At 65.0% G+C, this 57671-nt stretch carries 43 protein-coding genes and 1 tRNA gene (2 of these 44 only partly in view); 25 read left to right on the forward strand and 19 right to left on the reverse strand.

The window, feature by feature from the left end:
- Positions 1–451 carry the 3' end of a glycoside hydrolase family 3 N-terminal domain-containing protein gene (locus BRAD285_RS15235; RefSeq protein WP_006613566.1) on the forward strand. 902 nt of this gene lie to the left of the window's left edge, so 451 of the gene's 1353 nt are visible here — the last part of the coding sequence; the start codon falls outside the window, past its left edge; it ends in the stop codon at positions 449–451.
- A 31-nt stretch (positions 452–482) separates the two neighbouring features.
- On the opposite strand, the gene BRAD285_RS15240 is transcribed toward BRAD285_RS15235, so the two are convergent.
- From BRAD285_RS15240 to BRAD285_RS15250, 3 genes are all read right to left on the reverse strand, one after another.
- Complete coding sequence (locus BRAD285_RS15240) at positions 483–770, reverse strand: hypothetical protein (protein WP_006613567.1); 288 nt, start codon at positions 768–770, stop codon at positions 483–485.
- Between the two features lie 126 nt (positions 771–896).
- Positions 897–1088, reverse strand: coding sequence for a DUF3072 domain-containing protein (locus BRAD285_RS15245; RefSeq protein WP_006613568.1), 192 nt, complete (start codon positions 1086–1088; stop codon positions 897–899).
- Positions 1089–1199: 111 nt separating this feature from the next.
- Positions 1200–1562, reverse strand: coding sequence for a hypothetical protein (locus BRAD285_RS15250; protein ID WP_006613569.1), 363 nt, complete (start codon positions 1560–1562; stop codon positions 1200–1202).
- Between the two features lie 140 nt (positions 1563–1702).
- Between BRAD285_RS15250 and BRAD285_RS15255 the strand changes: the two genes are divergently transcribed.
- Complete coding sequence (locus BRAD285_RS15255; protein ID WP_006613570.1) at positions 1703–2269, forward strand: type 1 glutamine amidotransferase domain-containing protein; 567 nt, start codon at positions 1703–1705, stop codon at positions 2267–2269.
- A gap of 305 nt (positions 2270–2574) precedes the next feature.
- Entirely contained in the window at positions 2575–4860 is a 2286-nt protein-coding gene (locus BRAD285_RS15260) for an FdhF/YdeP family oxidoreductase (protein WP_006613571.1), read from the forward strand.
- A gap of 8 nt (positions 4861–4868) precedes the next feature.
- Here BRAD285_RS15260 and BRAD285_RS15265 read toward each other — a convergent pair whose 3' ends face one another.
- Positions 4869–6365 carry an HWE histidine kinase domain-containing protein gene (locus tag BRAD285_RS15265; RefSeq protein ID WP_035647649.1) on the reverse strand — a complete coding sequence of 499 codons (1497 nt, stop codon included), beginning with the start codon at positions 6363–6365 and terminating at the stop codon, positions 4869–4871.
- Positions 6366–6378: 13 nt separating this feature from the next.
- On the reverse strand, positions 6379–12600 hold the full coding sequence (locus BRAD285_RS15270; RefSeq protein WP_371507617.1) for a HAMP domain-containing protein: 6222 nt from the start codon (positions 12598–12600) through the stop codon (positions 6379–6381).
- A 382-nt stretch (positions 12601–12982) separates the two neighbouring features.
- Here BRAD285_RS15270 and BRAD285_RS36310 point away from each other — a divergent pair, with 382 nt between their 5' ends.
- On the forward strand, positions 12983–13177 hold the full coding sequence (locus tag BRAD285_RS36310; protein ID WP_006613574.1) for a hypothetical protein: 195 nt from the start codon (positions 12983–12985) through the stop codon (positions 13175–13177).
- Positions 13178–13200: 23 nt separating this feature from the next.
- Positions 13201–13332: a hypothetical protein gene (locus BRAD285_RS36525; protein ID WP_256387685.1), complete on the forward strand. Its 132-nt coding sequence runs from the start codon at positions 13201–13203 to the stop codon at positions 13330–13332.
- A 14-nt stretch (positions 13333–13346) separates the two neighbouring features.
- On the opposite strand, the gene BRAD285_RS15280 is transcribed toward BRAD285_RS36525, so the two are convergent.
- A complete protein-coding gene (locus BRAD285_RS15280) occupies positions 13347–14360 on the reverse strand; it encodes an SDR family oxidoreductase (protein WP_006613576.1) in 1014 nt (337 codons plus the stop codon).
- Positions 14361–14515: 155 nt separating this feature from the next.
- On the opposite strand from BRAD285_RS15280, the gene BRAD285_RS15285 reads away from it, so the two are divergent.
- The 3 genes from BRAD285_RS15285 to BRAD285_RS15290 all read left to right on the forward strand — a co-directional run bounded on the left by BRAD285_RS15285 (position 14516) and on the right by BRAD285_RS15290 (position 15402).
- Positions 14516–14758 carry a hypothetical protein gene (locus BRAD285_RS15285; RefSeq protein WP_244422302.1) on the forward strand — a complete coding sequence of 81 codons (243 nt, stop codon included), beginning with the start codon at positions 14516–14518 and terminating at the stop codon, positions 14756–14758.
- Between the two features lie 23 nt (positions 14759–14781).
- Positions 14782–14949 (forward strand): hypothetical protein, encoded by a 168-nt coding sequence (locus BRAD285_RS35765; RefSeq protein ID WP_006613578.1) that lies wholly within the window; start codon positions 14782–14784, stop codon positions 14947–14949.
- A 78-nt stretch (positions 14950–15027) separates the two neighbouring features.
- Complete coding sequence (locus BRAD285_RS15290; protein ID WP_035647658.1) at positions 15028–15402, forward strand: PRC-barrel domain-containing protein; 375 nt, start codon at positions 15028–15030, stop codon at positions 15400–15402.
- A 12-nt stretch (positions 15403–15414) separates the two neighbouring features.
- Here BRAD285_RS15290 and BRAD285_RS15295 read toward each other — a convergent pair whose 3' ends face one another.
- Together BRAD285_RS15295 and BRAD285_RS35770 are read right to left on the reverse strand one after the other, a co-directional pair.
- Positions 15415–15687 (reverse strand): hypothetical protein, encoded by a 273-nt coding sequence (locus BRAD285_RS15295; protein ID WP_006613580.1) that lies wholly within the window; start codon positions 15685–15687, stop codon positions 15415–15417.
- Positions 15688–15943: 256 nt separating this feature from the next.
- A complete protein-coding gene (locus tag BRAD285_RS35770) occupies positions 15944–16099 on the reverse strand; it encodes a hypothetical protein (protein ID WP_006613581.1) in 156 nt (51 codons plus the stop codon).
- A gap of 1389 nt (positions 16100–17488) precedes the next feature.
- On the opposite strand from BRAD285_RS35770, the gene BRAD285_RS15305 reads away from it, so the two are divergent.
- A complete protein-coding gene (locus BRAD285_RS15305) occupies positions 17489–17959 on the forward strand; it encodes a hypothetical protein (RefSeq protein ID WP_006610466.1) in 471 nt (156 codons plus the stop codon).
- Positions 17960–18011: 52 nt separating this feature from the next.
- The gene (locus BRAD285_RS15310) at positions 18012–18302 is read left to right on the forward strand and encodes a hypothetical protein (RefSeq protein WP_244422106.1); all 291 of its coding nucleotides are present in this window, start codon (positions 18012–18014) and stop codon (positions 18300–18302) included.
- A gap of 76 nt (positions 18303–18378) precedes the next feature.
- On the opposite strand, the gene BRAD285_RS35775 is transcribed toward BRAD285_RS15310, so the two are convergent.
- Entirely contained in the window at positions 18379–18540 is a 162-nt protein-coding gene (locus tag BRAD285_RS35775; protein WP_006610464.1) for a hypothetical protein, read from the reverse strand.
- A gap of 679 nt (positions 18541–19219) precedes the next feature.
- Entirely contained in the window at positions 19220–19957 is a 738-nt protein-coding gene (locus tag BRAD285_RS15315; protein ID WP_006610463.1) for an FkbM family methyltransferase, read from the reverse strand.
- A 714-nt stretch (positions 19958–20671) separates the two neighbouring features.
- Here BRAD285_RS15315 and BRAD285_RS15325 point away from each other — a divergent pair.
- Positions 20672–21049: a hypothetical protein gene (locus BRAD285_RS15325; protein WP_035645203.1), complete on the forward strand. Its 378-nt coding sequence runs from the start codon at positions 20672–20674 to the stop codon at positions 21047–21049.
- A gap of 129 nt (positions 21050–21178) precedes the next feature.
- On the opposite strand, the gene BRAD285_RS15330 is transcribed toward BRAD285_RS15325, so the two are convergent.
- From BRAD285_RS15330 to BRAD285_RS15340, 3 genes are all read right to left on the reverse strand, one after another.
- Positions 21179–22798 carry a PAS domain-containing protein gene (locus tag BRAD285_RS15330; protein WP_371507713.1) on the reverse strand — a complete coding sequence of 540 codons (1620 nt, stop codon included), beginning with the start codon at positions 22796–22798 and terminating at the stop codon, positions 21179–21181.
- A 410-nt stretch (positions 22799–23208) separates the two neighbouring features.
- A complete protein-coding gene (locus BRAD285_RS15335) occupies positions 23209–24225 on the reverse strand; it encodes an outer membrane protein (RefSeq protein ID WP_006610460.1) in 1017 nt (338 codons plus the stop codon).
- A 289-nt stretch (positions 24226–24514) separates the two neighbouring features.
- Positions 24515–24591 (reverse strand) — tRNA-Arg (locus BRAD285_RS15340).
- Positions 24592–25054: 463 nt separating this feature from the next.
- Between BRAD285_RS15340 and BRAD285_RS15345 the strand changes: the two genes are divergently transcribed.
- From BRAD285_RS15345 to BRAD285_RS15370, 6 genes are all read left to right on the forward strand, one after another.
- Positions 25055–30289 carry an alpha-2-macroglobulin gene (locus BRAD285_RS15345; RefSeq protein WP_006610459.1) on the forward strand — a complete coding sequence of 1745 codons (5235 nt, stop codon included), beginning with the start codon at positions 25055–25057 and terminating at the stop codon, positions 30287–30289.
- Between the two features lie 101 nt (positions 30290–30390).
- Positions 30391–32511 carry a penicillin-binding protein 1C gene (gene pbpC / locus BRAD285_RS15350; RefSeq protein WP_035645196.1) on the forward strand — a complete coding sequence of 707 codons (2121 nt, stop codon included), beginning with the start codon at positions 30391–30393 and terminating at the stop codon, positions 32509–32511.
- 51 nt (positions 32512–32562) lie between these two features.
- The gene (locus tag BRAD285_RS15355) at positions 32563–34305 is read left to right on the forward strand and encodes a glycosyltransferase family 39 protein (protein ID WP_006610457.1); all 1743 of its coding nucleotides are present in this window, start codon (positions 32563–32565) and stop codon (positions 34303–34305) included.
- Positions 34306–35097, forward strand: a complete 792-nt coding sequence (locus tag BRAD285_RS15360; RefSeq protein ID WP_006610456.1) for a phosphatase PAP2 family protein — start codon at positions 34306–34308, stop codon at positions 35095–35097.
- Positions 35098–35191: 94 nt separating this feature from the next.
- The gene (locus BRAD285_RS15365; protein WP_006610455.1) at positions 35192–35929 is read left to right on the forward strand and encodes a glycosyltransferase family 2 protein; all 738 of its coding nucleotides are present in this window, start codon (positions 35192–35194) and stop codon (positions 35927–35929) included.
- Complete coding sequence (locus BRAD285_RS15370; protein WP_035645206.1) at positions 35929–36267, forward strand: lipid-A-disaccharide synthase N-terminal domain-containing protein; 339 nt, start codon at positions 35929–35931, stop codon at positions 36265–36267. The genes BRAD285_RS15365 and BRAD285_RS15370 overlap by 1 nt, the downstream gene beginning before the upstream one ends.
- A 221-nt stretch (positions 36268–36488) precedes the next feature.
- On the opposite strand, the gene BRAD285_RS15380 is transcribed toward BRAD285_RS15370, so the two are convergent.
- The gene (locus BRAD285_RS15380; RefSeq protein WP_006610453.1) at positions 36489–38183 is read right to left on the reverse strand and encodes a Na/Pi cotransporter family protein; all 1695 of its coding nucleotides are present in this window, start codon (positions 38181–38183) and stop codon (positions 36489–36491) included.
- A gap of 116 nt (positions 38184–38299) precedes the next feature.
- Complete coding sequence (gene metC, locus BRAD285_RS15385) at positions 38300–39493, reverse strand: cystathionine beta-lyase (protein ID WP_006610452.1); 1194 nt, start codon at positions 39491–39493, stop codon at positions 38300–38302.
- A gap of 316 nt (positions 39494–39809) precedes the next feature.
- Here metC and BRAD285_RS15390 point away from each other — a divergent pair, with 316 nt between their 5' ends.
- The 4 genes from BRAD285_RS15390 to BRAD285_RS15405 are packed head-to-tail and all read left to right on the forward strand — an operon-like array spanning position 39810 to position 44381.
- Complete coding sequence (locus tag BRAD285_RS15390; protein WP_006610450.1) at positions 39810–40826, forward strand: amino acid ABC transporter substrate-binding protein; 1017 nt, start codon at positions 39810–39812, stop codon at positions 40824–40826.
- A 28-nt stretch (positions 40827–40854) separates the two neighbouring features.
- Positions 40855–42060, forward strand: a complete 1206-nt coding sequence (locus BRAD285_RS15395) for an amino acid ABC transporter permease (protein ID WP_006610449.1) — start codon at positions 40855–40857, stop codon at positions 42058–42060.
- A gap of 31 nt (positions 42061–42091) precedes the next feature.
- Entirely contained in the window at positions 42092–43612 is a 1521-nt protein-coding gene (locus BRAD285_RS15400; RefSeq protein WP_006610448.1) for an amino acid ABC transporter permease, read from the forward strand.
- 25 nt (positions 43613–43637) lie between these two features.
- Complete coding sequence (locus tag BRAD285_RS15405) at positions 43638–44381, forward strand: amino acid ABC transporter ATP-binding protein (protein WP_006610447.1); 744 nt, start codon at positions 43638–43640, stop codon at positions 44379–44381.
- 66 nt (positions 44382–44447) lie between these two features.
- On the opposite strand, the gene BRAD285_RS15410 is transcribed toward BRAD285_RS15405, so the two are convergent.
- The 4 genes from BRAD285_RS15410 to BRAD285_RS15425 form a co-directional block, all read right to left on the reverse strand.
- Positions 44448–45482, reverse strand: a complete 1035-nt coding sequence (locus BRAD285_RS15410) for a cysteine synthase A (RefSeq protein WP_006610446.1) — start codon at positions 45480–45482, stop codon at positions 44448–44450.
- A gap of 82 nt (positions 45483–45564) precedes the next feature.
- Positions 45565–46797: a cyclopropane-fatty-acyl-phospholipid synthase family protein gene (locus tag BRAD285_RS15415; protein ID WP_006610445.1), complete on the reverse strand. Its 1233-nt coding sequence runs from the start codon at positions 46795–46797 to the stop codon at positions 45565–45567.
- Between the two features lie 106 nt (positions 46798–46903).
- Positions 46904–47746 (reverse strand): DUF1365 domain-containing protein, encoded by an 843-nt coding sequence (locus BRAD285_RS15420; protein WP_006610444.1) that lies wholly within the window; start codon positions 47744–47746, stop codon positions 46904–46906.
- A gap of 7 nt (positions 47747–47753) precedes the next feature.
- Positions 47754–49067: an NAD(P)/FAD-dependent oxidoreductase gene (locus BRAD285_RS15425; protein ID WP_006610443.1), complete on the reverse strand. Its 1314-nt coding sequence runs from the start codon at positions 49065–49067 to the stop codon at positions 47754–47756.
- Between the two features lie 299 nt (positions 49068–49366).
- Between BRAD285_RS15425 and BRAD285_RS15430 the strand changes: the two genes are divergently transcribed.
- The 4 genes in view from BRAD285_RS15430 to BRAD285_RS15445 are tightly spaced (at most 45 nt apart) and all read left to right on the forward strand, a layout consistent with a single transcriptional unit that may run on beyond the window.
- Positions 49367–50890: an efflux transporter outer membrane subunit gene (locus BRAD285_RS15430; RefSeq protein ID WP_006610442.1), complete on the forward strand. Its 1524-nt coding sequence runs from the start codon at positions 49367–49369 to the stop codon at positions 50888–50890.
- Positions 50880–52295, forward strand: coding sequence for an efflux RND transporter periplasmic adaptor subunit (locus BRAD285_RS15435; protein WP_006610441.1), 1416 nt, complete (start codon positions 50880–50882; stop codon positions 52293–52295). Before BRAD285_RS15430 ends, BRAD285_RS15435 begins: the two co-directional genes overlap by 11 nt.
- A 45-nt stretch (positions 52296–52340) precedes the next feature.
- Entirely contained in the window at positions 52341–55469 is a 3129-nt protein-coding gene (locus tag BRAD285_RS15440; RefSeq protein WP_006610440.1) for an efflux RND transporter permease subunit, read from the forward strand.
- Positions 55469–57671: the 5' portion of an efflux RND transporter permease subunit gene (locus tag BRAD285_RS15445; RefSeq protein WP_006610439.1), read on the forward strand. 902 nt of this gene lie beyond the right edge of the window; only the first 2203 of its 3105 coding nucleotides appear in the window; its start codon is at positions 55469–55471; its stop codon lies off the right edge, out of view. Before BRAD285_RS15440 ends, BRAD285_RS15445 begins: the two co-directional genes overlap by 1 nt.

Consider the following 57671-nt stretch of genomic DNA (forward strand, 5'->3'; position numbering starts at 1 on the left):
GGAGCAGTCCGATTGGCGGCCGTTCCGCCAGGTGCTGGACAATTCACATGCAGCCATGATGGTGGGTCACGTGATGGTCGACGCGATCGATCGGGAGCGGCCGGCCTCGCACTCAAAAGCGGTGCTCGAAGGCCTCATCCGCGGCCGGTGGAACTATCAGGGCGTGATCATCACCGATGATCTCGTGATGGGAGCGATCTACGGACACGATCTCTGCAAGGCCGTCGTCGAAGCCCTCAATGGCGGCGCCGATCTGTTGCTCGTGGCCTATGACGGCACGCAGTTTCATCGCGTGTTCGGCTGCGCCAAACAGGCTCTCGCGGAAGGACGGCTCGATCTGGCTGCGCTGCGCCGGAGCGATGAGCGGCTGACGCACTGGCTGCGGCGGGACGAGGGCCCGCAGGCCGCAAATGTCCTCACGAGTTCCGGGCCCTCGCCGCGCACGCGTTGAAAGGCGGCGGAGTGGGACCGGGAGCGCGCGCTCAGCGCGGGCCGTTCCCGGTCCAATTGCGCCAGGACACGTTGGAGAGGCTGCGCAAGTCGGTCCCCAGAGGACGGCGCGCTTGTTTGTCGTGCTGGCCGACGATCTGTTCCGACTCGCGGACCTTCAGTTGAAGCTCCGCGACCTGCCGCTTCGTCCGTTCGATCGCCTTGGGATCAGAGCTTTCGCCGATCGTGAATCGTGCGGTCTCGATCTGTTTGAGCGCTGCGCGGTTCTTCTTCAGCTGTGCGCGATGCCAGGCAACCTTGCTGTCACTATCCGCAACCATGGTCCACTCCTGAGACGTGGCGCGAAGACTAAACAACCGAGTCTTGATTCGCGACTGTCTCAGGCCGTGGGGTGCATGCATCGGAGTACCGATCTATCAAGATCCCGGCGGCTCACTCCAGGAAGCTTACTCCAGCCCTGCGGCGTGCCGCATCTCGTCGATCAGTTCGGACGCCTCCGCTTTGGTCTGGACATCCGGAGTGGGATCCGGGCGCCCCGCCTGTTCGCTCAGCGTCTTCAAGTAGGAGGCCTGAGCATCCGTCATCGGATCGTCGCCCGAGACCCAGGTCTTCGGATCTTTCTCAATCTTCTCCGTCATCGCTGATCTCCTTGCCATCATCGCCGAATGACGATCCAACACAGCGATCGGCAGAATGTTCCTCTTATGTTCTAGTTGCTGGCGTCGTGTCCTCTCGCGCTTGGCGAGGACTCACGACGGCGCTGCCTTCCGCGACGAAAGCCGCGATTGCGAAGCGGGATTGTGTTCGTCCGTCGCGTCGGCGCCATGTGGTTTGGGAAGCACGATCTCGTCGCGCGGGCTTGTCAGCTCGTCCGGCGTTGCCTCGCACGGCTTGATCTCGAAGTTGTTGTCGAGCACCTTCTCGCCGTGCGGATCCAAGGTCACGAGATCAGCCTGTTCGGCCGCCTCCCAGACCTCGCGCTCGGTCCGAAACGGACGGGTCAATCTTTCGTCATTCTCAAACAGTGCGTAGGGCACGAGGAGCTCCAGATCGCGGTCCGCCGGAGCGTCCAGCTCGTCCGCGGCGTGCGGTCCGTCCAGGGCTGCTCCCACACACAAACCTCCCCGAGGCTTGGCTGTTCCACGGCCTCCAGCCGCATCGATCGACCAGTTGTGACGATCGGTCCTGCATTGCCGCGGAACGATGATACCTGGCGCAAGGTTGCCCGCCATATCGATCTGAACAGGAGAGAATGATGGACAACATCAAAGGCAAGAGGATCGCGATTCTTGCGACCAATGGATTCGAACAATCCGAGCTCGAATTGCCGCGTGATCGCCTGAAGCAGGCCGGAGCGACCGTGGAAATCATTTCGCTCGCGCCGGGCGAGATCAAAGGCTGGGACCAGAAGGATTGGGGGCGGCCCGTCAAGGTCGACAAGACGCTCGACCAGGCATCGGCCTCGGACTACGACGCCATCGTGCTGCCGGGTGGCCAGATCAACCCGGACCTGCTGCGCCTGGAGCCAAAGGCACTGGCCTTCATCAAGGACATCTTCGAGGCCAAGAAGATCGTTGCCGCGGTGTGCCACGCGCCTTGGCTCCTGATCGAGACGGGCATTGCGAAGGGACGCAAGATGACGTCCTACAAGTCGATCAAGACCGATGTCGCGAACGCCGGCGCGCAGTGGCAGGATGCGGAGGTCGTGGTGGACCAGGGCGTCATCACGTCACGCAATCCCGGTGATCTCGAAGCCTTCAGCGCCAAGATCATCGAGGAGGTCCGCGAAGGCCGGCACCTCCAGCGTAGCGCGGCTTGAGTTTGGCCGTGAGGGCCGGGTCGATGAGGCCCGGCCTTCTCCGCACGAACAGGCCCAGCGCCCGAGGGGTCGAACGCTGGGCCGCAGTCCACACGGAGTGTCTCCGACGAGATGGGGGAACGCCGCCGGAGACAAATGGAAGACGCTTGGCGCGGCGCGTCGTTCCTAATTCGTCTTGTCCATCCGTCTTGCCCATCATCGCCTGCTCGGTCGCGATCGGCCCTGGGCCACGCAACCTGCCGTGAGTGCGCGGAACTTACCTCTTGATCACGGGTTGGCCGCTTTTCAGGCCGCGGAGATGTGCCGTGAGTGAGAAGGTGAAGATCCAGGACTATACGGCTCCGGCCGGCGGGTGGGGCTCGGTGCAGGCCGTGGCCAGCATCCTCACCCAGGAGGAGGTCACGCTGCTCGGCAGCGAGATCCTTCTGAAGCAGAACAAGCCTGATGGGTTCATGTGCGTCAGCTGCTCCTGGGCCAAGCCGGCCCATCCGCACCCGTTCGAATTTTGCGAGAACGGCGCCAAGGCGACCGCCTGGGAAATCACCAGCAAGACGGTCGGGCCGGAGTTCTTCGCTCAGCATACCCTATCCGAACTGCGGACGTGGTCGGACCATCAGTTGGAAGAGCAGGGCCGGCTGACGCATCCGATGCGCTATGATGCGGCGAGTGACCGCTACGTTCCCGTGAGTTGGGACGAGGCGTTTCGCGCCGTGGGAGCCGAGCTGAAACGGCTCGATCCGCACGCGGTGGTGATGTACACGTCGGGCCGCGCCTCGCTCGAGACCAGCTACATGTATCAGCTGTTCGGGCGCATGTACGGCACCAACAATTTTCCCGACAGCTCGAACATGTGTCACGAGTCCACCTCGGTTGCGCTGCCCGAGGTGATTGGCGTGCCTGTCGGCACCGTGCTGCTCGACGATTTCGACAAGTCGGACTGCATCCTGTTCTTCGGCCAGAACACCACGACCAACTCGCCACGCATGCTGCATCCCCTGCAGAAGGCGGCGCAGCGTGGTGTCCCGATCATCACCTTCAATCCGCTGCGCGAGCGGGGGCTGGAGCGCTTCACCAATCCGCAGAATCCGATCCAGATGGTGCTTACCGGCGGCACCCGTATCAGCACGCAATATCATCAGCTCAGGGTCGGCGGCGACGGCGCGGCGCTGCTCGGGATGTGCAAGGCCGTGATCGAGGCCGATGACGCAGCACTTGCGATGAAGCGCCCGCGCGTGCTCGATGTGGCCTTCATCGAGCAGCACACCTCGGGCTTCGAGGCATTCGCGGACTACTGCCGTCGGGCGTCGTGGAGCGATATCGAGCGGGCGTCCGGGCTGCGCCGGGCTGATCTCCTGGAGGCAGCGAAGGTCTATGCATCGGCGCACGCCGTGATCGCCAATTACGGCATGGGCATCACGCAGCATCGCCATGGGGTCGAGACCGCCAAGATGATCGTGAACCTGCTGCTGCTGCGCGGAAATATCGGCAAGCCCGGCGCCGGCATCTCTCCCGTCCGCGGTCATTCCAACGTGCAGGGGCAGCGCACCGTGGGCATCTCCGAGAAGACCAAGCTGGTGCCGCTCGACAGACTGGCCGAGCTCTACGCGTTCGAGCCGCCGCGCTGGGACGGGCTCAGCACGGTCGATGCCTGCGAGGCGATCATCAAAGGCGAGGTGAAGGGCTTCGTCAGCCTCGGCGGTAACTTCCTGCGCGCCGTGCCGGAGCGGTCACTGATGGAGCCCGCCTGGGCGAAGCTGCGGCTGTCCGCACAGATCGCGACCAAGCTCAATCGCAGCCATCTGGTGCCCGGCGAGATCACCTACCTTCTGCCGTGCCTCGGACGGATCGAGATCGACCGCCAGGCGACCGGCGAGCAGGCGGTGGCGATGGAGGATTCGACGACCTGTATTCACGGCTCTAAGGGCCAGCGTCACCCGGTTGCCGAAGGCCTGCTGTCGGAGCCCGCGATCGTGGCCGGCCTCGCCAAGGCGACGCTCGCGCCCAATGCGCACGTGGACTGGGATGCGTGGGTCGGCAACTATGCGCTCGTCCGCGAGGCGATCGAGCGCACCTACCCCGATCAGTTCAAGGACTTCAACAAGCGGCTGTTCGAGCCCGGCGGCTTTCCACGGCCGCTCGGAGCCCGCGAGCGCAAATGGAAGACGGCGACGGGCAAGGCCAACTTCACCGTGCCCAAAGCCGCGCTCAATCCGCCGGAAGAGGGCAATGGCATCTTCCAGTTGATGACGTTGCGTGCCGACGGCCAGTTCAACACCACGATCTACAACGAGGACGACCGCTTCCGCGGCGTGTCCGGCGGGCGTCGCGTCGTGTTCATGAATGCAAGCGACATGGCGGAGCTGGGCATCGGGCAGGGCGACATCGTCAAACTGTCGACCGTCGCCGATGACGGCGTCGAACGCTCGCTCGGCGGACTGCAAGCCGTGACATTCGACATTCCCAAGTTCAGCGTCGCCGCCTATTACCCCGAATGCAACGGATTGATCCCGCTGTGGCACTACGCCGAGGGCAGCAAGGTGCCGGCTGCCAAGTCGGTGCCGGTGCGGATCACCAGAGAGGCAGTCGGCTGAGCCGCCCGTCACCCCGCCGCGCGCTGACGCGTTTCTGTTGGTGCGGCGACCGTAAAGGACCTCGTCGTCTCCGGCGGAGTAGCACCCGGCCGAAGCGGCACAAGCAGGCGACAGACGAGGCCTTCGGGACGCCAGTCGAACAACGCGCGGCCGCCGAGCTGGCTCTCCACGCTCGCCATCAGGCTGCGCGTGCCGAAGCCGCGCGAGGTCGGCACATGGACCAGCGGTCCGCCGGTTTCGATCCAGGTAAGATCGAGCCGCTGATCGGGCTCGATCGTCCATTGCACCGACAGATGGCCGGAGCGGACCGAAAGCGCGCCGTATTTGGCGGAGTTGGTCACCAACTCGTGCAGCGCCAGCGCAAGCGTTTGCGCCGTGGCCGGCTCGAGCTGCAGCTCGGGTCCCCCGAAGCCGACCTGACCTCCCGTGGCATAGGGCGCGAGTTCCTCGGCGATGAGGCGGCTGATCTCTGCGCCTTGCCAGCTCGACAGCGAGAGGATGGTGTGAACACGCGCCAGCGCGCTGATGCGGCCTTCGACGGCACTGACATAGGTCCGCACGCTCTCCGCCTTGGTGAGGCGGACGATCGACTGCGCCAACGTCAGCGCATTCTTGGCGCGATGATCGACCTCCCGCGTCAGCAGGTTCTGGCGCTCCTCGGCGCGTTTGCGCTCGGTGATGTCGATCGTGACGCCGCTGACGCGGATCACGCGGCCGGATCTGTCCGTGGTGGCCGCCGCGGTTCCGACGCACCAGCGCTCCTCGCCATCTGGCCGTTGGATCCGAAACTCGGCCTCATAGGACGTGATGCCCCGGCCGAACTCCGCCAGCACGTGCCGCGCACGCTCCGCGTCATCAGGATGCAGCAGGCTCATGATGTTGACGCTATTGAGCTCGAAGCCCTGAGGGGTGACGCCGAAGATGCGGTACTGACCTTCGTCCCACATCCAGTCGCCATTGATGCCGTCCCAATCCCACGAGCCCATCCGGCCGGCTGCAATGGCCATGCTGCGGCGTTCCTCGCTCTCGCGCAGGCGCGCGGTGGATTTCTCCAGCTCGGCGGTGCGGGCGCGAACGCGATTTTCCAGCTCGAGGTTCAAATGCTCGAGCTCGCGCGTCTTGCGATAGAGCTCGGTGAAGACCTTGATCTTCGCACGCAACACCTCCGGGACGACCGGGACCGGCACGTAATCGACGGCGCCCATTTCATAGCCGCGCAGCCGATCGAAATCGCTGACCTGAACGGCGGAGATGAAGATGATCGCGATCTTCTGGAACCGTGGATGCTCGCGGATCATCTGTGCGAGCTCGAAACCGTCGAGCTCGGGCATGCAGACGTCGACCAGGATGACGGCGATCTCGTTCTTCAACAGGATCTCGAGCGCCTCGCGGCCGGAGGTCGCGACCACGAGAGTCTCGTTCAGGTCCTTCAGGATGACTTCATAGGCCAGCAGCTTCGCGGGCTGGTCGTCAACCAGGAGGATGTTGACCTTCTCATGTTCCATGATGTTCAGCCGTTCAGCGGTGCAGCCACATGCGGATGGCAAGGAGCAGCTGCTCGGTGTTGACGGGTTTGGCGAGGTAGTCCGAGGCCCCGGCCTCGAGGCATTTTTCGCGGTCTCCCTTCATGGCTTTCGCGGTCAACGCGATGATGGGGAGGCGGGCGAAGGCGGGGGTCTGTCTGATGACCCCAATCGTCTGGTAGCCATCCATCTGGGGCATCATGATGTCCATCAGCACGATCGCGATCTCCGGGTTGTGCTGAACGAGTTCGATGGCCTCACTGCCGGTGGTCGCGGTCAGCACCTTCATGCCGCGCCGTTCCAGCACGCTCGATAAGGCAAAGATGTTCCGCGCGTCATCGTCCACAAGCAGCACCGTCTTGCCAACCAGATCCTCGTCGGAACTGTTCAGCTTCTCCAGCATGCGCTGCTTCTCGGTCGGCAGATGCGTGATCACGCGATGCAGGAACAGCGAGGTCTCGTCGAGCAGGCGCTCCGGCGATTCAACCCCCTTCACGACGATGCTTCGTGCGATCGTGTGAAGTTCCGCATCTTCCTCCGCCGACAATTCACGGCCGGTGAAGACGACCACGGGGACCCCGGACAGTGTCTCGTCCGAGCGCAGCTGGTCGAGTACGTCGAAGCCGCTCATGTCCGGCAGGCGAAGATCAAGCACGACGCAGTCGCAGGGCGCGCTGCGCATGATGTCGAGCGCGCCGGCGCCGGTTTCCGCTGCAAGGATCTCGATGTCGTCATGGCCGAGCAGCTCACGGATGCTCATCTGCTCGGCGGCGTTGTCCTCCACGATCAGCAGGCGCTTGCGGCGCGGTTTCGCATATTCCTTGATCTGGGACAGCGCCGCGCTGACGCCTTCCGTCGTGGTCGGCTTGCTGACGAAGGAGAAGGCCCCGCGCGCCAGGGCATGCTGCCGGTCTTCGTCGAGCGTGATGATCTGAACAGGAATATGCCGCGTCAGCGGGTTGTGCTTGAGCTGACTCAGGACGGTCCAGCCGAGCATGTCCGGCAGGAACACGTCGAGCGAGATCGCGGCAGGCTGGTACTGCTTGGCGAGATCCAGCGCCTCGGCCCCGCGGCTGGCGACCAGGACCTTGAAGCCCTTGTCGCGCGCGAGGTCGATGAGCACACGCGCGTAGTGAGGATCATCCTCCACCACCAGGAGGATCGTATCTCCTGCTGCCAGATTGAGACGATCGTCCGCCAATTGCTCGACGACGCGCTCCGGCGGTGCCGCTGACTGCAGCGCCGGGGTCTGAATGTAGGGAATAGGCGCTGCCTGGTTGATGCGCGGCGCTGTTGTCGGACCGGAATATTTAAGCGGCAGATAGAGCGTGAACGTGCTGCCCTTGCCGGGCGCGCTCCGGAGATGAATCTCGCCGCCGAGCAGGTTCGCCAACTCGCGGCTGATCGCAAGCCCGAGTCCCGTGCCGCCATATTTGCGGCTGGTGCCGGCGTCGGCCTGCTGGAACGCCTCAAAGATCAGCTTCTGCTTGTCCTGGGGAATGCCGATGCCGGTGTCCGACACTTCGAACGCGATCACCGCGGGCGCATTGCTGAGCACCGGATGCTCGGCGCTCCAGCCGCCGAGGGCGGCGGAGACCTTCAGGCGGACGCCGCCCTCGGCGGTGAACTTGAAGGCGTTCGACAGCAGGTTCTTCAACACCTGCTGTAGGCGCTTGGAGTCGGTGACGATGCTGCGCGCGAGAGTCGGATCGACATCGATATTGAAGGAGAGCAGGCGGTTTTCGGCCTCGTGCCGGAACGGACGGCCGACGGTGTCGAGCAGGTTGGCGGTGAGGATCTCCTCGGCGTCAACCGTCACGGTGCCGGATTCGATCTTGGAGAGATCGAGAATGTCGCTGATCAGGTTGAGCAGGTCGGTACCCGCGCCGTGAATCGTGCGGGCGAATTCGACCTGCTTGAGCGTGAGATTGCCATCGGGGTTTTCGGTGAGCTGCTGGCCGAGGATCAGGATGCTGTTGAGCGGCGTACGCAGCTCGTGCGACATGTTGGCCAGGAACTCGGATTTGTACTTCGAGGTCAGCGCGAGCTCGGTCGCCTTCTCCTCGAGCGCGCGGCGGGCCTGCTCGATCTCCTGGTTCTTGCGTTCGACCTCGACGTTGCGCTCGGCCAGCTGCTGGGCCTTCTGCTCAAGCTGCTCGTTGGTCTGCTGCAACTCGCGCTGTTGCGCCTGCAGCTCGGCAGCGAGCTGCTGCGACTGTTTGAGGAGGCCCTCGGTCTGCATCGTCGCCTCGATCGAATTGAGCACGATGCCGATGGAGTCGGTGAGCTGTTCGAGAAACGTCATCTGCGACGTCGTGAACGGGCTGAGCGACGCCAGCTCGATCACGGCCTTGACCTGGTTCTCGAACAGAACGGGAAGCACCACGAGGTTCTTCGGGACGGCGCGGAGCAGGGCGGATCCCACCGGGATGACATCGGACGGAATTTCGGAGATCAGCCGCTGGCGCTTGTCGATGACGCATTGCCCGATCAGCCCCTCGCCGAACTGGACGAGCTGGCGATGCGGATAGACGCCGTCATTGGCGTAGGAGGCGAGCAGTCGGAGCTGCGGCGTGTATTCGTTCTCGACCTGGTAGATCACTCCGCGATGTGCATTCACGAGCGGCGTCAGTTCGGTCAAGAGCAGGCGCCCGACGGTTGTCAGGTCCCGCTGCCCCTGCAGCATGTTGGTGAACTTCGCCAGGTTCGTCTTCAGCCAGTCCTGTTCGGTGTTGAGATCGGTCGTGAGCCGGAGATTGGTGATCATCGTGTTGATGTTGTCCTTGAGCTCGGACACTTCGCCGCGCGCATCGACCTGAATGGTTCGCGTGAGATCGCCCTTGGTGACGGCGGTCGCAACCTCGGCAATGGCGCGGACCTGGGACGTCAGGTTGGCGGCGAGCAGGTTGACGTTGCCGGTGAGATCCTTCCAGGTGCCGGCGGCGCCGGGCACGTTGGCCTGTCCACCCAGGCGACCCTCGACGCCGACCTCGCGGGCGACACTGGTGACCTGATCGGCGAAGGTCGCGAGGGTCTCCGTCATGTTGTTGATGGTCTCAGCGAGGGCGGCGACCTCGCCCTTCGACTTCACGGTCAGGTTCTGCTTCAGATCGCCGTTGGCCACGGCGGTCACGACCTTGACGATGCCGCGGACCTGCTCGGTCAGATTGGCGGCCATGAAGTTGACCGTGTCGGTCAGGTCCTTCCAGGTGCCGGCAACGCCGGGCACCTGGGCCTGGCCGCCGAGCTTACCCTCTGTGCCGACTTCGCGGGCGACGCGCGTGACCTCGCCGGCGAAGGCGTTGAGCTGATCGACCATCGTGTTGATCGTGTTCTTCAGCTCGAGGATCTCGCCCTTCACGTCGACGGTGATCTTGCGCGAGAGATCGCCGCGCGCCACGGCGGTCGTCACCTCTGCGATGTTGCGGACCTGCGTCGTCAGGTTCGCCGCGAGCAGGTTGACGTTGTCGGTCAGATCCTTCCAGGTACCGCCGACGCCGGGCACCACCGCCTGGCCGCCGAGCCGGCCCTCGGTGCCGACCTCGCGCGCGACGCGCGTGACTTCGGCCGCGAACGAGCGGAGCTGCTCGACCATCGTGTTCAAGGTGTCCTTCAGCAGCAGGATCTCGCCGCGGACGTCGACGGTAATCTTCTTCGACAGATCGCCGCCCGCGATCGCCGTGGCAACTTCCGCGATGTTGCGGACCTGGGCGGTCAGGTTCGAGGCCATGAAGTTGACGCTGTCGGTGAGGTCCTTCCAGGTGCCGGCAACTTCCGGCACCTGAGCCTGGCCGCCGAGCTTGCCCTCGGTGCCGACCTCACGGGCGACGCGCGTCACTTCGGACGCGAACGCATTGAGCTGATCGACCATGGTGTTGATGGTGTTCTTCAGCTCCAGGATCTCGCCCTTCACGTCGACCGTGATCTTGCGCGAGAGATCGCCGCGCGCCACGGCCGTGGTCACCTCGGCGATGTTGCGGACCTGCGCGGTGAGATTGCCGGCCATCGAGTTGACACTGTCAGTCAAGTCTTTCCATGTGCCGGCGACGCCGGGCACGTTGGCCTGGCCGCCCAGCCGTCCCTCGGTGCCGACCTCGCGCGCCACGCGCGTCACCTCGCCCGCGAAGCGGTTGAGCTGATCGACCATCGTGTTCAGCGTTTCCTTCAGGCTCAGGATCTCGCCGCGCACGTCGACTGTGATCTTGCGCGACAGGTCGCCGCCGGCGATGGCGGTCGCCACCTCGGCGATGTTGCGGACCTGCGCCGTCAGGTTGCCGGCCATCGAGTTGACGCTGTCGGTCAGATCCTTCCAGGTACCGGCGACGCCGGGCACCTCGGCCTGGCCGCCGAGCTTGCCGTCGGTGCCGACTTCGCGGGCGACGCGCGTCACCTCACCGGCGAAGGCGTTGAGCTGATCGACCATCGTGTTCAGCGTTTCCTTCAGCTGAAGGATCTCGCCTGACACGTTGACCGTGATCTTCTTCGACAGGTCGCCCTTGGCGACGGCGGTCGCAACCTCCGCGATGTTGCGGACCTGACCGGTCAGGTTCGAGGCCATCGAGTTGACGCTGTCGGTCAAGTCCTTCCACGTCCCGGCGACGCCGCGCACCATGGCCTGGCCGCCGAGCTTGCCTTCGGTGCCGACCTCGCGCGCCACGCGCGTCACTTCGCCGGCGAAGGCATTCAGCTGATCCACCATCGTGTTGATGGTGTCCTTCAGCTCCAGGATCTCGCCGCGCACGTCGACCGTGATCTTCTTCGACAAGTCGCCGTTGGCCACCGCGGTGGTCACCTCGGCGATATTGCGGACCTGCGCCGTCAGGTTCGACGCCATCGAGTTGACGCTCTCGGTCAGGTCCTTCCAGGTGCCGGCGACGCCGAGCACGTTGGCCTGTCCGCCGAGCCGGCCATCGGTTCCGACCTCTCGGGCGACGCGCGTGACCTCGCCGGCGAAGGCGTTGAGCTGGTCGACCATCGTGTTCAGCGTTTCCTTCAGCTGAAGGATTTCGCCTGAGACGTTGACCGTGATCTTCTTCGACAGGTCGCCGCTTGCGATCGCAGTCGCGACGTCGGCGATGTTGCGGACCTGCGCCGTCAGGTTGGAGGCCATGAAGTTGACGTTGTCGGTCAGGTCCTTCCAGGTGCCGGCGACGCCGGGCACCTGCGCCTGGCCGCCGAGCTTGCCCTCGGTGCCGACCTCACGCGCCACGCGCGTTACCTCGGAGGCGAATGCGTTGAGCTGGTCGACCATCGTGTTGATGGTGTCCTTCAGCTCGAGGATCTCGCCGCGGACGTCGACCGTGATCTTGCGCGACAGGTCGCCGCGCGCCACGGCCGTGGTCACGTTGGCGATGTTGCGCACCTGCGCGGTCAGATTTCCGCACATCGCGTTGACGGAGTCGGTCAGATCCTTCCAGGTGCCGGCGACGCCGGGAACGATGGCCTGACCACCGAGCTTGCCGTCGGTGCCGACCTCACGCGCCACGCGCGTCACCTCGGACGCGAAGGAGCGCAACTGATCGACCATCGTATTGATGGCCTCCTTCAGCTGCAGAATCTCGCCGCGGACGTCGACCGTAATCTTCTTGGAGAGGTCACCATTGGCCACCGCGATCGTGACCTCCGCGATGTTGCGGACCTGGCCGGTGAGGTTGTTGGCCATGGAGTTGACGCTCTCCGTGAGGTCCTTCCAGACGCCCGTCACCTCCGGAACCTGCGCTTGGCCGCCGAGCTTGCCTTCCGTGCCGACCTCGCGCGCCACGCGGGTGACCTCGGAGGTGAAGACGCTGAGCTGCTTGATCATCGTATTGACGATGGTCGCCGACTGCAGGAACTCGCCGCCGAGCGGCCGGCCGTCAACGTCGAGCTTCACGGTCTGCAGCAGGTCGCCCTGGGCCACCGCGGCGACCGCACGCGTCACCTCGCGGGTCGGCCAGAGCAGATCGTCGATCAGCGTATTGACGGAGCTCTCCATGTCGGACCAGGAGCCGCTGGCGATGCCGAACCTCACCCGCTGCCGGGTCTTGCCCTCGCGGCCGACCACCTGGCCGACGCGTTCGAGCTGCTGCGCCATTCTCTCGTTCGCGGCAATGATCTCGTTGAACGTGTCGGCGATCTTGCCGTCGATGCCGAGATAGTCGCCGCCCATGCGAACGGAGAAGTCGCCTGACCGCATGGCCTGAAGCGCCCGAAGCAGATCCTGGCTGGCGTTGGGCATATCGGTTCCGTTGCCGTGCCGACCAAATCCTTGTCGCGCGGGCAACGGGCTCTCAGCTGGATCGAGATCGCTCATGTAGTTCCCCCGGGGCAGCACATTGGCCAACTCGATTCCGAGTCTGAAGGTCAGCGGCATACAAGCCCGCGACCACCTCTCAAATCAAGCTGCATGCCGACTTCAAGGGCTAATGGAACCGCTCGAACCCGGCACAAGCGGCTCAACTCATTCCTGCGAAACTCGTTCCTAACGGATCCGGGAAAGTTTTTACCTGGAACCAGGAGGAGGTTCCGGACGAACGTCATCGGATTGGAGGGCGTTCCACGAAGATTAAGATCGTGTAACCCGGGTTGTGGCGGTGCCGGTCGCCTCCCAGCTATTTCGTATGAAGCAATCAGATCTCTTCAGAGAAAACGCCGACAACTGTCTTCATCTCGCGGAGCGAGCCGAAGGTGATCCCGCGTTCCGTCGCTATACGCGGATGGCTGAAAGCTGGCGTGCACTGGCCGTCGAGCAGGACTGGCTCGATGGCGAGACCGCCCCTGTCATCCGGCGAAGGGCGACATCGCCCGGCGAGTAGCGAGGCCAATGGAGGACGCATTCATGACTCCCCGCACCATTCTCATCGCGCTGCTGACCGCGTTCAGCGTGGCGTCAGCGGTCGCAGCCGTGACGACGATCCGCCAGGTTCATACGGAGGCCTATTCGCTTCCGCAGCCCACCACCCGCATTTGAGCGTGAGGGCACCCTCAGGGCTGCCCGGACCCTCCCGACGAGCCGTAGACTTGGCCGTTGGCGTAGCTCGCGTCGGCGGCCGCGAGCTGCACGTAGATCGACCCCAGTTCCGCCGGCTGGCCTGGACGGCCGAGCGGCGTCTGGCCGCCGAACTTCTCCAGCTTCTCCATCGTCGCACCGCCGGACACCTGCAGCGGCGTCCAGATCGGACCGGGAGCCACGGCGTTGACGCGGATGCCCTTCGGACCGAGCTGCTTGGCCAGCGATTTGACGTAGTTCATCGTGGCAGCCTTGGTCTGCGCGTAGTCATACAGATCCGGAGACGGATCGTAGGCCTGCTCCGAGGAGGTGCCGATGATCACCGAACCCGGCTTCAGGTGGGGCAGCGCGGCCTTGATGATCCAGAACGGCGCGTAGATGTTGGTCTTCATGGTCGCGTCGAAATCCTCCGAGGAGACGTCGAGGATGGACTGACGCGCCTGCTGGCGTGCGGCGTTGTTGACGACGATGTCCAGACCGCCGAGTGCCTCGACGGCCTGCTGCACCAATTGCTGACAGAACCGCTCGTCGCGCAGGTCGCCGGGAATCGCCACCGCCTTGCGTCCTTCCGCCTGGATCAGGGCGACGACCTCCTGGGCGTCCGGCTCCTCGGTCGGGTAATAGTTGATGGCGACGTCGGCGCCCTCGCGGGCATAGGCGATCGCCGCCGCGCGTCCCATGCCGGAGTCGCCGCCGGTGATCAGCGCCTTGCGCCCCGCGAGCCGTCCGGATCCCTTGTAGCTGGTCTCGCCGTGATCAGGCCGCGGAGACATTTTGCTCGCCAGGCCGGGCCATGGCTGTGATTGACGCTCGAACGGCGGCTTCGGGTATTTGTCGGTCGGGTCGACCGATCGTTCGGCGGTCCTGGAGTCCTCGGCCATCGTTTCACGTCCTTTCGCTGCGGCTGTCGTCAATGAGGCGGCCGCGAGGGTCGCAGTGCCGCCGACCATCTGGCGGCGGGATAACGAAGATCTGCGATCGTCTGCCATGCGCTTGCTCCGCTTGAGGGTGGTCGACAACGAGCGTGGGCGGCGAACGTTCGTCCCGGTTTTGCAAAACAGCGGCGGTCGGCCGGGGCCTTGTGACCGATTGGCTCAGGCGCTGCGGTCAGGGAACGAAAGCCGTCTGCCGGCGTCGTTTGGGCATGCGCAACATCAGCGGTTGGACGATGCCCTTCTATCACTTTGATTTGACGAACAGCGAGCCGATCGCAAACGAGCGCTACGTCGAGCTCCCGGGCGACGTCGAGGCGATGGACTCGGCCGACGTGATCGCGCGGCAGCTGGCGGCGGATCATCCGGAGCTGCGTAATCAGAACTATGCGGTGCTGGTGACCAATGAAGAGGGGGACGAGATCTGCCGCGTTCCGCTCGACGTCCTCCACTAGCTGAAATCGAACAGGAGACTCCGATGGCACAGCACGACCAGGGGATCGTCAGGACCGGACGCGGCGAGGAGCAGCCGGCCGACAAGGAGCGGGCTCAGCGCGCCCACCAGACGACGTCGCCCCAATCTCCGACGCATGAGGCGACGCGCGATCCGGAGGGGCAGGGCAGCCCGTCATCGGACGCGGAGTGATGCGACAACAAGAGCGCGGAACGCAGCTTGGTGGCCGCACGTTTCCTGTCTCAATCAACGGAGGCTGACATGACGTCCATGCTCGACACATCAATGCTCGACCGTAGCGAATATGGTAATCTGATCGGCAGCGACAAGGTCGAAGGGACGGCCGTCTTTGGCGCTGACGACAACAAGATCGGCACGATCGAGCGGGTGATGATCGACAAGCTCAGCGGCCGGGTGTCCTACGCGGTGCTCGCCTTCGGCGGCTTTCTCGGGCTCGGCAACGAGCACTATCCGCTGCCGTGGCAGTCGTTGAAATACGATACGCGGCTCGGCGGCTATGTCACCGGGGTGACCGAGGACCAGCTTCGCGGCGCGCCGAAATATTCCGACGAGCGCGAGTGGGACTGGGGCGACCTCGCGACCGGCCGCAAGGTCGACGACTATTACGGCGTGAAGCTGGCCTAGCGTCGGCGCGGCTCAGGCGGCCGGCGTCTGCACGGCGTTGTCGGACGTCGACGCCATCATGCTGCGCCGGCTCGACAGCCAGATCGGAATCTCGCGATAGCAGGTGCCCTTTTCGGTCATCTCGGCAATCGTCCAGCGGCTGGGATGCCGCTCCTTGCCGACGAAGATCCAGTCATCGGCCGCCGGCGGCGGCTCGTTGGGCCGCGTGCGCAGCCATGCCGAACGGGCGCCCTTCGGCAAGCGATCCTGCTTCATCTGGTAGAGATCATAGACTGGCGAACGCATGACGCTACTCGTCCTCAACCAAGCGAACTCTTTACACTCTGGAGCGTCTCGCGTGGTCGCGGCGAAATTGTGGGAGCAGCGCGGCCAGGCTGTGCAAAAGCGCGATCAGCCTGTGGCGGCGGCACTCGCCGTGATGTTCGCGTGACACTCGGGAAAGGCGACGCGCGGGGCGATCCATGACCCCGCGAGCCTGAGAGGACGACGATCGCGTCCGGCAATGAAGAGTCCGGCCGGTGATGCCGGCGGACTGATCAAATCAGAAGAAGGCGTAGCTGAGATCGAGACCGTAGGTCGAATGAAGGAAGAAGCCGAACGCCGTGGCGGCGCACAGCATCAGGATCGTCCGCAGCTTCTCGGAGTCGATGCGGGTCTCTTCGATGTGGGTCGGGAGAGCCTTTGTCAGGGTTGTCATTGTTGGACCTCTGTACGCGAAACGAAGACGGAGAGTGAGTGATGAAAGTATATCCGAGGCTATTAGAACCCTTTCTGGGTCGGCCTTTTTGTAGGGCCTGAGAAGAGTTCTAATTATGAAAGTGGAACCCAGCATCGTGCAAAATTTGGGGCGAAGTTGAGGAAAGTAAAAGATCAGTTAAATAAATCTGAGGTTGATGAAAGTTGCGCTCAGTATTGTTGCACGTCACGGCTGCTGAATGAAACGAGCAGGTTGTTGCGACGGCGCATCGCACGTTCTTAAGCTTAATTGCTGCGTGGACGCGCATTTGCGATGTCGCGCGCTCCGCGCCGAGCATGTCGCGCGGGCGCCAAGGGCCGGGTTGCAAAAGCAACTCGAAGTATCCGGGCTGCTCATCTCGCCGCCGACCGATATGTGGCGAAAGCTTAACGCCTGTGGCGGAGCGGCCTCGGATTCGAGGGGCATCGATGGCATGACCGGTATCATGTGGTCGACAGCCCCAAAAGATCGCCGGCGCCATCTCGCTGTGGATGCACCCGTCAAACAACGGCCGCACAATCCTCGCCGCCCAAGCGCGGTGCCGCCGCGACAACAGCCGATGTCGGGCATCGGATATGACGAATATGTCACAAGCAAGCATCAACGGTCCCGCGGCCCCGCAGGCCCAGGTCTTCTTGAAGAAACCCCCATCGAAAGAAGAGGGCGCAGGGAATGCCGGGCGCTGGCCGCAACCCATGGCCCGCCTGCAGAAAATAAAGCAGGCGGCAGTCACCACAGGTCGAGCCGGGCAACCCGGCATTCCCTGCGCGGTGGTTTTAACGCTTATCTCGCGCTCTCCTCGGTGTCCGGCTGTTTAGCCACCGTCGCCCCCGGGGATCATCATCACCCAAGGGCTTAGCGCCAGCGTCGGGGCGCCAGGACCACGCGTCTTCACGTCCGCCACCTGTCGTTCGTCCGCGCGCATCGAAGCACGCTGCGACCGATGGCGGCCACCGCATCCCGCCCTCCACGTTCGTGACGATCGCGAAGCGTCCCTCTCACGAGGACGGGACAGCCGCATCATTTCCGAAATTCGGAAAAATAGCAAGCGAAATTTTTGATGGAGTCAACCTGATCGCGCCGAGGCGGCTGATGTCCCTGGGAAAACGGGATCGACTGCGCATGAGTCACCTGGGGCGCTGGAGGTCATCCCGGCCTCCGAAAGCGTGTTGGACGCCTGCGGCATTGCAGGGTGAGTCGGCTGCCGGCATGTGCGCGACGAGGGCGCCGCCGATCATGAACCTCGCGGCGGTGCTGCGCGTTCTCCACGGCGGGGGCGGAGACCTGCCTTCGCGGGGCCGCGAAGACGGGCTAACCTCGGATCTCTCCATGCCGTTCGGGACGATGAACATGACTTCGATGATCAGGGCTCTGGCGCTTCTGACCCTTGCCGCCAGCTCGAGCGCCGCCGCGCAGGCCGAGCCGGTGCGCTGGACCACCTACCGGATTCCGGAGACCGGCACCTCGGTCGACATTCCCGCCTCGATCTTCAGCGACACCGCCGGCCGGCCCGACGGCTACGGTCAGCGCTTCCAGACCTCAGACGGCCGCGCCAATCTCACGGTGCAGTCGGCGCCCAGCGACGGCGAATCGCCGGCCCGGTTCCTCGCCAGGAAGAATCCGCCGCCGAACATCCAGTACAAGCGCGTGACCTCGCGCTTCTTCGCGGTGTCGAGCTACAAGGGCGACTATGTCTGGTACAATCGCTGCAACTTCGCCGGCGGCTACGTGCACTGCGTGCTGATCAACTATCCCCGCGCCTGGGAGCGCGACTGGGACGGCATCGTCACCCGCATCAGCCTGTCGCTGAACCGGGGCTGAGCCTGGGGCTGCGGCACCATGGGATGTCCGGCCGGCGGGGCGCGCTGGCCGTTTGATCCAGCTCAATGAGACCGTCAGGCCGCACTGCATAAGCTTCGGCTTCATCCTGCCGCTAGCTGCTCACGGGCTCTTCATGGCTGCCGCGTCGTTCACCGTCCGTGCCGAGAATATCAACGCGATCGCCACCATCCGGTGCCGTAGCGCGCAGGACGCGCTGCTCACGGCCAACACCTATCTGCGGCTGGGCGCCGCCTGCGTGAGCATCCAGACGCCGGGCGGCCAGAACATCAGCCCCGACCGGCTCGACGCGCTGATCAGTGACGGGCATGGCCGCAGCCTTTGACCGCTGACGCGCGACGACGCGTCGTCGGCGAGAAACTCACCGGAGTGCGGGCGCTTCGCGGATGTGCGCCTTGGGATCAGGACGAGGAGGCTTCGATCCCTTCGTCGCGGAGCGCCGGGCCGCTGGCGACGTCCTCGATATAGGGGCCGTACAGGACGTCCTGGCGCCGCTGATAAAAGGTCACGACGGCAACGGCGGCAATGCAACAGATCGCGGTCAAAACAACCAATTCAAACATGTCAAAGCTCCATCGCCACGACGTGGCGGATGAAGGCGCGGGCGTCAAATGGAAGCCGGCGTTAAGCTGAAGCGGAAAGCTTAACGGGGGGCGCGGACCTTGCCGTTGGCCGCGGGCGGCCGAACCCTGGTGATCATTCCGCCGGGGGCGTACGGCCGGCGTCGAGCTCCGGATACATCGCCCGGCAGCTCAGGCAGTAGGACTCGAAAATGAAGCTCAGCAACGCGGTCATCGGCAATCCCCCGGGGGTCAGTGGAATGAAGCAAGGATGCCGGCGCCGTGTTTCAGGACGTTTTCGTCACGAGGAGGAAATGGTTTCAACCGACTGTTCCGGGCGTTTCGTGATGCCGATGGCTCGGTGATCCCTAGGGGGCCTCATGGTTCGAGACGCGCCGAAGCCGGCGCTCCTCACCATGAGGGTCTGACGCCGAGGGCGACGCTGCACATCGGCCATGAGCATGTTGTTATTGGAGACCGGGACGAAGGTCGGCGCGGCGATGTCGGTGCGCTCCCTCTCCCCGTTCTTCACGGGGAGAGGGCTGGGGTGAGGGGCAGCCACGGGCACCAGACCCGGTGAGAGCCACCTCACGCGGACTGGCAGTGAGCGTTCGGGTTGGACTATTCGGACAATTGGCCATGACGGCGGCCGCGAGCTTTACTCACAGGCAACAGCCGTCGCTCACGAGGCGTGCGCGTCCACGCTCCGGAACACGAAGTTGTTGCAATAGTCCTTGCGCTTCCAGAACCATTCGCCGTCGGCGCGCTGGTGAACCTCGGGATCGAACGCCGACAGCGGCAGCAGCCGGCCGCGGTCCAGGAATTCGCCGCGATAGCCGAGGCCGAGCAGCAGTGCGAAGGTCTGCCTCACCCGGTCGATCGTGGCGAGGCGGCGGTCGCATTCGACCACGAGCAGGGGCCGGCAGCGGCGCAACGTGCGCTCGGCGCCGCGCAGCACGTCGAGCTCGGCGCCTTCGACATCGATCTTGATCGCGGAGACATGCCCGGTCGCGGGCAGGTAATCGTCGAGCGCGACGGTCTGCACCGCGATCGGCTTCGACCTCTCGGCGGGTTGCAGCAGCGATGCCCCGGGCTGATGTCCCTCGGGCACGAACAGCGTCTTGCGGCTGGTGCAGGAATAGGCGGCGCGCGGCTCGATCACCACGTTGTCGAGCGCGAACTGGCTGCACAGCCGGGTCAGGCCGTGGGCGAGGTCCGGCTGCGGCTCGAAGGCGATCACCCGCCCGGGCGCGGACCACCGCGCCAGCCAATACAGGAAGCTGCCCTTGTTGGCGCCGACGTCGCAGACGATGTCGCCCGGCCGGATGTGGCGACGCAGCTCGGATAGCTCGGTCCGATGGTCGCGCAAGCGCGAGCGCAGGAGCCGGACCAGAAACCGAGATGCTTCGTGCTTCGCCAAGACTGTCCCCCCAAGACTGGCTCTCAAGCCCACGTTGGTCCAGGACGGCGATGCGTGTTTGCACGTCCAGCCTGCCGCACGTGGACGCGGTCAGACATGAATGCCGCGCGCGGCGGCACCGTGGCGTCACGATGGCAAGGCGTGGCGGGGACGAGGCGACTGCGAGGGCGAGCGGCAACCACCGCGTTCGCGGGGACAGCTCGTAGTGAGAGTGCCCGCTCAACGATCCTGCCCGTTAGTGACTCCGTCCTGCCCTGGCTTGTCCCGGGCATCCACGTCGTTCTCAGCATGCCGGACGACGTGGATGGCCGGGACGAGCCCGGCCATGACGATGAAAGAGACGAGCACAAGGCAGCGAACGTCACATGCGATCGCCTTGCGGCCGGTGCCATGGGGGCATGCAGCACCAACACGTGATTGCGAGCAGCGAGCGACTTCGGACCCCCAGGCCCGAATGAACGGACCAGGACGCTTCTGAAATCGCGAACTCGCCCTTGCGCCGTCGGGCAAATCAGGTGTCTTATGGCACCCTGCCTTTGATCGTCGCCCGTCCGCGACGGCGCGCGTCAGGCTCCTCCCTCACATCCATCATCCGGTTTCGACAACGCTGGTGTCCGCGGTTGCGGCTCGGCGTCGTCGGCGTTGCCGCGTCGGCCGGGAGCCGCGCCGTGGCCACGCGTCCGTGCAGGCTCCCAACTCGACTTGAGGATTTTCATGGAAAAGATCGTCTCCAACAACAACGTCTCGACCTTTGCGGATGACACCCAGATCGTCGTCGTCAACGCCGCCGGCACGTCGGCCGCGACCGCGGCCGGCGTCAACGTGCCGAACAATTTCAGGCGCGTGATCATCGTGGTGAACCGGGTGGACGACAGCAACTACGCGGTTGCGCTGGGGAGCGTCGCCGTTCCCGGGCAGGAGGTCGAGATTCATCCGGTGGGCGGCGACATCGAGGTGTTCCCGGCGAGCATCCCGACCTTCAACCAGCACTTCCTCGACGGCTCGTCGTCCTTCGTGACAGCCCGCGGCGCCGCCCTTCGCGGCATCTCCAGTCCGGCAGTCTGGCTGAATGCGTGGTCGCGAATGGGATGATGACGTGGGAGCCTAGAGCGGCCCGGTCAATCTGAAGCACTGGCCCGGCCTGCGGAGAAGTCCGCGGGCCGGGTCTATATGGTTCATCTTCCAACGAGCCTCACTCAGCAGGCTCCGGAGAGAACATCGTCACGCTGCGCGCGAAGAAAGAGCCTGAGCTTCAGACGCAGCGCGCGCCATGCTCGATGACATTTCGCTGGTCACGGTGCTCTGTTCTTCCACGGCTGCTGCGGTCGATGTGACGTATTCGCTCACGTTCTGGATGGCCTGCTTGATCGATCCGAGGGACGTGACCACCCCTCCCGAGATGTTATTGAGGCTCTCGATCTCGTGCGAGATCTTGTCGGTGGCGTTCTTGGCTTGGGTCGCCAGGTTCTTCACCTCTGAGGCGACGACCGCAAAACCTTTTCCTGCTTCGCCGGCTCTGGCCGATTCGATCGTCGCGTTCAGAGCCAACAGATTGATCTGGCCGGTGATGCTGTGAATGAGCTCGACGATCCCGCTCATGGCCTGGGAGGCGTCAGACAATCGGTGAGCCTGGGCATCGGCGGCTGCCACGCGATCGACCGCGCCCATGGCGGTCTCTCGCGACTTCGTCATGGCTTCAGCGATCTCTCGCACGGAGGCATTGAGCTCTTCGGCGCCGGCTGCGACCGATTCCATCATCGCGCGGACGCGCTCGTTGCCCATGCGGACGAACACCTGCCGGGTGACGTCGGTCGCATACTTCACGACCTTGAAGGGGCGTCCGTTGAGATCGAGGATCGGGTTATAGGACGCCTGGATGTAGATTTCCTTGCCGCCTTTGCCGACGCGCTTGTATTCGGCCGCTTGATACTGGCCGTGATTCAGGTTCGTCCAGAACTCGCGGTAGGCCGGACTGTCCCGCTCGGAGGCTTCAACGAACATGCTGTGATGCTTGCCCTGGATCTCCGGCAGGGTGTAGCCGACCGCGTGCAGAAAATTGCTGTTGGCCGTGATGATCGTGCCGTCCATGTTGAACTCGATGACGGCCTGCGACTTGCCGATCGCCTCGATCTGGCCGGCGAGATCGGCGTTCTTGAGTTTCTGCGCGGTGACGTCGGTCGCGAACTTGACCACCCCGACCGGCCGGCCGGATGCGTCGAGCACCGGGTTGTAGCTGGCCAGGATCCAGACCTCGCGGCCACCCTTGCCAAGCCGCTTGTATTCGCCTGATTGATACTCGCCGCGATTGAGTGCGGTCCAGAACTCGCGATAGGCCGGGCTGTCACGAAGCTCCGGTTCGACGAACATGCTATGATGCTTGCCCCGGATCTCGTCGAGCCGGTAGCTGAGCGCAGCAAGGAAGTTGTCGTTCGCACCGACGATGGTGCCATCCAGCTTGAACTCGATCACCGCCTGGGCGCGATCGATGGCCGCCAGCTTCGAGTTGGCGGCCATGCTCGTCATCTGCTTCTCGGTGATATCGGTCGCAAACTTGACCACCTTCACCGGCTTGCCCGAGCTGTCGAGCACCGGATTGTAGGACGCTTCGATCCAGATCTCGCGACCGCCCTTGGCGATGCGCTTGAACTCGGCAGCCTTGAACTCACCGCGATTCAGCGCGGCCCAGAACTCGCGGTAAGCGGCGCTGTCACGCTCGGAGGGCTCCACGAACATGCCGTGGTGCTTGCCCCTGATGTCGTCGAGCCCGTAACCCAATGCATCCAGGAAGTTCTGGTTGGCGGTGATGATGGTCCCGTCCATCCGAAATTCGATGACGGCCATGGCGCGGTGGAGAGCCGCGAGCTGCGCTTCGGCATCCGAGCGCGCATTCGAACGAAACAGCACTTCAAACTCCCAACGGTACTTGTTCCCAAGGTCCAGCGCTCCTGATGAGCTTGTCCAGACCGAGAAGCTGGCGGGAGAATTGATGCAATTTGTTCGACGACCGTTAATCGGGCTGCATAAATCAGACTATTCCGTAATTCTACGACTTCCGTGGCGCAGGCCTTTGAGCGTGCACGTCTGAGCGCTGCCATGCTCTAGCATATTTCGTTGGTCACTCTGTTGTTTCACCGCTGCTGCTATCGAAGTGACGTATTCGCTCACGTTCTGGATTGCCTGCTCAATCAGAGTGAAGTGACGCCGGTTGAAGTGCCGGCTTCCCAACTGAGGCCGGCTCCGGGCCGCACCGCTTATTGAAGTGGATTGAGCGCATACGCGAAGCCGATGCGGCCAGATTGCATCGAGTGGTCAAACTGGGTCGACCGAGAATAGGTTTGCGACGACGGGCTAGATATGAATGCAAACTGATCCTCGGTCCGCGCCTTCTCGAATTTTGTGTAACGATATTCGGCCCGGACTCGCCAGTTTGAACCTATGCTCCGTTCAATTCCGATTCCGCCTGTCGGTCCGTTCACCCAAAACGTCTCTTTCGGCTGGAGTAAGGGATTGTCCGTGATATTTCGCGCCTCGAATTGTGCGAAGGTCCATCCACCGAGTCCGTAGACGAGGGTGCTCTCATCCAGGAGGACGCCGGCTCGCACCAATGCAGAGCTCATCCACCGCGATGATACCTGGGGCCGGTAGTTTGCGCTCGCCGTGATTCCTGTCGGCCCGTTTTGATCGAAATAGGTTAAGGAGCGGGTGCCCGAGGAGCTGAAGTTCAGGTCGGACATGCTGGCTTCGAGTTGGCCTCCGATGACAAAGCGCGACCACTGCACATCCGCGCCAGCAAACACGTCGATAAAGCCTCCGGCGCCGCTTGTTGGACTTGTGACACCAGACGTGTCGTAGCCGTTCAGGAAGCCCGGACTCGATAACGCGTTTCGCTCACTTAAGGAGGTCGACGATCGGGTCGCTGCGCCGCCTGCAGAGACTCCCCAGAAGACGCCAGTCCAATCCGACGAAGGTGCGCGGAAATGTTCCGGTGCCGCAACTTTGAGCGGTCGATCCGGCGTCGTCATTCGCTCGGACCCGGCAGGGGTAAGCCCCTCGGAGTGACGCTGAACGCCCGCCAGTCTGCGTCTGTAATTGCGGTTCTCGATTTCTAGACTGGCGACCCGCGCCTCCAACGCAGCAAGTTTTTCCAGAACCCGGCTTGTATCCGCCTCACCCGCGAAGGTGGGGGCACTGCCGCTAATTAGACCCAGGGAACACAACGTTGCCACCACACCAAATCGCCGCCCCATAGCAAGCCCCTTGAGCATCATGAAAGGTGAGATCTAAGCGGTAGAAAGCGCCGATAGCAATCTCGACGAGCAAAGAAGTCCACACGAGCCGTGTGCCTTGAGAAGCCGGTCTTGAGCGCGTCATCTGCCCGCGGTCGCGCAACGCCTTCGCTTCACCCCAAGGAGCGCGGGGGCAAACATCGTACTCCTCCACGATGGTGAGGATCACCGGCATTGTTTGAAACGGATCGATTTGACGATCGCATTCGGATCGATAGTCAGGATGCCGTAGACGAACGCCGGCAGCGGGCGATCGTCGCACAAGCCGACGTGGCGATCCCAGCAGGACTCGAACCTGCAACCCGCGGAGTAGAAATCCGCTACTCTATCCAGTTGAGCTATGGGACCGTCGTCTCGACGTGACCGGCCGTATGTGAACGGACCTGCCGGCCGATTTACGGAATCGGCGCCGGCGGGCGAGCCAGCCCGGCGCCGAAGTCCATAGCACGGGTCATATGAAAAATCTTTGGTTTCGCCAAGAGTGAGCGAACCGGGAACGGGGCGGCGGCGACCAAGCGGAGGCGGAGGAGGGTCATCTGGCCCCGTTCGCCCGCCGGAGGCGCCCTGACCGGGGCGTCGCGGCCTTTGCCGGTATGCCATGCGCTGTGAATTGCCGTTGATGAACAGAAGTTTTGAGACCGCGCGCCGGGCGGATGACCGCGGCGGCGTCCCGCGGCCGTGGCGGCTGCAACCGCTGCCATCAGTCCGTCACCATTTCGCGTCCATTCTCGCCACGAATCGGCCAAACACGGGCACCCTCTCGGGGGTGCCGAAGAGCCGCCCCCATCGCCTTGCCCCAAGGAGCTGTCCCATGATCGGTCTGGTTCGCGCCGCCGTCGTCTGCGCCGTCATGGCGCTTGGCCTGGTCTCCGCAGGCTCCGCCGCGCTGGCCGCCGACAAGGCGTTCAAGCGCGACGATCTCGCGGATGCCGCGATCAAGCTGGAGGCCCAGATCAAGAGCGAGGCGGGGGCGGTGAATAAGCCGCTGGCGACCTTGCGCACCGACGCCGACGCGGCGCTGCGGCGCAACGATCTGCGCACCGGATTGCAGATCCTCGGCCAGATCGCGACCGCGGCGCCCGAGGATTCCGTCAACTGGCTGCGGCTGGCGCGCACCGTGCTGAACCAGATCAAGCCGATCAACACCTCCGAGCAGACCTTCCTGCTGGAGCGCGCCTCGACCGCGGCCTATCTCGCCTATCAGCGCGCCGGCAATGCCGGCGAGGAGGCGGATGCGCTCGCGGTGCTCGGCAAGACCATGGCGGAGCGCAAGTTGTGGCGGCCGGCGCTGGATACGCTGCGGATGTCGCTGGAGCTGCGCGAGGTCGCCGATATCAGGGGACAATATGAGCGGATGCGCGACGAGCACGGCTTCAAGCTGCTCGACTACACGGTGGATTCGGACTCGGCGAGCCCGCGCGCCTGCTTCCAGTTCTCCGAGGATCTCGCCAAGCGCACCGACTTCTCGCCCTTCGTGGCGCAGGCCGGCAATGACAAGCCGGCGCTGACCTCGGAGGACAAGCAGCTCTGCGTCGAGGGGCTCAAGCATGGCGAGCGCTACAACATCAATCTGCGCGCCGGCCTGCCGTCAGGTGTCAAGGAGAGCCTGCCGAAATCGGCCGAGTTCAACATCTATGTCCGCGACCGCAAGCCGTTCGTGCGCTTCACCGGCAAGGCCTACGTGCTGCCGCGCACCGGGCAGAAGGGCATTCCGCTGGTCAGCGTCAACACGCCCGCCGTCAACATCCAGGTGTTCCGGATCGGCGATCGCAATCTGATCAACACCGTCATCGACAGCGACTTCCAGCGGCCGCTGTCGAGCTACCAGCTCACCGATCTCGGCAACGAACGCGGCATGAGGGTGTGGAGCGGCGAGCTTTCGACCGCGATGACCCTGAACCAGGACGTCACGACGGCCTTCCCGGTCGACCAGGCGCTCAGCGACATGCAGCCGGGCGTCTATGTGATGACGGCGGCGCCGAAGGGCGGAGCCAGCGGCAACAGCGACGAGGACGGCGGTGGCCAACTCGCGACGCAATGGTTCATCGTCTCCGATCTCGGCCTCGCGGCCTTCTCCGGCAATGACGGCATCCACGTGTTCGTCAACTCGCTCGCGTCGACCGATCCGGTGGCGCGCGCCGAGGTGCGGCTGGTGGCGCGCAACAACGAGATCCTGGCGACGCGCAAGACCGACGAGGCCGGCCACGTGCTATTCGAGTCGGGGCTCGCGAAGGGCGAGGGCGGGCTGTCGCCGGCGATGCTGACGGTGTCGGGCGATAAGGCCGACTACGCCTTCCTGAGCTTGAAGACCTCGGCGTTCGATCTGTCGGACCGCGGCGTTGCCGGCCGCGAGGCGCCGGCCGGGCCGGATGCGTTCGTTTATTCGGAGCGCGGCGTCTATCGCTCCAGCGAGACGGTCTATCTCACCGCGCTGCTGCGCGACGGCAAGGGCAATGCCATGACCGGCGTGCCGCTGACGCTCGTCGTCGAGCGCCCCGACGGCGTCGAATTCCGCCGCGCCGTGCTGCCCGACCAGGGCGCCGGCGGCCGCTCGCTCAGCGTGGCGCTGAACTCGGCGGTGCCGACCGGGACCTACCGCGTGCGCGCCTTCACCGATCCGAAGGGGGCGGCGGTCGGCGAGACCACCTTCATGGTCGAGGACTACGTCCCCGAGCGGCTGGAATTCGATCTGTCGTCCAAGGACAAGCAGATCAAGGCTGATGCTCCGGTGGAGGTGAAGGTCGACGGCCATTTCCTCTATGGCGCGCCCGCCTCCGGCCTGCAGCTCGAGGGCGACCTGCTGGTGACGACCGCGTCCGAGCGCCCTGGTTTTCCGGGTTATCAGTTCGGCGTCGCCGACGAGCAGAGCGCCTCCAACGAGCGCACGCCGATCGAGGGGCTGCCCGAGACCGACGACAAGGGCGCGGCGACGTTCCCCGTGAGCCTGCCGAAGCCGCCGTCGTCGAGCCGGCCGCAGGAGGCGCAGATCTTCGTGCGGATGGCGGAGACCGGCGGCCGCGCCGTCGAGCGCAAGCTGACCGTGCCGGTGGCGCCGAATGCGGCCCAGATCGGCATCAAGCCGTCGTTTACGGACAAGAGCGTCGCCGAGGGCGACAAGGCCGAGTTCGACATCGTGTTCGTCTCGCCGGAGGGCAAGACGCTGGCGCGCAGCGGGCTGCGCTACGAGCTCCTGAAGATCGAGTCGCGTTATCAGTGGTACCGGCAGAACTCGTACTGGGAATACGAGCCGGTCAAATCAACCAAGCGCGTCGGCGATGGCGACGTCACGATCGCGGCGAACAAGCCGGCGCGGCTGAGCTTTCAGCCGGAGCCCGGGCGCTATCGGCTCGACGTCAAGTCGGCCGACGCCGATGGGCCGGTGACGTCGCTGCAGTTCGATGTCGGCTGGTACACCGAGGGCAGCGCCGATACGCCGGATCTGCTGGAGACCTCGCTCGACAAGCCGCAATATCAGTCGGGCGACACCATGGTCGTCACGGTGAATGCGCGCACCGCGGGCAAGCTGACGGTCAACGTGCTCGGTGACCGCCTGCTGACGACGCAGACCACCGAGGTCAAGGAAGGCACCAACCAGGTCAAGCTTGCCGTCGGCAAGGACTGGGGCACGGGCGCCTATGTCGTGACCACGCTCCGCCGTCCGCTTGATGCGGCCGCGCAGCGCATGCCGGGCCGGGCACTCGGCGTCGCCTGGTTCGGCATCGACAAATCGGCGCGCACGTTGAATGTCGCGCTGACGCCGCCGGCGCTGGTCCGGCCGGGCTCGGCGTTGAAGATCCCGGTCAAGGTCGGCGGGCTCAATCCCGGCGAGGACGCCAAGATCGTGATCGCCGCCGTCGATGTCGGCATTCTCAATCTCACCAACTACAAGCCGCCGGCGCCGGACGATTATTATCTCGGCCAGCGCCAGCTCTCGGCGGAGATCCGCGATCTCTATGGTCAGCTGATCGACGGCATGCAGGGCTCGCGCGGCCAGATCCGCTCCGGCGGTGACTCCGGAGGAGCCGAGCTGCAGGGCTCGCCGCCGACACAGAAGCCGCTGGCGCTGTATTCGGGCATCGTCACCGTCGGTCCCGATGGCAATGCGGAAGTGAGCTTCGACATTCCCGAGTTCGCCGGCACGGCGCGCGTGATGGCGGTGGCGTGGAGCGCGACCAAGGTCGGCCGCGCCAACATCGACGTCACCGTGCGCGATCCCGTGGTGCTGACCGCGACCTTGCCGCGCTTCCTGCTGTCGGGCGACCGCGGCACGCTGTCGTTCGACGTCGACAATGTCGAGGGCGCGCCCGGTGACTATGTCGTGGCCGTCAAGGCGAGCGGGCCGGTGAAAGTGTCCGGCAATGCCAATGTGACGCTGAAGCTCGCCGCCAAGCAGCGGGGGTCATCGACCTTGCCGCTGGATGCCTCGGGCACCGGCACGGCGCAGCTCGATGTCGACATCAAGGGGCCGAATGGGCTTGCGCTGGCGCGGCATTATCAGCTCGACGTCAAGCCGGCGACGCAGGTGCTGGCACGGCGTTCGATCCGCACCTTGGCCAAGGGCGAGAGCCTGACGCTGACGTCGGACATGTTCAGCGATCTCGTGGCGGGCACCGGCACGGTGTCGCTGTCGGCGGGGCTCTCGACCGCGCTCGACGCGGCGACGATCCTCAAGGCGCTCGACCGCTATCCGCATGGCTGCTCGGAGCAGATCACCAGCCGCGCGATGCCGCTGCTCTATGTCAACGAGCTCGCCGCCGGCGCTCATCTGGCCATGGACACCGAGGTCGACCAGCGCATCCGCGACTCCATCGATCGCCTGCTGGCGCGGCAGGGCTCGAACGGCTCGTTCGGGCTGTGGTCGGCCGGCGGCGACGATCCCTGGCTCGATGCCTATGTGACGGACTTCCTGACCCGGGCCCGCGAAAAGGGTTTTGCGGTGCCGGACGTGCTGTTCAAGAGCGCGCTCGACCGTGTCAGGAACTCGGTGGTCAATGCCGAGGAGCCGGAGAAGACCGGCGGCCGCGATCTCGCTTACGGCCTCTACGTGCTGGCGCGCAACGGCGCGGCGCCGATCGGTGACCTGCGCTATCTCGCCGACACCAAGCTCGGCAATCTCGCAACGCCGATCGCCAAGGCGCAGCTCGCGGCGGCCCTGGCGCTGGTCGGCGACCGCGCCCGCGCCGAGCGGGTCTATGGCGCCGCCGCCGACAGCCTCGCGCCGAAGCCGGTGCTGGTGTTCGGCCGCACCGACTACGGCTCCGACCTGCGCGATGCCGCCGCGCTGGTGTCGCTAGCCGGCGAGGGCAACGCGCCGCGCGCGACGTTGACGCAGGCGGTGGCCCGTGTCGAAGCGGCGCGCGGGCTGACGCCGTACACCTCGACGCAGGAGAATGCGTGGATGGTGCTGGCGGCGCGCGCGCTCGCCAAGGAGACGCTGGTGCTCGACGTCAACGGCCAGGCGGTGAAGCAGGCGCTGTACCGCAGCTACAAGGCGGCGGAGCTGTCGGGCCAGCCGCTGAAAATTACCAACACCGGCGAGGCGCCGGTGCAGGCGGTGGTCTCGGTGTCCGGCTCGCCGCTGACGCCGGAGCCGGCGGCCTCCAACGGCTTCAAGATCGAGCGCAGCTACTACACGCTCGACGGCAAGCCGGCGGACATCAAGATCGCGAAGCAGAACGACCGCTTCGCCGTGGTGCTGAAGGTCACCGAGGCCAAGCCGGAATATGGGCACATCATGGTGTCGGACTATCTGCCGGCCGGGCTCGAGATCGACAATCCGCGCCTGGTGTCGTCGGGTGACAGCGGCACGCTCGACTGGATCGAGGACGGCCAGGAACCCGTCAATACCGAGTTCCGCGACGACCGCTTCACGGCCGCGCTCGACCGCGCCGCCGACTCCAAGGCGGTGTTCACGGTGGCCTATGTCGTGCGCGCGGTGTCGCCCGGCAAATACGTGCTGCCGCAGGCCTATGTCGAGGACATGTACAATCCCTCGCGCTATGGTCGCACCGGGACGGGCTCCGTGGAGGTCCGCGCGGCGAAATGAGCGAGGGTGGGACCAGCGATGATGGACGCACGACGGAACTCCATTCTCCGTCGTCATGGCCGGGCTTGACCCGGCCATCCACGACCGCACGCGAGGACGGCATGGATGCCCGGGTCAAGCCCGGGCATGACGAAAGGAGAGGGCGCGTCGCAAAACGTCTCGCGGCGATTGCCCTTGCGGTTGTTGCGGCTGTGGTCGTTTTCGTCACCGTCTACACCATCTCCCTCGGCCCGCTGCCGCTGCAGGAAGCCAAAGCCATCTCCACCACCGTCGTCGATCGCAACGGCAAGCTGTTGCGCGCCTATGCGATGGCGGATGGACGGTGGCGGCTGCCGGTGGGTGCGAGGAAGGACGTCGATCCGACCTATCTGAAGCTGCTGTTCGCCTATGAAGACCAGCGCTTCTACGAGCATCACGGCGTCGATCCGCGCGCGCTGGCGCGCGCGGCGATCCAGCTCGGCTCGCACGGCCATATCGTGTCCGGCGGCTCGACCATCACGATGCAATTGGCGCGGCTGCTGGAGCCGCGGCGGCAACGCTCGCTGCATGCCAAGCTCCGGCAGATCGTGCGCGCGCTCGAGCTCGAGCGTACACTCAGCAAGAACGAGATCCTCGATCTCTATCTGACGCTCGCGCCTTATGGCGGCAATCTCGAAGGCATCCGCTCGGCCTCGATCGCCTATTTCGGCAAGGAGCCGAAGCGGCTGTCCCTGGCGGAGGCCGCGCTGCTGGTGGCGCTGCCGCAGTCGCCGGAGACGCGCAGGCTCGACCGCCATCCCGAAGCCGCGCGCCGCGGCCGCGACCGCGTGCTCGACCGCATGGTGTCCGAGAACGTGATCTCGGCGGAGGAGGCCGCGCAGGCCAAGGCGCAGCCCGTGCCCGTGTTCCGCAAGCCGATGCCGATCCTGGCGCCGCATGCCGCCGACCAGGCCACCGCTGTCGTCAAGGACCAGCCGATCATCCGTCTCACGCTGGATGCCTCCTTGCAGAAGGTGCTGGAGCCCCTGGCGCGCGACCGCGCGACGGCGTTGGGACCAAACATCTCGGTCGGCATCATCGTCATCGACAATGACAGCGGCGACGTGCTCGCCCATGTCGGCTCGGCCGATTATTTCGACGAGAAGCGGGCAGGGCAGGTCGACATGACCCGTGCCGTGCGCTCGCCGGGATCGACACTGAAGCCGTTCATCTATGGCCTCGCCTTCGAGGACGGTTTTGTGCATCCGGAGAGCCTGATCGAGGACCGGCCGGTGCGCTTCGGCTCCTATGCGCCGGAGAATTTCGACATGACGTTCCAGGGCACCGTGCCAGTGCGCAAGGCGCTGCAACTGTCCCTGAACGTGCCGGCGATCGTGCTGCTCGACCGCGTCGGCGCCAGCCGGCTGTCGTCACGGCTGAAGCAGGCCGGCGGCAATCTCGTGCTGCCGAAGGACGAAGCCCCGGGGCTCGCCATGGGCCTCGGCGGCGTCGGCGTAACCTTGCAGGACCTCGCGCAGCTCTACGCGGGCTTTCCGCGCCTCGGCACCACCCGGCCGTTGCGCGAGATCATGTCCGCCGACGGCAAGGACGATTCGCGCGAGCCGATGCGGCTGATGGATCCCGCTGCCGCTTGGCAGGTCGGCAACGTGCTTATCGGCACGCCGCCTCCGGAGAATGCCGCGCGCAACCGCATCGCCTTCAAGACCGGCACCAGCTACGGCTATCGCGACGCCTGGTCGGTCGGCTTCGACGGTCGCATCACGATCGGCGTCTGGGTCGGCCGTCCCGACGGCGCGCCGGTGCCCGGCCTGATCGGCCGTGTCTCAGCGGCGCCGATCCTGTTCGATGCCTTCGCCCGCTCGGGCAAGCTGCCGGCGGCGCTGCCGAAGCCGCCCAAGGGGGCGCTTGTCGCCAACAATTCAAAGTTGCCGCTACCGCTGCGCCGGTTCCGTCCGATCGGCGAACTCGTGCGCACCGGCGCGGAGCAGGCGCCGCACATCCAGTTCCCGCTGAACGGCTCGCGGATCGATGTCGACCGCTCGGCCGGGCCCGAGGCCTCGGTGATGCCGGTGAAGGTCTCCGGCGGCGTGCTGCCGCTGACGATGATGGTGAATGGCCTGCCGGTCGGCGAGATCGACAGCCGCCGCCAGCGCCTGATCGATCCGCCCGGGCCGGGCTTTGCCCGCCTCACCGTGATCGACGCCACGGGCGCTGCGGACACAGTTGTGGTCAGAATCCAGTGACCGTTCGCTAAGCGGTTGTCGGCATGGCGGTTTCAGCGTATTCGGAACCCCATGGTCGAGACCTATGCCCGCCCCCGTTTTGGAGAGCCGCGCGAGCCGAAGAACCTGGTGAATCCGGGCAATCGGCTGGTGCGGATGATCGATGCCGTCACCGTGAGTCATGCCAGGGCGGTCGCGTTCCTGGCCGTCTGCGGCCTGCTGCTGTTCCTGCCCGGCTTCTTCACCATTCCGGCCATCGATCGCGACGAGGCGCGCTTCGCGCAGGCGACTAAGCAGATGGTGGAGAGCGGTGATTACGTCGACATCCGCTTCCAGGACGACGTGCGCTACAAGAAGCCGGTCGGCATCTACTGGTTGCAATCGGCCGCCGTTGAGACCGCCTCGGCCATCGGACTGCCGCGTGCGCAGCTGCGCATCTGGGTCTATCGAATCCCCTCACTGATCGGCGCCATCGGCGCGGTGCTGCTGACCTATTGGACCGCGCTCGCCTTCGTCACGCGGCGCGGTGCGGTGTTCGCCGCACTCCTGATGTGCTGCTCGGTGCTGCTCGGCGTCGAGGCGCGGCTTGCCAAGACGGATGCGATGCTGCTGTTCACCGTGGTCGCCGCGATGGGCGCGCTGGCGCGCGTCTATCTGTCCTGGCAGCGCGGCGAGGATCCGGAGCATCCGCCGTGGGGACCGCCGGCGATCTTCTGGACAGCGCTCGCGGTCGGCATCCTGATCAAGGGCCCGCTGATCCTGATGTTCGCAGGCCTCACCATCATCGCGCTTGCGATCATGGACCGCGGTGCAGGGTGGCTGTGGCGTCTGCGCCCCGTCTGGGGCCTGATGTGGATGCTGGTGCTGGTGCTGCCCTGGTTCGTGCTGATCTTCCTGCGCGCCGGTGACACCTTCTTCGCGGACTCCGTCGGCGGCGACATGCTGAGCAAGATCGGCGCTCAGGAGTCGCATGGCGCGCCTCCCGGACTGTATCTGCTGCTGCTGTTCATCACCTTCTGGCCAGGCGCGCCGCTGGCCGCGATGGCCGCACCCGCGGTGTGGCGGGCGCGGCGGGAGCCCGGCGCGCAGTTCCTGCTGGCGTGGCTTCTGCCGTCCTGGATCGTGTTCGAGGCGGTGCTGACCAAGCTGCCGCATTACGTGCTGCCGCTGTATCCGGCGATCGCGATTCTCACCGTCGGCGCGCTGGAACGGCGCGTGCTGTCGCGGTCCTGGCTGCGCCGTGGTGCGGCCTGGTGGTTCGCGATTCCTGCCGTCACCTCGGTCGTCGCGGTGATCGGCGCAATCGTCGTGACGCACCAGCCGGTGTTCCTGGCCTGGCCGTTCGTGGCGGCGTCACTGATCTTCGGTCTGTTCGCCTGGTGGCTCTATGACGACGGCCGCGCCGAGCGCTCGCTGCTGAATGCTGCCGTGGCGGCGATGTTCCTCGCGTTCGTGGTCTATGGCGCCGTGCTGCCGGCGCTGACGCCGCTGTTCCCGAGCGCGGAGATCGCACGCGCCTTGCGCAACGTCGTCTGTGTCGGACCGAAGGCGGCCGCGGCCGGCTTCCACGAGCCGAGCCTCGTCTTCATGACCGGAACCTCGACGCAGCTGACCGACGGCTCCGGTGCCGCCGACTTCCTCAGCCAGGGCACCTGCCGCTTCGCCCTGGTCGAGCAGCGCACCGAGCGTGCGTTCGTGCAGCGCGCCGAAGCGATCGGACTCCGCTACAACGTCGCCAAGCGGATCGACGGCTACAACATCTCGCAGGGCCGCCCGGTCTCGATCGCGATCTATCGCTCGGAGGGCACCGAGTAGATGTCGGCGCCCGAAACGTCCTCGCCCTCGTCAGCCTATTTCTCTCAGCTCGCGCTGGTCGGGAAGTTCTCGCTCGGCCGGCTGGTGCGCCGGCCGCAGACGGCGCCTGATGCCGCGAGCCGGCAGCGTCTTTGGCGCGGGCTTCTCCTGGTCTGCGGCATCGGTCTCGGCACGATCCTGGTGCTGATGGTCGGCTTTGACGCCTACGAGATCGGCTTGATGCCCGCGCGTGGCACGCCGAGCCTGTGGCCGGTGCGGATCATCACCGAGTTCGGCCAGGATGAATATGTCCTCGGTCTTCTTGCGGTCGGGGTGGTCGTGACGATCCTGATCGCGCCGCTGTGGCCCGAGGCCACGCGCAGCCGCCTGCTGAACTTCGCGACGCACGTCCAGTATCTCTTCTTCGCGGTGCTGACCTCGGTGCTCGCGGCCCAGGTGCTGAAATACATCATCGGCCGCGGCCGGCCATTTGTCGGCGGCAAGGCGAACGCCTTCAACTTCGACCCGTTCAACGGCACGCCGGCCTATTTCAGCATGCCCTCGGCCCATGCTGTGACCGCCTTAGCGCTGGCTTTCGCCGTCGCCGCGGTCTGGCCGCGGCTGCGCATTCCGATGTTCATCTATGCCGTCATCATTGCGCTGAGCCGGCTGGTGCTCCTCGCCCATCATCCGAGCGACGTCGTCGGCGGCGCCGTCGTGGGCCTCGCCTGCGCCATGCTGGTCCGCTACTGGTTCGCAGCGCGTCGGCTCGGTTTCCGCCTGTCGAAGGACGGTCGGATCGTACCGCGCTAGGGGGTTGCGAGCGGGGCCCAAGCCCCATAATAAGCCCCCGCCGCCGCAGTGCCGGGCAGGAACCGGTCCAGTCACGCCATCACGAGTCCCGATCTTGTCGACCGAAACCCCCGTTGCCGTCTCCATCGTCGTTCCCGTGCGCAACGAGGCCGGCAACATCACGCCGCTGATCACCGAAATCGCGGCCGCGCTCGACGGCCTGTGGCCGTATGAGATCATCTACGTCAATGACGGCTCCACCGACGACACCGCGCAGCGGCTCGCCGACGAGATGGCACGGCGGCCGAACCTGCGTGTCCTGCGTCATGAGACGTCGTCAGGGCAATCCGCGGCCGTCCGCAGCGGCATCCGCGCAGCCCATGGCGGCATGGTCGCCACACTCGACGGCGACGGCCAGAACAATCCCGCGTTCCTGCCCGACCTGATCGCCGCGCTCGAGAAGGGCGGTGCCGGCGTCGGCCTCGTGGCGGGCCAGCGCGTCGGCCGCAAGGACACCGGCTTCAAGAAGCTGCAGTCGCGGATTGCCAACAAGATCCGAAATGCGGTGCTGAAAGATGGCACGCGCGATACCGGCTGCGGCCTCAAGGCGGTGCGCCGCGACGTGTTCCTGATGATGCCTTATTTCGATGGTCTGCACCGCTTCCTGCCGGCGCTGGTGCGTCGTGAGGGCTACGACATCGCCTATATCGACGTGATCGACCGTCCGCGGCATTCGGGCGTGTCGAACTACGGTTTCTTCGACCGGCTGTGGATCGGGATCATGGATCTCGCCGGCGTGTGGTGGTTGATCCGCCGCAAGAAGCCGACGCCGGTCGCGATCGAGGTGACATGATGCTGATTCAATTCGGACAGGCGTTCAGCAACTATCTCTACGACATCTTCATCGCCAAGTTCGATTTCTGGCTCGTGTTCGGCCTCGCCGCGCAGCTCGCTTTCGCCGCGCGATTCCTGGTGCAGTGGATCGCCAGCGAGCGCGCGGGCAAGAGCGTCGTGCCGCTCGCCTTCTGGTTCTTCTCGATCGGCGGCGGGCTGATGACGCTGATCTATGGCCTCGTCAAGCGAGAGCCGGTGATCATCTTCGGCCAGCTGCTGTCGAACGTCATCTACGTCCGCAACGTCATGCTGATCTTCAAGAACCGCCAGAAGGAATCGCAGACGCTCAGCAATTGAGCGGGGCGGCCGTGACCGGCCGCTGTGCCCCTGGGCGCAGGCACGGCGATCGCATATGGAAGTCCGGAGCTATTCCGGCGAACGATCCTGCCGACCAGTTACTCCGTCATGCCCGGGCCTGTCCCGGGCATTCACGTCGTGCTCAGGACGCTGGACGACGTGGATGGCCGGGACAAGCCCGGCCATGACGGAACGAAATCATTCGCCGTCTGCCAAAGCGCTCAGCGCGGCAGCGGCTGGGCTGATGCCGATGGCAGAGCGACGGTCGTTGTGCTGTCCACCACTTCACTCCGGCGGGTCGACACCTGTCCCGCCGCATCCAGCACCGGATAGGCCACCGAGCAGATGTGCGAGTGGATTCGCCGGAGGTCGCGCAATACATCGAGATGCAGCGAGGTCGTTTCCAGCGTCTCGGAACGCCCTTCGCGCAGCCGCTCCAGGTGCCGCTCCGTCGCAGCGAGTTCGGCGTTGCGCAGTTCGGCCTTCTGGTCGAGCAGCCGATGCGCCTGCTGGGCGTCGCCCGACATGAAGATGCCGAAGGCGATGCGCAGCGATTCCATGATCTGGCGATGAAAGGCCTGCAGCTCATCGGCGCCTTCAATCGAGAACTGGAAGCGGCGCTTGATCTTCTTGGTCGCGAGTTCGCTAAGGTTCTTGTCGATGATATCGCCGATATGCTCGAGGTTGATCGCAAGCGAGATGATTTCCATCGCACGCTTGCCCTCGCGATCGTCGAGACTGCCGCGCGTGAGCTTGGTGATGTAGAGTTTGATCGCCTCATCCAGCCGGTCGACGATGTTGTCCGTGCGCGAGACCTGATCGACGAGGCCGCGATCGTTCGTCATCATCGCGGTCATGACGTTACGCAGCATGGTCTCCACCAGATCGCCCATGCGCAGCGCTTCGCGCGCGGCGTCGGCAAGTGCCAGTGACGGCGTTTCCAGCGCGGTCTCGTCGAGATAGCGCGGCTTCGCCGGATCGACCTCGGCCTGACGGTCCGGGAACAGCCGGACCAGCAATTTCTCCATGCCGCCGAGCAAGCCGATGAAGACCACGGCCGTGCCGAGATTGAAGGCCATGTGGAACTGGGCTGTGAGCTTCGACAGGTCCGGCTGCCAAAGCTGCAGTTGCGCGGCGAGCGGATGCAGGAACGGCGCGATCAATGCAACGCCGATGATGCGGTTGAGGAGATTTCCGACGGGCAGGCGATAGCTCGCCGGATTGTCGCGACGCGCACCCTCAAACACCGGATTGACGGCGCTGCCGAGATTGGCCCCGAGCACCAGCGCCAGCGCCGCATCGGGCGTGACGAAATGCGAATAGGCGAGCGACATCACGAGGAGAACGCTGGCGACGCTGGAGTGCACGATCCAGGTGACGATCGCACCGAAGATGATGCACAGCGTGACGTCGGCCGTGATCGCTTGCATGAACACCCGCATCGCAGGCGCCTGTTCGGCAGGCGCGAGGGTGTCGATCAGGATGTGCAATGACAGCAGCATCAGGCCGAGGCCGATGGAGACCCGGCCGAGATCCTTGATGCGCGATCGCGGTCCGCTGCGGAACGCCACCAGCCCGAGCACGAACAGCACCGGCGCGACGGCCGCGACATTGAACGACAGCACCTGGACGATCAGCGTGGTGCCGATATTGGCGCCGAGCATGATCGCGAGCGCCGGGATCAGACCGACGAGGCCTTCCGCCGCAAACGACGTGGTGATCAGCGCCGTCGCCGTGCTGCTCTGGAGCAGGGCGGTCAGGCCGAGACCGGCCGCGAGCGCGCTGAAGCGGTTGCGTAGCGCGTGCGACAGCAACAGCCGGAGATCCGGTCCGAACGCGCGCAGGATGCCGCTGTGGACCATGTGAAGGCCCCACAGCAGCAACGCGACGCCGCCCATCAGATCGAGCAGAACCATGATTTGCGTTTGTTCCCACGTGTGTTCGGGCGAAAGCTACGCCCAATCGGCGCGGGATCAACGTCAATTTGTCGCCTCGGGTTGCTCGAATGGGCAGCGCTCTGCCCATGCGAGGGCTAGGCTGCATTGAACGCGGCAAATCCGCGGTCGAGGTCGGCCTTGAGATCCTCGGTGTTCTCCAGGCCGATGTGCAGCCGCAGCGTCGATCCGCCGGGCGTCCATGACGTGGCGGTCCGGTAGCTCGTGCAGTCGAACGGGATCGCGAGACTCTCGAAGCCGCCCCAGGAGTAGCCCATGCCAAACAAGGTCAGCGTGTCGAGCATGGCGTCAACGGCCGCCTGCGGCTTTGGTTGCAGCACGATGCTGAACAGGCCCGAGGCGCCGGTGAAGTCGCGCTTCCAGATCGCGTGGCCGGGATGGCTCTCGAGCGCCGGATGCAGCACCTCGATCACCTCGGGGCGCGCGGCGAGCCAGCGCGCCATCTCCAGGCCGGACTTATGATGCTGCGCCAATCGCACGCCGAGCGTGCGCACGCCGCGCAGGGCCAGGAACACGTCGTCAGGGCCGGCGCAGACGCCGAGCAGGCGGATGCCCTCGGAAATCAGCGGCCAAGCCTTCTCATTCGCCGAAATCGTGCCGAACATGATGTCGGAATGGCCGCCGATATATTTGGTCGCCGCCTGCATGCTGATGTCGACGCCCTGGTCGAGCGAGCGATGGTAGAGCGGCGTCGCCCAGGTGTTGTCGTCGATGACCAGCGCGCCGTGGGCATGCGCGACCGCTGCGATCGCCGGAATGTCCGGCATTTCGAACGACTGCGAGCCCGGTGCTTCGACAACCACGGCGCGTGTATTCGGTTTGAGCAGTTGCTCAATTCCTGTGCCGATCAAAGGGTCAAAATACGTCGTCTCGACGCCATAACGCGCCAGCATGCCGTTGCAGAAATTCCGCGTCGGCCGGTAGATGCTGTCGCACACCAGCACATGATCGCCGGCCTTGAGCACCGACAGCAGCGTGGTCGAGATGGCCCCGAGGCCGGATGGTGCGATGCCGACGCCGGCGCATTGCGGCCCTTCGAGCGCCATGAGCACTTGCTGCAGCGCCTTCGTGGTCGGGGTGCCGTGACGGCCATATTGGTATTCGCCGCGGTGCGCGTGCAGGTCCTCAGCCGTGGGATACAGCACGGTCGAGCCATGAACGACCGGGGGATTCACGAATCCGTGCTGCGCCTTGGTGTCCCGCCCCGCCGTCACCAGCCGCGTCTCGACGTTTTGTCGCACCGCCGCAGCGGGATCGTTCGATGATGCCATCAGTGTGTCTTTTCTCTTGAAACCGTGCTGGGATAGCTCAAATCAGGCGGGACTTAGGTCGTTAATAACAGAATGCAGAACAGGGCCGTCAACCCCTTGACCCGGACCGCCAGTCGTTCTGTGATGCCGTCGCAATTCGATCGCTGCACGTTGAGGGGCTTGCCGCGATTTCCGCTCGATCATGCATGCACGGCTCCGTTGTGCATGGTGCACGCCATATTCTTGGTATGGCGTTTGCAAAGGCGGATTCAGGTCGGCCCCATCCACGCGCTGAGATTTCATCGCTCCCCAAGGACGACCGCGAAAGGCTGTATTTATGAAACGCGTCACTCTTGCTCTGACTCTTGCTCTCGCCCCGGTGCTGGCGAGCGTCGGCGCCCAAGCCGAAACGCTCAAGACCGTCAAGGATCGCGGCATGCTTGCCTGCGGCGTCAGCCAGGGTCTGCCCGGTTTCTCGAACCCGGACGACAAGGGCAACTGGACCGGGCTCGACGTCGACGTCTGCCGCGCCATTGCCGCCGCGATCTTCAACGATCCGACCAAGGTCAAGTTTGTTCCGCTGTCCGCCAAGGATCGCTTTACTGCACTGCAGTCGGGCGAAGTTGACGTGCTGTCCCGCAATACGACCTGGACGCTGTCACGTGACACCTCGCTGGGCGCGAACTTCGCCGGCATCACCTACTATGACGGCCAGGGCTTCATGGTGAAGAAGGCCCTCAAGGTCAATTCGGCGCTGGAGCTCAACAGCGCCTCGGTCTGCGTGCAGACCGGCACCACCACTGAGCAGAACCTTGCCGACTACTTCAAGGCCAACAAGATGAAGTACGAGGTGATCGCGTTCGCCGGCGCCGACGAGACCGTGAAGGCCTATGAGTCCGGACGCTGTGACGTGTTCACCACCGACGTCTCTGGCCTCTACGCCGAGCGCCTGAAGCTCTCCAATCCGGCCGACCACGTCGTGCTGCCCGAGGTGATCTCGAAGGAGCCGCTCGGTCCGATGGTGCGTCACGGTGACGACCAGTGGTTCGACATCGTAAAGTGGACGCTGTTCGGGCTGATCACGGCCGAGGAAATGGGCGTCACCCAGGCGAACGTCGACGAGATGGCGAAGTCCGACAAGCCCGACTTCAAGCGCGCTTTCGGTACCGACGGCAATCTCGGCGAGCAGCTCGGCCTGACCAAGGACTGGTTCTCGCGGATCGTGAAGGCCGTCGGAAACTACGGCGAGATGTATGACCGCAACGTCGGCGCCAACTCCAAGCTGCAGATCGCGCGTGGTCTGAACCAGCTCTGGAACAAGGGCGGCCTGCAATACGCGCCGCCGATCCGCTAATAGCTGCACGAGATCGGGGCTGCGGCGAATGAGCATCGAAGCGAGGCTACCGCCTCCGCAATATGGGCTTCGTCTGAAGCGCATGCTCGGAGGCAAGGCAGGATGGAACGGCATCATCCTGCAGATCCTGTTCGTCGCAGTCCTGGTGTGGGTTGGCTATGAGATCATAGCCAACGCCCGCAGCAACCTGGCGGCCCAGCGCATCACGTCGGGCTTCGGGTTTCTCAACAATACGGCCGGGTTCGATGTGAACCAGGCCCTGATCAGCTACTCCGGCTCGGACAGCTATAGCCGCGTGCTGATCGTCGGCGTTCTCAATACGCTGCTGGTGTCGGTCATCGGCATCGTGCTGGCAACGATCCTCGGCTTCCTCGTCGCGCTCGGCCGGCTGTCTCCCAATGCTCTGCTGTCGCGGGTGTCGGGCGCCTATGTCGAGCTGATCCGCAACCTGCCTTTGCTGTTCCAGATCCTGTTCTGGTATCTCGCGGTGCTCGCGGCGTTGCCGGGACCGCGCCAGAGCATTTCGCTGTTTTCGACCTTCTTCCTCAACAACCGCGGCTTCATCGTTCCACGTGCGGTCGAGGAGCCGGGCCTGATGCCGTTCCTGATCGCGCTCGGTGTCGCGATCGCAGGCTCGATCGGCCTGCGCTTCTATGCGCGGCGCGAGTTGTTCGTGCGCGGCCATGCGATGCGAATCTGGCCCTACGTGTTGGGAATGCTGATGGGCCTGCCGCTCATTGCGATGCTCGTGTTCGGCGCGCCCATCGCATGGGAGGTGCCGGTGCTGAAGGGCTTCAACTTCGCCGGCGGCTCGCGCATCATTCCCGAGCTCGTCGCGCTGACGCTGGCGCTGACGATGTATACGGCGTCGTTCATCGCCGAGGTCGTCCGCGCCGGTATCCTCTCCGTGCACAAGGGGCAGATGGAAGCGGGGCTGTCGCTCGGCCTCAGCCGCGGCACCGTGCTGCGTCTGATCGTGGTGCCGCAGGCGCTGCGGGTGATCCTGCCGCCGCTGACCAATCAGTATCTGAACCTGACCAAGAACTCATCGCTCGCGGTGGCCATCGGCTATCCCGACCTGGTGTCGGTGTTCGCCGGCACCACCATGAGCCAGACCGGGCAGGCCATCGAGATCATCGGCATCACCATGGGCGTCTATCTGGCGCTGTCGCTGATCACGAGCGCGCTGATGAGCTTCTACAGCTGGCGGCTCGGCAAGAGACTCGGTGCATGAGGATGATTGAGCGCATGACGAGATTTGGCGCATGACCGATATCACCGCTTCGACCTTCATTCGTCAGGACATGGCCGGGGAACGCCCGGCGCCGGTGAAGACGACGGGCTTCGTCGGATTCGTCCGCACCCGGCTCCTGAACTCGCCGACCAACATCCTGCTCACGCTGGTCAGCGCGCTGTTGATCTGGTTCACCGTGATCCCGGCGTTGAAGTTCATGCTGGTGGATGCGGTCTGGGTCGGCAAGGATCGTGATGCCTGTCTGGCGGAGAACGCAGGGCGTGCGGTCGGCGCCTGCTGGCCATACGTTTCGGCGAAGTTCGGCCAGTTCATGTACGGCTTCTATCCGGACGCCGAGCGCTGGCGGGTCAATCTGACCTATCTGCTCGCGGTGGTGCTGCTGGTGCCGCTGCTGATCCCGCGCCTGCCGGCGAAGGGGCTGAACGCGGGGCTGTTCTTCTTCGCGCTGCCGGTGGTCGCGTTCTTCCTGCTGTATGGCGGTGGCCTTTCCGGCTTCGGCGTGAGCTGGACGACCAGCACGCTGCAGCTGTTCGTCGAGAGCATCGATACGGCGGGCAACGCGCTGGTTCGTGCCGGCGACAGCGTGCCTGTGGTGGGCATGCTGTTGTGGCTGCTCGGCAAGCTCGTCGTGCTGATCGGAACGCTGTTCTCGCTGGTGATCTGGCCATTGGTCTGGATCCGCCATGAGCTGCAGCAATCGCATCAGCCGGTGTGGAATGATCTCGTGCTCACGGGCATCGTGGTCACCGCGCTCGTGTTCGTGATCGGCGGCGGGAGCAGGGCGCTGCGCTCGGTCATCGCGACGGCCGCGACCTTCGTCGGCATCGCCATCGTCATCGCTGTGATGGGCCTCGACCATGGCGGTCTGCAGATCATCGACACCCGGCTGTGGGGCGGCATGCTGGTGACGCTGGTCGTCTCGGTCATCGGCATCGTCGCCTCGATGCCGATCGGCATTGCGCTGGCGCTCGGGCGGCGCTCGACGATTCCGCTGATCCGCATCTTCTCGATTGCCTTCATCGAGCTGGTGCGCGGCGTGCCGCTGATCACCGTGCTGTTCTTCGCGACCTACATGCTGCCGTTGTTCCTGCCCGGCAATGTCAGGGTCGACGGCCTGGTGCGTGCGCTGATCGGCGTCGCGCTGTTCTCCGGCGCCTACATGGCCGAGGTGATCCGTGGCGGCCTGCAGGCCATTCCGCGCGGGCAGGCGGAAGCGGCGAGCGCGCTCGGCCTGTCCTGGTGGAAGACGACGAGCTTCATCGTCCTGCCGCAGGCGCTGCGCCATGTCATTCCGGGCATCGTCAACAGCTTCATCTCGCTGTTCAAGGACACCTCGCTGGTGTCGATCGTGGCGCTGTTCGACCTGCTCGGCAGCCTCAAGGCCTCGTTCGCCGATCCGGTCTGGGCGACGCCGACCACGGCGTTCACCGGCTTTGCCTTCACCGGACTGATCTACTTCGCCTTCTGCTTCGGCATGTCACGCTACTCCCTGCTGGTCGAGCGCCGTCTCAACGCGCACCGGCGCAATTGAACAAGACATCACGAGTCACCGAACCATGTCTGCAAACTCCATCGTCAGCATCTCCGCGCTCAACAAATGGTACGGCGAGTTTCACGTGCTGCGTGACATCAACATGTCCGTCGCCAAAGGCGAGCGCATCGTGATCTGCGGTCCCTCCGGCTCGGGCAAGTCGACCCTGATCCGCTGCATCAATGCGCTGGAGGAATTCCAGGAGGGCGAGATCAATGTCGACGGCATCGATCTCGGCCCGAACCTCAAGCGCGTCGACGAGGTGCGCCGCGAGGTCGGCATGGTGTTCCAGAGCTTCAACCTGTTCCCGCATCTGACCGTGCTGGAGAACTGCACCCTGGCGCCGATCTGGGTGCGCAACATTCCGCAGAAGGAAGCCGAAGCGACCGCGATGAAGTTCCTGGAGCGGGTCAAGATCCCGCATCAGGCGCAGAAATATCCGGGCCAGATGTCCGGCGGTCAGCAGCAGCGCGTGGCGATCGCTCGCGCGCTGACGATGAATCCGAAGGTCATGCTGTTCGACGAGCCGACCTCGGCGCTCGACCCGGAGATGGTCAAGGAGGTGCTCGACACCATGGTCGACCTCGCCAAGGAGGGCATGACCATGCTGGTCGTCACCCACGAAATGGGCTTCGCCCGCGAGGTCGCCAACCGCGTCGTTTTCATGGACGCCGGCCAGATCATCGAGTCGAACACGCCGCAGGAATTCTTCGCCAACCCGCAGCATGCGCGCAGCAAGCTGTTCCTGAGCCAGATCCTGCGGCATTGATGAGCAGCCAGTAGAAACTTGCGAATGCGAGTGAACGAGTTTTCGTTCGCTACTCGCTACTCGCGCTCACACGAACGGCGGCGTGATGCCGCTGCGGCGCTCCAGCCATTCCGGCACCGGCAGGTTCTTCGAGCGCATGAACTCCGGGTTGTACAGCTTCGACTGATAGCGCGTGCCGGAGTCGCACAGGATGGTCACGATGGTGTGGCCGGGGCCGAGCTTCCGGGCGAGCTGCACCGCGCCGGCGACGTTGACGCCGGTCGAGCCGCCCAGGCACAGGCCTTCATGCTGCACGAGATCGTAGATCGTGTTGACCGCCTCTTCGTCCGAGACCAGGAACGCGTCATCGACCTTCGCGGTCTCGATCACCGGTGTCACGCGGCCGATGCCGATGCCCTCGGTAATGGAATCGCCGGGCGTCGATTTGACCTCGCCATTCTTGAACCAATTGTACATCGCAAAGCCGTGCGGATCGGCGCAGGCGGTGACGATGTCCTTGCTCCTGTCCTTCAGATAGCGGCTGGTGCCTGCGATGGTGCCGCCGGTGCCGACGGCGCAGATGAACGCATCGACCTTGCCGTCGGTCTGCTCCCAGATCTCCGGGCCCGTCGACTCGTAATGCGCCTTGGCATTGTCGAGATTGTTCCACTGGTCGGCGAACAGCACGCCGTTGGGCTCGGTCTTGCGCAGCTCGTCGGCAAGCCGGCGGCCGACATGCTGATAGTTGTTGGGATTGTTGAACGGCAGGGCGGGGACCTCGACCAGATCGGCGCCGCACAGCCGCAGCATGTCCTTCTTTTCCTGGCTCTGCGTCTCCGGGATCACGATCAAGGTGCGATAGCCGCGTGCGGCTGCGACCACCGCGAGCCCGATGCCGGTGTTGCCGGCGGTGGCTTCAACGACGAGCCCGCCGGGCTTCAGATCGCCGCGCTTCTCAGCCTCGAGGATCATCCACTTGCCGGCGCGGTCCTTGACCGACTGGCCCGGATTCATGAACTCGGCCTTGCCGAGAATAGTGCAGCCCGTCGCCTCCGAGGCGCGCTGGAGCTTGATCAGGGGCGTGTTGCCGATCGCCTGGACGACGTCGTTTCTTATGGCCATTTTCAAATACCTTGGGCAGCTTCCTCAACCAGATCTAGGAAGACCCTAGCCCAGTCTCCAGTGCGGCGTAAGCCGCCGGCCGTCAGGCCCCGGATTTGGCGAACACGACCTGCCTGACGTCGATGTTCCCCGACAGGAAACCTGCTTCGCAGTAGGAGAGATAATACTCCCACAGCCGGCGGAAGCGTTCGTCGAATCCGGCGGGCGTCAAGCCCGGCCAAGCCGCGCGAAAATTGTTGCGCCAGATCGCCAGCGTCTTGGCATAATCTTCCCCGAAGATCCGCTCGCGGATAACGGGTATGCCAAACCGTTCGCCAAGCGACTTCAGGATCTGCGGCGTCGGCAACATGCCGCCGGGGAAGACGTAGCGCTGGATGAAATCGACCTCGCGCCGATAGTGGTGAAACAGGCTGTCCTGGATGGTAATCGCCTGGACACCGGCGAGCCCGCCGGGCAGCAAGCGGTCTCGCAGCTGCGAGAAATATTTCGGCCAGAACTCTTCACCGACGGCCTCGATCATCTCGATCGAGGCGATGCGGTCGTAACGGTCGCGCTCGTCGCGATAGTCCTGCAGGCGGATCTCCACCTTCTCGGAAAGGCCGGCCTCATGGATGCGGCGCTGCGCGAAATCGCGCTGCTGTTCGCTGATGGTCAGCCCCACCACCTTGGTGCCGAACGTCTTGGCCGCGTATTCGGCGAAGCCGCCCCAGCCGCAGCCGATCTCCAGCAGCGTCTGCCCGGGCTTCAGATCGATCGCCTCGGCCAGCCGCTTGTATTTGTTGGTCTGCGCGGCCGTGAGGTCGGTGGTGTGCTCCTCGAACAGCGCCGAGGAATAGGTCATGCTCGGATCGAGCCAGGACGAGTAGAACGCATTGCCGATATCGTAATGGGCGTAGATGTTGCGCTTCGCCTGGCGCTTAGTGTTGCGGTTGAACCAGTGCCGCACCAGCTGGGCGAACCGGATCAGCGGCTTGTCTTCCAGCATGGCCTGCAGCAGATGCTGGTTGACGCAGAACAGATAAAGAAATTGCGTCAGGTCCGGCGTGTCCCAGTCGCCATTGAGATAGGCCTCCGCAATGCCGATGTCGCCGCCATTGATGATGCCCGCGGCGAAGCCGTAATTGGCCAGGATCATCGCCGCCGCCGGACCCGGCTCGGCGCCGCCGAGCCGGACGATACGGCCGTCGGGCAGGGTCACGTCGAGCGTTCCCTTCCTCAGCCGCGAGCCGAAGCCCAGCGCGAGCCGCGGCAGGCGGGGCAGATCGGCGAGCACTTTGTCGATGTTGGCGGGGGTAACTGGGATGACGTCCGGCATGGCAGGTCCATTCACGCAAACGGCTCGGCGTCCGCGCCTCCCATGCGGCTGCCGGTGAGGCGCCATCGGGTGATTGGCTGGAGCAGAGCGCGCTGCCCGTTTCCGGTCAGCGCTGAGATATATAAGCGTGGCTGTCGTTTCTCGCCAAGCCGGTATCGGTTCCCGATCCCGTCGTGCCGCCGCGCGGAACGAGCCGGACGCCCTTGATCCAGAGCCGCAGCGCCTCCCAATGGATGGCGCCGAAGATCTTCAAGGTGACCAGGGGCAGGGAGCCGAACGCGGCGAGCAGCGAGTGCGACGTCAGGCCGCGGCGGCGGCCTGAGAAGGTGGCGGCGAGCAGCGGGCCATCGGCTCCGGTCTCCAGGATCCGCAACTTGACGTTGGCGCCCGGCGGCGTGACCCGGAAGTGGTAGCGCATCGCCATGTCGATGAAGGGCGAGACGTAGAAGGTCTTGTCCTGCTCCTGGCGCAGCCCCGCATCGGTGAGCTCGCCCGGCGCGACCGGCAGCACATAGGGCTTGATCTCGCCGAAGGTGTTGCGGACCTCGTAGATCATCAGCGCCAGCGTGCCATCGCTGCGATAGCAGAAATACACCGAGAGCGGATTGAAGACGTAGCCGAGCAGACGTGGATAGCACAGCAATAGAACCCGTCCGCCGCTGAGATCGACGCCGTGCTCCGACGCGCAGCTCTGCGCATAGGCGAGCAGCGACGAGCCGTCACGAGGGCCATGGTCTCGCTCGTGAAAGCTGTAGAGCGCGCGGCGATTGACGCCGAACAGCGCGGACTGCCGGTCAGCCTCACCGAGGCGGCCGACATCGATCAGCAGGCTCATCACGCGATACTGGAAGCGATGCGTGGTCGGTCGCATGCGGGCATGCATGACCTCGCCGACATAAAGCGCGGCTGCCGGCGCCTGCTCGTGCTGTGCTCGTTGGTCCGGGGTCATATCCTGTCTATTCCGCAGCTTCGGCGAGCTCGGCGGGAAGCCCACGCCACGGCACGGGCGCGCCGAGTGCCTCCGCCACAGCGAGGCCCGAGCGCAGCCCGTCCTCGTGGAAACCATAGCCGGTCCAGGCGCCGCAGAACCAGGTGTGGCGCTGCCCCTGAATCGCTGCCAGACGCTTCTGCGCCGCAAAGGCGGCAGCCGTGTATTGCGGATGCTCACAGACATAATTGCCGAAAGTCAGCTCCGGAGCCGGAGCGAAGGGGGGATTGAGGCTGACGAACAGCGGCTTGTCATGGTCGATGCCCTGGAGATTGTTCATCCAATAGGTCACCGCCACGTCGTTCATCGGAACGCCCTCGCGCTGCCAGCGCAGGAAATTCCACGACGCCCAGGCGCGCCGCCGCTTCGGCATCAACCTGCTGTCGCGGTGCAGATAGATCGTGTTGGGCGAATATTTGATCGCGCCGAGCACGCTGCGCTCCTGCTCATCGGCGTCGGAAAGCATCGCGAGCGCCTGGTCGCTATGTGCAGCGATGACGACGTGATCGTAGGTCTCGCGATGGCCGCTGCTGTCCTGAACGACGACACCATGGGGCCTGCGCTCGATTGATGTCACGGCGCTGCCAAGCCTGACATGATTGCGGAAGCTCGCGGTCAGCTTCTCGACATAACGACGGCTGCCCCCCTTCACCGTGCGCCAGACCGGGCGATCATACTGCAGCAACCGATGGTTGCTGAAGAAGGCCACGAAGTTCTCGGCCGGAAAGTCCAGCATTTCGGACGCCGGTGCCGACCAGATCGCGGCGCCCATCGGCGCCAGGTAATCCGTGAGCAGGCGCGGGGCGAAATGATTTTGGCGGAAGTAGTCGCCGAGTGTCAGTCCCTCCAGGCGGCCAGCCTTGAAATCGGCCGTGCTCTGCTCGTTGAAGGTGAGGATGTCCCTGAGCATCCACAGATAGGATGTCGACAGCAGGTTGCTCGGCTGGGCGAACAGGCCCTTGGCGGTGTCGAACCAGGTGTTGCCGCCGCCTTTCCATTCGAACCGGCCGGCATCCGCCGTGACGGCGAAGCTCATGCTGCTGTCGACCGTCTCGACCCCGAGATGGTCGAACAGCGCCGTCAATTCCGGATAATTCAGCTCATTGTAGACGATGAAGCCGATGTCGACCGACACCGGCGTTCCGGCATAATCGATCGTCACGGTGTGGCTGTGGCCGCCGGGACGGAGATCTCGCTCGTAGACGGTGATCGGATAACGCTTCGCCAAGGACCAGGCTGCGGCATTGCCCGCAATACCCGTTCCAACCACCGCAACTCGCATCGACGTCCCCCCTCAAGTTCACGTGCAAGTTACGGGGCCGCCGCCAAAGGGTTTCAGAGCGCGTTCCGAACGTCACACCACACCCCTAAATCGCACGCGACAGATGAAATCTTGGTAAGGCTGTCCGCGCAGACGGAGGGGCGCATTTGCACGAAAACCCGCTGAATTACGGGAGAATCGGCGATTCCTGTGCCATTGTCGGCGGGCCGACGGCCAGGGGACGGGGCAGCTGCAGGGCTGTCCGGCGCTATGGGCTGCGGCTAGAATGATTCCCAAGACTACAGGGAAGCATCACGCCAGTGTCCATCGTGCCGATTGCCGTCGACGAGCCTTGCCGCGCGTCCGTTCACACGCGGACCGTCGCCGGAAAGCCGGACAACCGCGCGCCGGTTGGCCTGCGGCATTTCGTCCGCTTGATCGCCGCGCTCGGATTGGCGGCGAGCTCCGCCGGTTGTCTGCTGACGCAGGATATCCCTGATCCCGCCCTCGATCTGCCCAAGCGCTACAAGTCCGCGTCCGGCGCGGACATCGCTGCGCCGCCGGCGCTGGATTGGTGGCGCGGCTTCGGCTCCCGCGAGCTGACCCAGCTGATGGAGGAGGCGCAGAGCGTCAACCTCGACATCGCCGCCGCCGTGGCGCGGTTCAGGCAGGCCGACGCGCTGGCGCGGCAGGCCGGCGCGGCGCTGCTGCCGAGCCTGTCGGCCAACGGGCAGGAGACCTATTCGCGCACGTCAGGCTCGAGCTCGAGCGGGCTCACCAACGGCGGCCGCGAGGTCGTCAACTATCAGGCCTCGCTGTCGGCGAGCTATCAGCTCGACTTCTTCGGCCAGAACCGCGACGCCTTGCAGGCGGCCGAGGAGACGGCGGTCGCCAATCGCTTCGATCGCGATGTCACCCAGCTGACCACGCTGGCCACCGTCGCCAACGCCTATTTCCAGGTGCTCGCGGCACAGGACCGCATCCGCACCGCCGAGCGCAATATCACCAGCGCCACGCGGGTGCTCGATGCGATTCGCGAGCGGCAGAAGGCGGGCACCGGCAACGACCTCGATGTCGCCCAGCAGGAGAGCGTGCTCGCCAACCAGAAGGCCGCGGTGCCGCCGTTGCGCCAGACTCTCGACCAGAACGTCAATGCACTCGCCGTGCTGGTGTCGCGCTCGCCTGAGGGCATCCACATCTCCGGCGGGTCGCTGGACCAGATCAGGACGCCGCGGGTCACGCCGGGGCTGCCGTCGGAGCTGCTGACGCAGCGGCCTGACATCCGCAGGCAGGAAGCCCAGCTCGCCTCGGCCACGGCGAATGTCGGCAGTGCGCGGGCGCAGTTCTTCCCGAGCATCCAGCTGACCGGCAATGGCGGCTACCAGAGTGCGGCGCTGGTTTCGCTGTTTCAGCCGCATGCGGCGTTCTTCAGCCTGGCCGGCAGCCTGACCCAGCCGATCTTCGACGGCGGCCGGATCCTCGGCAATTTCGAGAATGCCAAAGCGCGCCAGGACGAGCTGCTGCAGACCTATCGCAAGACGGTCATCCAGTCGTTCACAGACGTCAACAATGCGCTGTTCGCGATCAAGCAGACGACGCTGCGGCTGCAACTGCAGCGGCAGGTCGTCGCGTCCTCCCGCCGGGCCTTCGAGCTGTCGGAGCAGCAGCTCCGCGCAGGAACCGCCGACATCGTCACTGTCTTGAACACCCAATTGACGCTGTTTCAGGCCGAAGACGTACTGTGGCAGGCACAGCTCGCGCGCCTGCAGGCGTATGTGAGCCTGTATCAGGCGCTCGGCGGAGGCTGGGAGCCGCGCATGGAGAAGTCGGCCGATGCTCTTTAAACCGGACGAGAAAGGAGCAGGGGCCGTGAAGCGCGCGCGATCGAGCGTGGCCCGGCGGCTGGTGTCGATCACGATCACGCTGCTGATCCTGGGCGGCCTCGGCTATATCGGCTGGATGGCGATGCAGCAGAAGCAGCAGGCCAACAACCGCTTCGCGCGACCCGACCTGCCGGTGCCGGTGCTGGCGGCATCGCCCGTCATCAAGGACGTACCGGTCTATCTCGACGGCGTCGGCGCGGTGCGTGCGTTGAACACGGTCACGGTGCGCTCGCAGGTCGACGGCAAGCTGATCGCGGTCAATTTCGTCGAGGGGCAGGACGTCAAGAAGGGCGACGTGCTCGCCGAGATCGACCCGGCGATCTATCAGGCGCAATACGACCAGGCCGTCGCGAAGAAGGCCCAGGACGAGGCGCAACTCGCCAATCAGAGGCTCGATCTTGCCCGTTACGAGCAGCTGGCGGCCAGTAATGCCGGCTCGAAGCAGCAGGCCGATACGCAGCGCGCGGTCGTCGCGCAGCAGCAGGCGCTGATCAAGGCCGACCAGGCGGCGATCGACAACACGGCGACGACCTTGAGCTACACCAAGATCGTCGCGCCGATCTCGGGACGGGCCGGCCTGCGTCAGGTCGATCAGGGTAATATCATTCACGCGTCGGACACGACGGGCCTCGTCGTGATCACCCAGTTGCAGCCGATCGCCGTGCAGTTCAGCCTGCCGCAGCAGCAGATCATGCGCGTCAATGCCGCCGCCGCCAAGGGTGCGCTTGCCGTCGACGTGTTCGGCAATGATGGTGTGACAGTCATCGACACCGGCACGTTGCGCGGCATCGACAACCAGGTCGATCAGACGACCGGCACGCTGAAGCTGAAGGCGGAGTTTCCCAACGCCAAATTCCAGCTCTGGCCCGGCCAGTTCGTCAACGTCCGCCTCAAGGTCGAGACCTTGTCCCAGGCGATCACGGTGCCGACCTCGGCCGTCCAGCGCGGGCCTGCCGGCACCTTCAGCTACGTGATCGGCGAGGGCGACATCGCCTCGGCCCATCCGGTGACGGTGGTGCAGCAGAACGAGAGCGAGGCGGTGATCGCGAGCGGCTTGAGCCCGTCCGATCGCGTGATCACGACCGGATTCGCCAATCTCGCCGACGGGGCCAAGGTCGTGGTCGGTCGTGCCGACCAGGCGCCGCAGGTCGATCTCGCGCCGCGCAAGCGCGGCCGCAATCCGCAAGGAAAGGATCAGGCCAAGGATCCTGCAAAGGACGGGGCGAAGGAGGGCGGTGCGCCTGCTGAAGGCGCGCCGAAAGACGGCGAGCGCCGTCGTAGACCCCCCGCGGATGGCCAGGGCGATGCCGGCGGCCCGCCTCAGGGACGTGGCGAGCAGGGGCGTGGCGCGAGGCCACAGCCATGATGCGATCGACAGTGACGCGATCGACAAAGTGAGGGGCCAGTCGCGATGAGCGTCTCCGAACCCTTCATCCGCCGGCCTATCGCGACGTCGCTGCTCGGCGTCGCGCTGCTGATCGGCGGCCTGCTCGGCTATCTCGCACTGCCGGTGTCGGCGCTGCCGCAGGTCGATTTCCCGACGGTCCAGGTGACGACCCAGCTCCCGGGGGCCAGCCCCGACGTGATCGCCTCGCTGATCACCGCGCCCCTCGAGCGCCAGCTCGGGCAAATCCCGTCGCTGTCGCTGATGAACTCGACGAGCTCGTTTGGCGTCAGCCAGATCTCGCTGCAGTTCGATCTCGGGCGCGACATCGACGGCGCCACGCAGGACGTGCAGGCCGCGATCAATGCAGCCGCAGGCGTGCTGCCGAAGTCGCTGCCCTATCCGCCGACCTATGCCAAGGTCAATCCGGCCGACGCGCCGGTGATGACGCTCGCATTGACCTCCGACACGATCTCCCTGCGCGCCATGAGCGACATGGCCGACACCATTCTGGCGCAGCGGCTGAGCCAGGTCTCCGGCGTCGGCCGTGTGTCCGTGCTTGGCGGATTGAAGCCCGCGGTGCGGGTGCAGGCTGATCTCGCGCGGCTCGCGGCCTACGGCATCTCGATGGAGGACCTCCGCGCGGCGATCGCCGGCGCCAATGTCTCCGGTCCCAAGGGCTCGCTCGACGGCGCGCAGCAGGCCTATCTGATCACGGCGAACGACCAGATCGCCGCCGCCGACGCCTACAAGCCGATCATCATCGCCTATCGCAACGGCTCTCCGGTGACGATCGGCGACGTCGCCACCATCGTCGACGGGCTGGAGAACGACCGCACTGGCGGCTGGTACCAGGGCGTCCCGGCCGTCATCCTCGACATCCAGCGCCAGCCCGGCGCCAATGTCATCGAGGTCGTCAGGCAGATCCGGGAGGAGATCCCCAAGCTGCAGCGGACGATCCCGGCCGGCGTGAAGCTCGCCATCGTCAGCGACCGCACCGTGACGATCCGCGCCTCGGTGCATGACGTGCAGTTCACGTTGGTGCTGAGCGTGGTGCTGGTGACGCTGGTCGTGCTGCTGTTCCTGCGCTCGATGCGCGCCACGATCATCGCCGGCGTGGCGCTGCCGCTGTCGCTGATCACGAGCTTCGGCGTGATGTATTTCGCCGGCTTCAGCCTCGACAATCTCTCGCTGATGGCACTGACGATCGGCACCGGCTTCGTGGTCGACGACGCCATCGTGATGATCGAGAACATCGTGCGCCACATGGAGAATGGCGAGAGCGCGATGAACGCGTCTCTGCGCGGCGCACGCGAAATCGGTTTCACCGTGATCTCGCTGACGGTGTCGCTGATCGCGGTGTTCATCCCGCTTTTGTTCATGTCCGGCCTGGTCGGCCGCATGTTCCGCGAATTCGCGCTGACGCTGACGATTGCCGTGGTGACATCGGCGGTGGTTTCGCTGACCCTGACGCCGATGATGTGCTCGCGGCTGCTCAAGCATGCCAGCGAGGAATGGGTGCTGCCGGGACTGAACGCCATCAGCCGCTTCATCGACCGCACCGTCGCCGTCTACCACCGCAGCCTGCTCTGGGTGCTGGACCGCCAGACCGAAACGCTGGTCGTGACCTTCGCGACGCTTGCGGCGACCCTGGCGCTCTATATCGTCGCGCCCAAGGGCTTCCTGCCGATGCAGGACACCGGCTCGATCACCGCCGTGACCGAGGCGGGGCCGGACGTGTCGTTCGCGGAGATGAGCCGGCGCCAGTCCGAGATCTCCGCCGCGATCCAGGCCGATCCCGACGTCGTCGGTGTCGTCTCGGTGATCGGCGCCGGCTCGGTCAACCCGACCACCAATGTCGGCCGCCTCGTCCTGACCTTGAAGCCGCTCGGCGAGCGCAAGGAGGGCGTGGCCGACGTGATCGAGCGGCTGAAGCAGAAGATCTCCGGCGTCCCCGGCATGACCGTGTACTTCCAGCCGGTGCAGGACGTGCAGATCTCGACGCAGGCGAGCCGCTCGCAATATCAGTACACGCTGACCGGCGCGGACGCCGCCGAAGTGTCGAAATGGGCCGGGCAGCTCGTGGCCGAGATGCGCCGTGACCCGCTGTTCCGGGACGTCTCCTCGGAAGCTCAGGAAGGTGGTCTGCGGGCCGATCTGACGATCGATCGCCAGCGCGCCGGCCAGCTGGGCATCAGCCTGCAGGCCGTGACCGACACGCTCAACGACGCCTTCGCCCAGCGCCAGATCTCCACCATCTACGGCCAGGCCAACCAGTACCGCGTGGTGCTCGAGGCGCTGCCGATGTATCAGCGCGATCCCTCGATCCTGTCCAAGCTCTATCTGCCGGGAGCAGGGGGGCAGGTGCCGCTGTCGGCGGTGGCGACCCTCAAGCGCACCACGACGCCGCTCGCGATCTCGCACCAGGCCCAATTCCCGGCGGTGTCGCTCAGCTTCAATCTCGCGCCCGGCGCGGCGCTGAGCGAGGCGGTGGACGCGCTCCACGCCACCGAGAACCGCATCGGCATGCCCGGCAGCATCATCGGGGTCTACTCGGGCGATGCCGCCGAGTTCGCCAAATCGCTGGCCGGTCAACCCTGGCTGCTGCTGGCCGCCGTCATCACGATCTACATCGTCCTCGGCGTGCTTTATGAGAGCTACATCCATCCGATCACGATCCTCTCGACGCTGCCCTCGGCCGGCGTCGGCGCCATCCTGGCGCTGATGCTGTTCGGTCAGGATCTGTCGGTGATCGGTCTGATCGGCATCATCCTGCTGATGGGCATCGTCAAGAAGAACGCGATCATGATGATCGATTTCGCGCTCGAGGCGGAGCGGCACGAGAACCGCACGCCGACCGACGCGATCGTGCAGGCCTGCCTCTTGCGCTTCCGGCCGATCATGATGACGACGCTGGCCGCGCTGTTCGGCGCGCTGCCGCTGGCGATCGAGAGCGGCACCGGCTCGGAGCTGCGCTTTCCGCTCGGCATCTCCATCATCGGCGGCCTGCTGCTCAGCCAGTTGCTGACGCTGTACACGACGCCGGTGATCTATCTCGCGCTCGACCGCATCAACCGCCGCTTCGAGCGCGCGCTGCCGCCCGCGCCCGATCTGCCGTCGCCGCCGATCGCGGGCGCCACCGAAGGCATCCAGTGATGGCCTCGATCTCCGAGCCGTTCATTCGCCGGCCGGTCGGCACCACGCTTCTCTCGATCGGCCTGTTCCTGCTCGGGATCGTCGCTTACATCTTCCTTCCGGTGGCGCCGGTCCCGAACGTCGACTTTCCGTCGATCTTCGTCAGCGCCTCGCGGCCCGGCGCCGATCCCTCGGTCATGGCGGCCACCGTCGCTGCGCCCCTGGAGCGGCGGCTCGGCGAGATCGCGGGCGTCGACCAGATCACCTCGACGAGTTCGCTCGGCACCACCAACATCCAGATCCAGTTCTCGATCGGCCGTGACATCGACAAGGCGGCGCGCGACGTGCAGGCGGCCATCAACGCCTCGCTGTCGGACCTGCCGAGCGACCTGCCGGCGCTGCCGCGCTTCCGGAAGGCGAATACGGCGGCAGCGCCCGTGTTCGTGCTGGCGCTGACCTCGAAGACGATGACGCCGAGCGCGATGTACGACGTCGCCGACACCGTGCTGGCGCAGCGCCTGTTCCAGGTGCCAGGCGTGGGCAACGTGACCGTCAGCGGCGCCGATCAGCCGGCGGTGCGCATCGCGCTCAATCCGGTGTCGCTGGCCAATGCCGGCATTGCGACCGACGACGTGCGGCTTGCCATCGTCAACGCCAATCCGATCGGGCCGGTCGGCATCTTCGAAGGCGGCCGGCAGAGCGAGACCATTGCGGTCAACAGGCAGATGCGGACCGCGGCCGAATTCCGCGACATCCTGATCAAGAGCAGCAATGGCAGTTTCGTGCGGCTGGCCGATGTGGCCGACGTCGAGGATTCCGTCCGCAACGTGCGCGCGATTGCCTGGTTCAACAAGCAGCCGGCGGTGCTGATCCAGATCGCCAAGCAGGGCGATGCCAACGTCATCGAGACCGTCGACCGGGTCAAGGCGCTGATCCCCGAGCTCAAGCAATGGATCCCCGCGGGCATCGAGATCTCGACCCTGATCGACCGCACCGGCACGATCCGCGCGTCGGTCGAGGACATGCAGTGGACTCTGCTCGCGACAGCCGTGCTGGTCATGGTGGTTGTCTTCGTGTTCCTCCGCCGGCTGGTGCCAACCGTGGCGGCCGGCGTCTCGGTACCGCTGGCGCTGGCCGGCACCTGTGCGGCGATGTGGCTCGCCGGCTTCTCGATCGACAATCTCTCGCTGATGGCGCTGGCGATCTCGGTCGGCTTCGTGGTCGACGACGCCATCGTGATGATCGAGAACATGTACCGCAATCTCGAGCACGGCCTGTCGCCAATGCGCGCCGCGCTCGATGGCGCCCGCCAGATCGGCTTCACCGTGCTGTCGATCAGCCTGTCGCTGGTCGCGGCCTTCGTGCCGCTGATCTTCATGGACGGTGTCGTCGGCCGTCTGCTGCGCGAATTCTCGCTGACGCTGACGTTTGCGATCGTGGTCTCGACCCTGGTGTCGCTGACGGTCACGCCGATGATCTGCGCGCACTACATCAAGGAGACGCTGTCCGATCGCGCCACCTGGTTCGACCGTGTGGTCGAAGGCACGCTGTCCGGCATGGTGCGCTTCTATGCCTGGACCTTGCGCGGCGTGCTGCTTTACCCATTCCTGACCTTGCTGGTGTTCTTCGCCACCATCGCGCTCACGGTGACGCTCTACATCAAGGTGCCCAAGGGCTATTTCCCGACCGACGATTCTGGCTTCATCATTGGCGCGACCAGAGCCTCGGCCGATATCTCGTTCCAGTCGATGCTGAGCCTGCAGCAGCGGCTCGCCGACATCGTGATGGCCGATCCGGCCGTGGCCGGCCTGGGCTCGACGATCGGAGGCGGCGGCGGGCCGGGCGGCGCGACGTCGAACCGCGGCACCATGTTCATCAACCTCAAGCCGCCGGCGGAGCGCGAGGGCGTCTCGACCCAGGCGGTGATCGATCGTCTCAGGCGCAGCCTGTTCATGGTGCCGGGAATCCGTCTGTTCATGTTCGCGGCGCAGGATGTGCGCGCAGGCGGCCGTCAGAGCGATTCCGACTATCAGTATACGCTCGGCAGCACTGATCTCGATCTGCTGCAGAAATGGGCGCCGATCGTCGCCAAGCGGCTGGAAACGGTCGAGGGCATCACCGACATCTCCAGCGATCGGGACCCAGGCGGGCTGCAGCTCGCGCTCAGGATCGACCGGCAAAAAGCAGCCAGCCTCGGCGTTCGCGTCCAGGACATCGACACCG

The sequence above is a fragment of the Bradyrhizobium sp. ORS 285 genome (assembly GCF_900176205.1).
Lineage (GTDB): Bacteria > Pseudomonadota > Alphaproteobacteria > Rhizobiales > Xanthobacteraceae > Bradyrhizobium.

Coding starts and splice junctions, on each gene's coding strand:
- BRAD285_RS36310 (WP_006613574.1), top strand. CDS start 12,983: ATGAAGCAATCAGATCTCTTCAGAGAAAACGCCGACAACTGTCTTCAT.
- pbpC (WP_035645196.1), top strand. CDS start 30,391: ATGGATGCCCGGGTCAAGCCCGGGCATGACGAAAGGAGAGGGCGCGTC.
- BRAD285_RS15410 (WP_006610446.1), bottom strand. CDS start 45,482: ATGGCCATAAGAAACGACGTCGTCCAGGCGATCGGCAACACGCCCCTG.
- BRAD285_RS15285 (WP_244422302.1), top strand. CDS start 14,516: ATGCGCAACATCAGCGGTTGGACGATGCCCTTCTATCACTTTGATTTG.
- BRAD285_RS15425 (WP_006610443.1), bottom strand. CDS start 49,067: ATGCGAGTTGCGGTGGTTGGAACGGGTATTGCGGGCAATGCCGCAGCC.
- BRAD285_RS15325 (WP_035645203.1), top strand. CDS start 20,672: ATGGAAAAGATCGTCTCCAACAACAACGTCTCGACCTTTGCGGATGAC.
- BRAD285_RS15370 (WP_035645206.1), top strand. CDS start 35,929: ATGCTGATTCAATTCGGACAGGCGTTCAGCAACTATCTCTACGACATC.
- BRAD285_RS15400 (WP_006610448.1), top strand. CDS start 42,092: ATGACCGATATCACCGCTTCGACCTTCATTCGTCAGGACATGGCCGGG.
- BRAD285_RS15265 (WP_035647649.1), bottom strand. CDS start 6,365: ATGGAACATGAGAAGGTCAACATCCTCCTGGTTGACGACCAGCCCGCG.
- BRAD285_RS15435 (WP_006610441.1), top strand. CDS start 50,880: ATGCTCTTTAAACCGGACGAGAAAGGAGCAGGGGCCGTGAAGCGCGCG.
- BRAD285_RS15335 (WP_006610460.1), bottom strand. CDS start 24,225: ATGATGCTCAAGGGGCTTGCTATGGGGCGGCGATTTGGTGTGGTGGCA.
- BRAD285_RS15355 (WP_006610457.1), top strand. CDS start 32,563: ATGGTCGAGACCTATGCCCGCCCCCGTTTTGGAGAGCCGCGCGAGCCG.
- BRAD285_RS15290 (WP_035647658.1), top strand. CDS start 15,028: ATGCTCGACACATCAATGCTCGACCGTAGCGAATATGGTAATCTGATC.
- BRAD285_RS15240 (WP_006613567.1), bottom strand. CDS start 770: ATGGTTGCGGATAGTGACAGCAAGGTTGCCTGGCATCGCGCACAGCTG.
- BRAD285_RS35770 (WP_006613581.1), bottom strand. CDS start 16,099: ATGACAACCCTGACAAAGGCTCTCCCGACCCACATCGAAGAGACCCGC.
- BRAD285_RS35775 (WP_006610464.1), bottom strand. CDS start 18,540: ATGTTTGAATTGGTTGTTTTGACCGCGATCTGTTGCATTGCCGCCGTT.
- BRAD285_RS15330 (WP_371507713.1), bottom strand. CDS start 22,798: ATGGCCGTCATCGAATTTCGGATGGACGGGACCATCATCACCGCCAAC.
- BRAD285_RS15415 (WP_006610445.1), bottom strand. CDS start 46,797: ATGCCGGACGTCATCCCAGTTACCCCCGCCAACATCGACAAAGTGCTC.
- metC (WP_006610452.1), bottom strand. CDS start 39,493: ATGGCATCATCGAACGATCCCGCTGCGGCGGTGCGACAAAACGTCGAG.
- BRAD285_RS36525 (WP_256387685.1), top strand. CDS start 13,201: ATGACTCCCCGCACCATTCTCATCGCGCTGCTGACCGCGTTCAGCGTG.
- BRAD285_RS15390 (WP_006610450.1), top strand. CDS start 39,810: ATGAAACGCGTCACTCTTGCTCTGACTCTTGCTCTCGCCCCGGTGCTG.
- BRAD285_RS15405 (WP_006610447.1), top strand. CDS start 43,638: ATGTCTGCAAACTCCATCGTCAGCATCTCCGCGCTCAACAAATGGTAC.
- BRAD285_RS15255 (WP_006613570.1), top strand. CDS start 1,703: ATGATGGACAACATCAAAGGCAAGAGGATCGCGATTCTTGCGACCAAT.
- BRAD285_RS15305 (WP_006610466.1), top strand. CDS start 17,489: ATGACTTCGATGATCAGGGCTCTGGCGCTTCTGACCCTTGCCGCCAGC.
- BRAD285_RS15440 (WP_006610440.1), top strand. CDS start 52,341: ATGAGCGTCTCCGAACCCTTCATCCGCCGGCCTATCGCGACGTCGCTG.
- BRAD285_RS15360 (WP_006610456.1), top strand. CDS start 34,306: ATGTCGGCGCCCGAAACGTCCTCGCCCTCGTCAGCCTATTTCTCTCAG.
- BRAD285_RS35765 (WP_006613578.1), top strand. CDS start 14,782: ATGGCACAGCACGACCAGGGGATCGTCAGGACCGGACGCGGCGAGGAG.
- BRAD285_RS15395 (WP_006610449.1), top strand. CDS start 40,855: ATGAGCATCGAAGCGAGGCTACCGCCTCCGCAATATGGGCTTCGTCTG.
- BRAD285_RS15245 (WP_006613568.1), bottom strand. CDS start 1,088: ATGACGGAGAAGATTGAGAAAGATCCGAAGACCTGGGTCTCGGGCGAC.
- BRAD285_RS15295 (WP_006613580.1), bottom strand. CDS start 15,687: ATGCGTTCGCCAGTCTATGATCTCTACCAGATGAAGCAGGATCGCTTG.
- BRAD285_RS15270 (WP_371507617.1), bottom strand. CDS start 12,600: ATGCCCAACGCCAGCCAGGATCTGCTTCGGGCGCTTCAGGCCATGCGG.
- BRAD285_RS15280 (WP_006613576.1), bottom strand. CDS start 14,360: ATGGCAGACGATCGCAGATCTTCGTTATCCCGCCGCCAGATGGTCGGC.
- BRAD285_RS15380 (WP_006610453.1), bottom strand. CDS start 38,183: ATGGTTCTGCTCGATCTGATGGGCGGCGTCGCGTTGCTGCTGTGGGGC.
- BRAD285_RS15345 (WP_006610459.1), top strand. CDS start 25,055: ATGATCGGTCTGGTTCGCGCCGCCGTCGTCTGCGCCGTCATGGCGCTT.
- BRAD285_RS15420 (WP_006610444.1), bottom strand. CDS start 47,746: ATGACCCCGGACCAACGAGCACAGCACGAGCAGGCGCCGGCAGCCGCG.